Annotated in this window: 64 protein-coding genes, 1 pseudogene and 2 riboswitches (2 of these 67 only partly in view); of the genes and pseudogenes, 10 read left to right on the forward strand and 55 right to left on the reverse strand. The window is 39.8% G+C overall.

The window, feature by feature from the left end; genetic code table 11:
* The 5 genes from NSQ41_RS12145 to NSQ41_RS12165 form a co-directional block, all read right to left on the reverse strand.
* Positions 1-351, reverse strand: the 5' portion of a protein-coding gene (locus tag NSQ41_RS12145; protein WP_063388613.1) for a DUF2663 family protein. The gene continues 102 nt to the left of window position 1, outside the view; only the first 351 of its 453 coding nucleotides appear in the window; it begins with the start codon at positions 349-351; its stop codon lies off the left edge, out of view.
* A gap of 70 nt (positions 352-421) precedes the next feature.
* Positions 422-1,072, reverse strand: coding sequence for a LysM peptidoglycan-binding domain-containing protein (locus NSQ41_RS12150; protein WP_157728008.1), 651 nt, complete (start codon positions 1,070-1,072; stop codon positions 422-424).
* Positions 1,047-1,670, reverse strand: a complete 624-nt coding sequence (locus NSQ41_RS12155) for a CPBP family intramembrane glutamic endopeptidase (RefSeq protein ID WP_063388615.1) — start codon at positions 1,668-1,670, stop codon at positions 1,047-1,049. Before NSQ41_RS12155 ends, NSQ41_RS12150 begins: the two co-directional genes overlap by 26 nt.
* A gap of 4 nt (positions 1,671-1,674) precedes the next feature.
* Positions 1,675-3,171 (reverse strand): ATP-dependent DNA helicase RecQ, encoded by a 1,497-nt coding sequence (locus tag NSQ41_RS12160; protein ID WP_339196744.1) that lies wholly within the window; start codon positions 3,169-3,171, stop codon positions 1,675-1,677.
* Positions 3,168-4,229, reverse strand: a complete 1,062-nt coding sequence (locus tag NSQ41_RS12165; RefSeq protein WP_339196747.1) for a helix-turn-helix domain-containing protein — start codon at positions 4,227-4,229, stop codon at positions 3,168-3,170. The genes NSQ41_RS12160 and NSQ41_RS12165 overlap by 4 nt, the downstream gene beginning before the upstream one ends.
* 274 nt (positions 4,230-4,503) lie before the next feature.
* On the opposite strand from NSQ41_RS12165, the gene NSQ41_RS12170 reads away from it, so the two are divergent.
* Positions 4,504-4,752 carry a ferredoxin gene (locus NSQ41_RS12170; protein ID WP_063388618.1) on the forward strand — a complete coding sequence of 83 codons (249 nt, stop codon included), beginning with the start codon at positions 4,504-4,506 and terminating at the stop codon, positions 4,750-4,752.
* A 139-nt stretch (positions 4,753-4,891) separates the two neighbouring features.
* On the opposite strand, the gene NSQ41_RS12175 is transcribed toward NSQ41_RS12170, so the two are convergent.
* Positions 4,892-5,434 (reverse strand): ECF transporter S component, encoded by a 543-nt coding sequence (locus tag NSQ41_RS12175; RefSeq protein WP_232515771.1) that lies wholly within the window; start codon positions 5,432-5,434, stop codon positions 4,892-4,894.
* A gap of 196 nt (positions 5,435-5,630) precedes the next feature.
* Positions 5,631-5,782, reverse strand: a riboswitch (FMN riboswitch).
* A gap of 30 nt (positions 5,783-5,812) precedes the next feature.
* The gene (locus NSQ41_RS12180) at positions 5,813-7,174 is read right to left on the reverse strand and encodes a transposase (RefSeq protein WP_094245809.1); all 1,362 of its coding nucleotides are present in this window, start codon (positions 7,172-7,174) and stop codon (positions 5,813-5,815) included.
* A 284-nt stretch (positions 7,175-7,458) separates the two neighbouring features.
* Between NSQ41_RS12180 and NSQ41_RS12185 the strand changes: the two genes are divergently transcribed.
* The gene (locus tag NSQ41_RS12185; protein ID WP_339196749.1) at positions 7,459-7,956 is read left to right on the forward strand and encodes an inorganic diphosphatase; all 498 of its coding nucleotides are present in this window, start codon (positions 7,459-7,461) and stop codon (positions 7,954-7,956) included.
* 170 nt (positions 7,957-8,126) lie between these two features.
* Positions 8,127-9,698 carry a phosphoglycerate dehydrogenase gene (gene serA, locus NSQ41_RS12190; protein ID WP_066247685.1) on the forward strand — a complete coding sequence of 524 codons (1,572 nt, stop codon included), beginning with the start codon at positions 8,127-8,129 and terminating at the stop codon, positions 9,696-9,698.
* Here serA and NSQ41_RS12195 read toward each other — a convergent pair.
* The 15 genes from NSQ41_RS12195 to NSQ41_RS12265 all read right to left on the reverse strand — a co-directional run bounded on the left by NSQ41_RS12195 (position 9,689) and on the right by NSQ41_RS12265 (position 22,972).
* A complete protein-coding gene (locus NSQ41_RS12195) occupies positions 9,689-9,823 on the reverse strand; it encodes a hypothetical protein (protein WP_261308724.1) in 135 nt (44 codons plus the stop codon). The genes serA and NSQ41_RS12195 overlap by 10 nt on opposite strands.
* 84 nt (positions 9,824-9,907) lie before the next feature.
* Positions 9,908-11,020: a GerMN domain-containing protein gene (locus tag NSQ41_RS12200; protein ID WP_339196752.1), complete on the reverse strand. Its 1,113-nt coding sequence runs from the start codon at positions 11,018-11,020 to the stop codon at positions 9,908-9,910.
* Entirely contained in the window at positions 10,995-11,585 is a 591-nt protein-coding gene (sigX, locus tag NSQ41_RS12205) for an RNA polymerase sigma factor SigX (protein WP_094246152.1), read from the reverse strand. The genes NSQ41_RS12200 and sigX overlap by 26 nt, the downstream gene beginning before the upstream one ends.
* Positions 11,586-11,677: 92 nt before the next feature.
* Positions 11,678-12,262 (reverse strand): cob(I)yrinic acid a,c-diamide adenosyltransferase, encoded by a 585-nt coding sequence (locus tag NSQ41_RS12210; RefSeq protein ID WP_339196754.1) that lies wholly within the window; start codon positions 12,260-12,262, stop codon positions 11,678-11,680.
* 50 nt (positions 12,263-12,312) lie between these two features.
* Positions 12,313-14,079 (reverse strand): ATP-binding protein, encoded by a 1,767-nt coding sequence (locus NSQ41_RS12215; protein ID WP_339210026.1) that lies wholly within the window; start codon positions 14,077-14,079, stop codon positions 12,313-12,315.
* A complete protein-coding gene (locus NSQ41_RS12220; protein ID WP_066247683.1) occupies positions 14,076-14,798 on the reverse strand; it encodes a response regulator transcription factor in 723 nt (240 codons plus the stop codon). Before NSQ41_RS12220 ends, NSQ41_RS12215 begins: the two co-directional genes overlap by 4 nt.
* Positions 14,799-14,889: 91 nt before the next feature.
* Entirely contained in the window at positions 14,890-16,065 is a 1,176-nt protein-coding gene (gene ccsB / locus NSQ41_RS12225) for a c-type cytochrome biogenesis protein CcsB (RefSeq protein WP_063388626.1), read from the reverse strand.
* 24 nt (positions 16,066-16,089) lie between these two features.
* Positions 16,090-17,721 carry a cytochrome c biogenesis protein ResB gene (locus tag NSQ41_RS12230; protein WP_063388627.1) on the reverse strand — a complete coding sequence of 544 codons (1,632 nt, stop codon included), beginning with the start codon at positions 17,719-17,721 and terminating at the stop codon, positions 16,090-16,092.
* A gap of 16 nt (positions 17,722-17,737) precedes the next feature.
* Positions 17,738-18,259: a thiol-disulfide oxidoreductase ResA gene (locus NSQ41_RS12235; RefSeq protein WP_063388628.1), complete on the reverse strand. Its 522-nt coding sequence runs from the start codon at positions 18,257-18,259 to the stop codon at positions 17,738-17,740.
* 171 nt (positions 18,260-18,430) lie between these two features.
* The gene (locus tag NSQ41_RS12240) at positions 18,431-19,168 is read right to left on the reverse strand and encodes a pseudouridine synthase (RefSeq protein WP_339196760.1); all 738 of its coding nucleotides are present in this window, start codon (positions 19,166-19,168) and stop codon (positions 18,431-18,433) included.
* A gap of 99 nt (positions 19,169-19,267) precedes the next feature.
* On the reverse strand, positions 19,268-19,798 hold the full coding sequence (locus tag NSQ41_RS12245; protein WP_063388630.1) for a spore maturation protein: 531 nt from the start codon (positions 19,796-19,798) through the stop codon (positions 19,268-19,270).
* 2 nt (positions 19,799-19,800) lie between these two features.
* Positions 19,801-20,391: a nucleoside recognition domain-containing protein gene (locus tag NSQ41_RS12250; protein ID WP_063388631.1), complete on the reverse strand. Its 591-nt coding sequence runs from the start codon at positions 20,389-20,391 to the stop codon at positions 19,801-19,803.
* Complete coding sequence (locus NSQ41_RS12255) at positions 20,388-21,518, reverse strand: D-alanyl-D-alanine carboxypeptidase family protein (RefSeq protein WP_327862955.1); 1,131 nt, start codon at positions 21,516-21,518, stop codon at positions 20,388-20,390. The genes NSQ41_RS12250 and NSQ41_RS12255 overlap by 4 nt, the downstream gene beginning before the upstream one ends.
* 124 nt (positions 21,519-21,642) lie before the next feature.
* Positions 21,643-22,227: an SMC-Scp complex subunit ScpB gene (gene scpB / locus NSQ41_RS12260; protein WP_063388633.1), complete on the reverse strand. Its 585-nt coding sequence runs from the start codon at positions 22,225-22,227 to the stop codon at positions 21,643-21,645.
* Positions 22,208-22,972: a segregation/condensation protein A gene (locus NSQ41_RS12265; protein WP_063388634.1), complete on the reverse strand. Its 765-nt coding sequence runs from the start codon at positions 22,970-22,972 to the stop codon at positions 22,208-22,210. The genes scpB and NSQ41_RS12265 overlap by 20 nt, the downstream gene beginning before the upstream one ends.
* Positions 22,973-23,156: 184 nt before the next feature.
* Between NSQ41_RS12265 and NSQ41_RS12270 the strand changes: the two genes are divergently transcribed.
* Entirely contained in the window at positions 23,157-23,681 is a 525-nt protein-coding gene (locus NSQ41_RS12270; RefSeq protein WP_339210027.1) for a DUF309 domain-containing protein, read from the forward strand.
* Here the strand turns inward: NSQ41_RS12270 and NSQ41_RS12275 are convergent, their stop codons facing one another.
* The 6 genes from NSQ41_RS12275 to NSQ41_RS12300 form a co-directional block, all read right to left on the reverse strand.
* On the reverse strand, positions 23,682-24,050 hold the full coding sequence (locus NSQ41_RS12275; protein ID WP_327848148.1) for a GNAT family N-acetyltransferase: 369 nt from the start codon (positions 24,048-24,050) through the stop codon (positions 23,682-23,684).
* Positions 24,051-24,177: 127 nt separating this feature from the next.
* Positions 24,178-24,648 carry a 6,7-dimethyl-8-ribityllumazine synthase gene (ribE, locus tag NSQ41_RS12280; RefSeq protein WP_339211631.1) on the reverse strand — a complete coding sequence of 157 codons (471 nt, stop codon included), beginning with the start codon at positions 24,646-24,648 and terminating at the stop codon, positions 24,178-24,180.
* A 21-nt stretch (positions 24,649-24,669) separates the two neighbouring features.
* Positions 24,670-25,863 (reverse strand): bifunctional 3,4-dihydroxy-2-butanone-4-phosphate synthase/GTP cyclohydrolase II, encoded by a 1,194-nt coding sequence (locus NSQ41_RS12285; RefSeq protein ID WP_063388637.1) that lies wholly within the window; start codon positions 25,861-25,863, stop codon positions 24,670-24,672.
* Between the two features lie 13 nt (positions 25,864-25,876).
* The gene (gene ribE / locus NSQ41_RS12290) at positions 25,877-26,521 is read right to left on the reverse strand and encodes a riboflavin synthase (protein WP_063388638.1); all 645 of its coding nucleotides are present in this window, start codon (positions 26,519-26,521) and stop codon (positions 25,877-25,879) included.
* Complete coding sequence (ribD, locus tag NSQ41_RS12295) at positions 26,494-27,609, reverse strand: bifunctional diaminohydroxyphosphoribosylaminopyrimidine deaminase/5-amino-6-(5-phosphoribosylamino)uracil reductase RibD (protein ID WP_311066292.1); 1,116 nt, start codon at positions 27,607-27,609, stop codon at positions 26,494-26,496. Before ribD ends, ribE (NSQ41_RS12290) begins: the two co-directional genes overlap by 28 nt.
* 152 nt (positions 27,610-27,761) lie before the next feature.
* Positions 27,762-27,913, reverse strand: a riboswitch (FMN riboswitch).
* 392 nt (positions 27,914-28,305) lie between these two features.
* Positions 28,306-28,743 carry a peptidylprolyl isomerase gene (locus NSQ41_RS12300; RefSeq protein WP_063388640.1) on the reverse strand — a complete coding sequence of 146 codons (438 nt, stop codon included), beginning with the start codon at positions 28,741-28,743 and terminating at the stop codon, positions 28,306-28,308.
* Positions 28,744-28,906: 163 nt separating this feature from the next.
* Between NSQ41_RS12300 and NSQ41_RS12305 the strand changes: the two genes are divergently transcribed.
* Positions 28,907-29,773, forward strand: a complete 867-nt coding sequence (locus NSQ41_RS12305) for a DUF1002 domain-containing protein (RefSeq protein WP_094246160.1) — start codon at positions 28,907-28,909, stop codon at positions 29,771-29,773.
* Between the two features lie 43 nt (positions 29,774-29,816).
* On the opposite strand, the gene lysA is transcribed toward NSQ41_RS12305, so the two are convergent.
* From lysA to NSQ41_RS12395, 18 genes are all read right to left on the reverse strand, one after another.
* Complete coding sequence (gene lysA / locus NSQ41_RS12310; protein ID WP_066247674.1) at positions 29,817-31,139, reverse strand: diaminopimelate decarboxylase; 1,323 nt, start codon at positions 31,137-31,139, stop codon at positions 29,817-29,819.
* 74 nt (positions 31,140-31,213) lie between these two features.
* On the reverse strand, positions 31,214-32,689 hold the full coding sequence (locus NSQ41_RS12315) for a spore germination protein (protein ID WP_327855896.1): 1,476 nt from the start codon (positions 32,687-32,689) through the stop codon (positions 31,214-31,216).
* Positions 32,690-32,744: 55 nt separating this feature from the next.
* Complete coding sequence (gene spoVAD / locus NSQ41_RS12320) at positions 32,745-33,752, reverse strand: stage V sporulation protein AD (RefSeq protein WP_063388662.1); 1,008 nt, start codon at positions 33,750-33,752, stop codon at positions 32,745-32,747.
* A 37-nt stretch (positions 33,753-33,789) separates the two neighbouring features.
* A complete protein-coding gene (locus NSQ41_RS12325) occupies positions 33,790-34,215 on the reverse strand; it encodes a stage V sporulation protein AB (protein ID WP_094246162.1) in 426 nt (141 codons plus the stop codon).
* A complete protein-coding gene (locus NSQ41_RS12330) occupies positions 34,202-34,819 on the reverse strand; it encodes a stage V sporulation protein AA (protein ID WP_063388643.1) in 618 nt (205 codons plus the stop codon). The genes NSQ41_RS12325 and NSQ41_RS12330 overlap by 14 nt, the downstream gene beginning before the upstream one ends.
* Positions 34,820-35,561: 742 nt before the next feature.
* A complete protein-coding gene (gene sigF, locus NSQ41_RS12335) occupies positions 35,562-36,320 on the reverse strand; it encodes an RNA polymerase sporulation sigma factor SigF (protein WP_063388329.1) in 759 nt (252 codons plus the stop codon).
* Between the two features lie 12 nt (positions 36,321-36,332).
* Positions 36,333-36,773 carry an anti-sigma F factor gene (gene spoIIAB, locus NSQ41_RS12340; RefSeq protein ID WP_063388330.1) on the reverse strand — a complete coding sequence of 147 codons (441 nt, stop codon included), beginning with the start codon at positions 36,771-36,773 and terminating at the stop codon, positions 36,333-36,335.
* Complete coding sequence (gene spoIIAA / locus NSQ41_RS12345) at positions 36,770-37,123, reverse strand: anti-sigma F factor antagonist (RefSeq protein WP_063388331.1); 354 nt, start codon at positions 37,121-37,123, stop codon at positions 36,770-36,772. The genes spoIIAB and spoIIAA overlap by 4 nt, the downstream gene beginning before the upstream one ends.
* Positions 37,124-37,220: 97 nt before the next feature.
* Positions 37,221-38,387 carry a D-alanyl-D-alanine carboxypeptidase family protein gene (locus NSQ41_RS12350; protein WP_063388332.1) on the reverse strand — a complete coding sequence of 389 codons (1,167 nt, stop codon included), beginning with the start codon at positions 38,385-38,387 and terminating at the stop codon, positions 37,221-37,223.
* A gap of 181 nt (positions 38,388-38,568) precedes the next feature.
* Positions 38,569-39,873, reverse strand: coding sequence for a pyrimidine-nucleoside phosphorylase (locus NSQ41_RS12355; protein WP_339210028.1), 1,305 nt, complete (start codon positions 39,871-39,873; stop codon positions 38,569-38,571).
* A gap of 15 nt (positions 39,874-39,888) precedes the next feature.
* Positions 39,889-40,707: a purine-nucleoside phosphorylase gene (locus NSQ41_RS12360; protein ID WP_339196768.1), complete on the reverse strand. Its 819-nt coding sequence runs from the start codon at positions 40,705-40,707 to the stop codon at positions 39,889-39,891.
* Between the two features lie 3 nt (positions 40,708-40,710).
* Positions 40,711-41,901: a phosphopentomutase gene (gene deoB / locus NSQ41_RS12365; protein WP_311066295.1), complete on the reverse strand. Its 1,191-nt coding sequence runs from the start codon at positions 41,899-41,901 to the stop codon at positions 40,711-40,713.
* A 99-nt stretch (positions 41,902-42,000) separates the two neighbouring features.
* Positions 42,001-42,894, reverse strand: a complete 894-nt coding sequence (xerD, locus tag NSQ41_RS12370) for a site-specific tyrosine recombinase XerD (protein WP_063388336.1) — start codon at positions 42,892-42,894, stop codon at positions 42,001-42,003.
* Between the two features lie 6 nt (positions 42,895-42,900).
* Positions 42,901-43,128 carry a YqzK family protein gene (locus NSQ41_RS12375; protein WP_063388337.1) on the reverse strand — a complete coding sequence of 76 codons (228 nt, stop codon included), beginning with the start codon at positions 43,126-43,128 and terminating at the stop codon, positions 42,901-42,903.
* Between the two features lie 107 nt (positions 43,129-43,235).
* On the reverse strand, positions 43,236-43,700 hold the full coding sequence (locus NSQ41_RS12380; protein WP_063388338.1) for a Fur family transcriptional regulator: 465 nt from the start codon (positions 43,698-43,700) through the stop codon (positions 43,236-43,238).
* Between the two features lie 111 nt (positions 43,701-43,811).
* Positions 43,812-44,450 carry a stage II sporulation protein M gene (gene spoIIM, locus NSQ41_RS12385; protein WP_066247667.1) on the reverse strand — a complete coding sequence of 213 codons (639 nt, stop codon included), beginning with the start codon at positions 44,448-44,450 and terminating at the stop codon, positions 43,812-43,814.
* A 96-nt stretch (positions 44,451-44,546) separates the two neighbouring features.
* A complete protein-coding gene (locus tag NSQ41_RS12390) occupies positions 44,547-45,716 on the reverse strand; it encodes a TIGR00375 family protein (protein WP_339210029.1) in 1,170 nt (389 codons plus the stop codon).
* Complete coding sequence (locus NSQ41_RS12395) at positions 45,713-46,267, reverse strand: NUDIX hydrolase (protein ID WP_063388341.1); 555 nt, start codon at positions 46,265-46,267, stop codon at positions 45,713-45,715. Before NSQ41_RS12395 ends, NSQ41_RS12390 begins: the two co-directional genes overlap by 4 nt.
* Before the next feature lie 78 nt (positions 46,268-46,345).
* On the opposite strand from NSQ41_RS12395, the gene mciZ reads away from it, so the two are divergent.
* Together mciZ and NSQ41_RS12405 are read left to right on the forward strand one after the other, a co-directional pair.
* Positions 46,346-46,525 carry a Z-ring formation inhibitor MciZ gene (mciZ, locus tag NSQ41_RS12400; RefSeq protein WP_161939821.1) on the forward strand — a complete coding sequence of 60 codons (180 nt, stop codon included), beginning with the start codon at positions 46,346-46,348 and terminating at the stop codon, positions 46,523-46,525.
* A 5-nt stretch (positions 46,526-46,530) separates the two neighbouring features.
* A complete protein-coding gene (locus tag NSQ41_RS12405) occupies positions 46,531-47,451 on the forward strand; it encodes an aldo/keto reductase (protein WP_339210030.1) in 921 nt (306 codons plus the stop codon).
* Between the two features lie 263 nt (positions 47,452-47,714).
* Here NSQ41_RS12405 and NSQ41_RS12410 read toward each other — a convergent pair whose 3' ends face one another.
* Positions 47,715-48,320: a TetR/AcrR family transcriptional regulator gene (locus NSQ41_RS12410; RefSeq protein WP_066247661.1), complete on the reverse strand. Its 606-nt coding sequence runs from the start codon at positions 48,318-48,320 to the stop codon at positions 47,715-47,717.
* 170 nt (positions 48,321-48,490) lie between these two features.
* Here NSQ41_RS12410 and cyoE point away from each other — a divergent pair, with 170 nt between their 5' ends.
* On the forward strand, positions 48,491-49,408 hold the full coding sequence (gene cyoE / locus NSQ41_RS12415) for a heme o synthase (RefSeq protein WP_339210031.1): 918 nt from the start codon (positions 48,491-48,493) through the stop codon (positions 49,406-49,408).
* Positions 49,409-49,766: 358 nt separating this feature from the next.
* On the opposite strand, the gene NSQ41_RS12420 is transcribed toward cyoE, so the two are convergent.
* The 4 genes and pseudogenes from NSQ41_RS12420 to NSQ41_RS12435 all read right to left on the reverse strand — a co-directional run bounded on the left by NSQ41_RS12420 (position 49,767) and on the right by NSQ41_RS12435 (position 51,579).
* Positions 49,767-49,976: a DUF3886 domain-containing protein gene (locus tag NSQ41_RS12420; RefSeq protein ID WP_130157802.1), complete on the reverse strand. Its 210-nt coding sequence runs from the start codon at positions 49,974-49,976 to the stop codon at positions 49,767-49,769.
* Positions 49,977-50,012: 36 nt separating this feature from the next.
* A complete protein-coding gene (locus NSQ41_RS12425; protein ID WP_063388346.1) occupies positions 50,013-50,255 on the reverse strand; it encodes a DUF2552 family protein in 243 nt (80 codons plus the stop codon).
* A 10-nt stretch (positions 50,256-50,265) separates the two neighbouring features.
* Positions 50,266-50,589, reverse strand: a complete 324-nt coding sequence (locus NSQ41_RS12430) for an iron-sulfur cluster biosynthesis family protein (protein ID WP_066247658.1) — start codon at positions 50,587-50,589, stop codon at positions 50,266-50,268.
* Between the two features lie 209 nt (positions 50,590-50,798).
* A pseudogene (locus tag NSQ41_RS12435) lies at positions 50,799-51,579 on the reverse strand (class I SAM-dependent methyltransferase).
* A 400-nt stretch (positions 51,580-51,979) separates the two neighbouring features.
* On the opposite strand from NSQ41_RS12435, the gene NSQ41_RS12440 reads away from it, so the two are divergent.
* Positions 51,980-52,351 (forward strand): iron chaperone, encoded by a 372-nt coding sequence (locus tag NSQ41_RS12440; RefSeq protein WP_130157796.1) that lies wholly within the window; start codon positions 51,980-51,982, stop codon positions 52,349-52,351.
* A 456-nt stretch (positions 52,352-52,807) separates the two neighbouring features.
* Positions 52,808-53,954, forward strand: a protein-coding gene (locus NSQ41_RS12445) for an IS3 family transposase (RefSeq protein ID WP_339210033.1) whose coding sequence is annotated in 2 segments (ribosomal slippage) — positions 52,808-53,077 and positions 53,079-53,954 — 1,146 coding nt in all. Because the reading frame shifts where the segments join, the coding sequence is not laid out codon by codon here.
* A gap of 315 nt (positions 53,955-54,269) precedes the next feature.
* On the opposite strand, the gene NSQ41_RS12450 is transcribed toward NSQ41_RS12445, so the two are convergent.
* The 4 genes from NSQ41_RS12450 to NSQ41_RS12465 all read right to left on the reverse strand — a co-directional run.
* Complete coding sequence (locus NSQ41_RS12450) at positions 54,270-54,599, reverse strand: YolD-like family protein (protein ID WP_066247653.1); 330 nt, start codon at positions 54,597-54,599, stop codon at positions 54,270-54,272.
* Positions 54,600-54,637: 38 nt separating this feature from the next.
* Positions 54,638-55,894 carry a UV damage repair protein UvrX gene (locus NSQ41_RS12455; RefSeq protein WP_063388352.1) on the reverse strand — a complete coding sequence of 419 codons (1,257 nt, stop codon included), beginning with the start codon at positions 55,892-55,894 and terminating at the stop codon, positions 54,638-54,640.
* 339 nt (positions 55,895-56,233) lie between these two features.
* Positions 56,234-57,028: an SDR family oxidoreductase gene (locus NSQ41_RS12460; RefSeq protein WP_094246172.1), complete on the reverse strand. Its 795-nt coding sequence runs from the start codon at positions 57,026-57,028 to the stop codon at positions 56,234-56,236.
* Positions 57,029-57,064, reverse strand: the 3' portion of a protein-coding gene (locus NSQ41_RS12465) for an MBL fold metallo-hydrolase (protein WP_339193020.1). 933 nt of this gene lie beyond the right edge of the window; only the last 36 of its 969 coding nucleotides appear in the window; its start codon lies off the right edge, out of view; it ends in the stop codon at positions 57,029-57,031. It abuts the gene before it with no gap.

The following is a 57,064-nucleotide window of genomic DNA, read 5'->3' on the forward strand; positions in this document are numbered from 1 at the left end:
GCTTTTATCAATAATTTCCCATCTAAGCTCATGATATTCTTTTTCCGCTTTTTCTTCTTTCTTTTTAAAATAAACGGCTGTTGAATAGCTGAATGCAATCAGCAAAACGGCGAATAAGTGTGATGATTGAAAAAAATAGAATAAAACAAACAAAAGATCTGTTTCCAATCGTTGATATACGTTGAAATAAATAAACACTATAAAAATGATCACTTCCACAAATGTAATTATTTGCCAAACCAAACATTTCTGTTTATATGTTTCGAATTCTCTTTTACGCTCAATGAGCCCTTGCAGCATATGCTTGGTAGGTTGATCTGTATAGGGCAGATCTTTAATTTGCCTTTCCATTCGTTTAAAATCCCCCAAAGTTTTTTGTACAAGTTATGCATGATCTTTTTCAAATATGAAAATTTTTTAGTTATTGGGGATTATCTAAAGGGATTTTTAAAACTTGTCCGACATAAATGTTGGAATCTTGAAGATGATTCCATTCTCGAATAAGCTCTTCGCCATTTCGGCTTTTATAATACTTCATCGAGATTTTATACAGCGTTTCGTTCGGCTGGACAACATGAGTAATGATGCGTCTGTTCTCTTCCATGTTTCCATCGCTTTCATTTCCAGAAATTTCTTTTCGGGTTTCGTCTCTTGTGCTGTTGGAAGAGGATTGTTCTTCAGTCGTTGGAGAAGCTTCCTGTTCATTCTGATTTCCTTCTTCTTTGTCTGAGTTAGAGGAATTATTTTCTTCCACTCTCTCTTCTTGAACAGACTTCCCGCTATTATTTTTAATAATTACAGAGTCAAAATCTGAAAGATTTTCCCCGCTGCGGTTTGATTGATTTCGTTCTAAATAAGAAGTTAAAAATAAAACAACGACTGGCACTAATATAAAAAGAAAGACGAGAATACGCAAAAGCGGATAGTTCATTTTCTTTTTTTTCTTCCGCCTTTTTTTATGCACTTCACTCCGAGACGGATATGTCCCCGTTCTCTCTTTTATTTCATCAATCATTTTTTCCCTTAAACGCTCAGCTTGGTCATGTTCATACGGACTTGTCATCTTCTTCATCGTCCCTCCCATCGCCTTTACTATTTTTCAAATATTGAAAGCGAATTTGCACTGCCGATACAAAGTCGATAAGAAAATGAGCGAAAATTGTTGTTAAAATATTCTCAGTCAGTTCAAATATCACTCCGAGAAAAAAACTGACGAACAAAACCGTTGCAAATAACAGCCATTTTGAAAGATAACGAAAATGCATGAAGGCAAAGATCAAACTGGCGATAAACAGTCCGAAATGGGTTTGCAGAACCCCGCGAAACAATATTTCTTCCGCAAAAGCAACGATAAGGGTCATCCAAAAAATTTCCGGCAAGCTTCTGTTTTGAAACAGTTTTTCATTGATTCCTCCATCATCGTACCAGCTTTTTGGCGCCCATTTCATAATTACCAAATCAATGAGCAGAACGATAACTGTTGCAAGCAAGCCAACAGCTATCGTTTCCCAACTCAATTCCCATAATTGAAAAAAATCCTCCGCACGGTCAAAAAAAATGAACCCTAAAATAATCGATATAAGAAGAAATAGCGACTGAGTGACCATGAGATGAAATAAAAGCTCTCGATCGGTCATGTTCTTTATCAATTCTTCTTGTCTTTTAATCACGCCTTCACCCACTTTGACGAAACAGCCTTTTTAATTCTTGCTTCCAATCCCACTTTATCATTGGCTGGGATGAATGAATTTTTTTTCGGATAAAAAAACGATCGTTTATTCCGCAATTGTCGCAGCAAATCGAAACCTTTGTTGAAGGTTTTTCCTGAAAATAGCTTAAAATCATGTTCCGCCTGCATGCTTTTGCTCGTAAAAATGCTTCCATGTCGGCTAATTTTTTAAATTTCATTTTCATTCGATCTTCAATCTTGCTCCATACATAATTTACGATCTGATCAGTCGTCCAATGATACATGTTTTCATCCAACATTTGGAAATTATATTGTAAAAATCTCCTCTGTACATCAGACAAGCCGAAGCTGCTCCACTCTTCTTCTGTTAAATCAAAGCTTCCCTTTAACCGAATCGTTTTTACAATCAACTCAATCTCTTTTTTTTCAGGAAATTCAGAACGTATTATCGACCGGGGAAACTCCTCGTCACCCTTTGGTACAAGTGCAATTGCAATGCTTTGGTTTCCATCTCTTCCTGCCCGGCCTATTTCTTGTACGTATGATTCCATGTCAGCAGGATAATGGAAATGGATGACAAATCGAACGTCTTTTTTGTTTATTCCCATTCCAAAAGCATTTGTCGCCGTTATAACCGAAAGTTCGTCATTTAAAAATTGCTGTTGAATCAACATTCTATCTTCATATTCCATTCCGCCATGATAATAAGCCGCATTTGTCATTCCCTTTTGTTCAATCCATCTGGCAAGCTCTTCCGCCCACTTTCTTGTGGAGCAATAAATGATACCCGGCCCTTCTAACATTTTCAGCCATTCGGCTAATCGCTCCAATTTTTCCTCTTGGCTGCTTACGGCTTCAACATTAATGGCAACGTTTTGCCTGTCAATAGAATGAATATGAAATGTTGCATCGGTTAAATGCAAGCATTTCGCGATATCGTTCAGCACTTCTTTAGTGGCTGTGGCGGTCATCGCCAAACAAGGGGGAGAACCGATCATCTCCCTTACCTTTCCGAGCTTTAAATAGTCAGGCCGAAAATCATGTCCCCACTGTGAAATGCAATGCGCTTCATCGACGACAAATAAAGATATTTGGATTTGCGCCAATGCATCCAATAGCCTTTTTGATTTAAACATTTCAGGCGATAAAAATATAAATTTGTAACGGTGCAATTGCCGGAAAGCTTTTTCTTTTTCATATCGGGTTAAAAAGCTGTTTAATGCAATGACTCTTTTTTCTCCAAACATTTTCATCTGCTGTTCCTGGTCTTGCATGAGCGACAATAGCGGAGACACTATTAATACAGCACCTTGTAAACAATAGCCAGAAAGCTGATAGCACAATGATTTTCCACCGCCTGTCTGAAGCATGGCAACTACGTCATGTCCGCTAATAACATCTTCAATTATTTCCTTTTGGCCTGTTTTAAAGCTTGAATAACCGAATTTTTCCTTCAGCAAAGTAAAAAGATCTTTCGTCATTGCCATCTCCTTATTGCAGCCATTGCCAGCCGAATTTGAAAATAGCTGTATTGATCTTGAAGATATTCTTTAACTTTTTTCAGCTTGTTTGTTTGCAGCTTTTCAATCGCTTGCCCGATTTTGACCACATCTTCTTTGCTTACATAAGGTTCGAAGGCAAAATCGTGCATGTTTAAAGCAATCTCAACAATATGGTCCTCAATCGTATTTCTTTTAAGCTTTCGGACTGCTGCAATTTCATCAATGCCCAACCCCTCCGCCAACAAGCGGTACGTTTTTTCCGCCGATGCGGTTAGCGGGTGTTTTTTTATCAAATCTCTTAAAAGACCGAATAATATCGGATATTGATCAGAACGTTTTTGCAATTCGTTCACCATTTGAATGACGGCAGCTTGAAACATAAGCTTCAAATAAAAAGGATCTTCATTCGCAGCTGCTGCAAGCTGTTCAAAGGTGATTCCATTTTTTTTAAAGCCGGACAAACGATTGACAACTAAGATAGCTCCCTTTTCATCTAAACATTCAAGCAAACGGTTCATTTCCAAAAACGTTCGATTTCCGATATTTTTCTTTGTCTCTTTCATCTGTAATATGTATGTTTTGACAAAATGCAACAGCTGACCATTATTTGTTATAGGTAAAAATTTCGAATGGTTATAAACTAGATGGGAAACCGTTTGAACAAATAAAGATAAACGCTGCCAAAAAATTTTTCCTATATCATTGTAGGTGGCCCCATCCAGCTTATCAGGAAACGGTTTTTCTGACAAAAATTCTTGCAGCACCCGTTCGCCGTTCATTGTGACCATATAAAACTCGCCTTTTACTTGTTTGACATATGACAGCTGAACCAATCTGTTTAACAAGTGATTATATTCTTCAAGCTCGAGCTCACGGCAAATGCCAAATAAGTTCGATAAATGAAAAATAATGCTATCTTGAATCGTTTGAGAAGATTTTTTTCCTTTTAATAAATGAAAAACAGCTGCTTTCGATCGCTCGCATTTGAGCTGTTGAAAACAATAAAGGATGATTCCTTCCAAATAAGAGAGAGGCATTTGATCACCTTAAAAATTGAAACCTTCTGTTCAATCCTTATTTTATCAAAATTTATCCAATAATTGTCGAAAAATATATAATGAATGATTTGATTTAAGTAAGTTTATCGAAATACTATGACATTTCATCTTTTTTTATTGAAATGTTTAATATTCCATCTTACAATAATTATGTGGTATTCTGATTATTATATAAAACATTCTGAAGTGGAAGATAAATGTTTCTTTCTCTTTTATGACTTCTACTCATTTCATTTATACAGGAGGTTAGACAATGCCAAAATATACAATCGTTGACAAAGAAACATGCATTGCATGTGGTGCATGTGGGGCAGCAGCGCCAGATATTTATGATTATGACGACGAAGGAATCGCATACGTTATTCTAGATGATAACCAAGGGACGGTTGAAGTTCCAGAAGTTTTAGAAGATGATTTAATGGATGCTTTTGAAGGTTGCCCAACAGATTCCATTAAAATTGCCGATGAACCCTTTGACGGCGATCCTTTAAAATTTGAATAGCTGTTTCATCAGCTTTAAAAGAACAACCCCCACGGAAAAACGAATTTCTGTGGGGGTTTTGTGTATCATAATTCGGAGCACCGTGATGATGCGAAAACATCATAACGGCTGATCTCCGCTTTTTTGCTCGCATATAAATTTATGCATTTTGCACGTTAAATTTATGTTGAAGCCATTCTTTGATTCTGCCGTAAATCATTAAAAAGACAATGGCAATAATTGTTCCTTTAATGAGGTTAAAAGGCAAAATCCCGGCAATAATGACTTGCTTCACTTCTGCAATCGACATTTGCGGCATATTTAAAAACAGTGTATATGCCGGCAAAATGAAATAATAGTTCAATAAGCTCATGGCTACTGACATCGAAATGGTCCCGGCAGCTAAACCGAAAAGAACCCCTTTCATCGAACGAATTTTTTGAAACACGAATGCAAACGGCAAAAGGAAAAACAATCCAGCCAAGAAATTTGCCAACTGATCAATCGGAACTCCTGTCGCGCTTCCTTGAATGATGTAATGAAGCGTATTTTTAATCGCTTCTACAGCCAATCCTGCAATCGGCCCTAATAAAATCGTCGCCAGCATAGCAGGAATTTCGCTGAAATCAATTTTTAAAAATGCCGGAAGTCCCGGAAGCGGAAAGTTAAGAGCCATAAGCAAGTAGGAAATCCCGCTCAACATTCCTACAAAAACAAGTTTAAATGCCTTTGTTTTTAACACAGTCCTTCTCTCCTTTTCTTTCTGTGATCCATCTTGAAAAGAAGGAAGGGTCCATCTCCTGCTTCAATAAAAAAACCCTCTACATTGACGCAGAGGGAGAATTGTAAGCAGGTCAAAATAAACGTTTCAATGATCATATTTTTTGAAACGCCTGAACCCTCATCTTCTCCCATCCAGACTATACTGTCGGCTCTGGATTCTCACCAGATCCACCGTAAAGGAAAAACACCTTTACGGGTCACGGGCTAAAAAAGCTTAAAAGCTTTTATCACCGCCGGTCGGGAATTTCACCCTGCCCCGAAGATGAATCCATATTTTTTTATCTTCATTATATACAACTCAACTTTCGCAGCTCAATTTTGGTAAATAAGCCTTGATATAATTAGGCAAAACTACAATCCATTTACGTAATTGACTTTCGATGAATTTTTTAATCTTTTGATTTACATTTTGAAGTGCATCTTCAAGAATTTCAATGAGTAGTTGAAGTGCAAAGGCCCAATCTAGTTCATCGATTTCATCACAAAGTTCATAAAAAATGCCGCCTAATGTTCGATAATCTGTACTTACTCGGTTTTGCCAAGACAAAACAATGTACCTTGTAAACACAATAGTGGTATGGCTGATCATGGAATCATAAGATCTTCCTTGGAACTCTTTTTGGAGTTTCAATAAGGATTTGACTGTTTTGAAGAATACTTCAATATCCCAACGTATCCCATAAATACGAATGATTTCTTGATCCGATAAAGTACAGTCTGTACTCAAAATAGCTAGCCACTGTCTCTTTTTATTACGATTACGGACAAATACCACTTTAACAGGTACGCCATTTGCCATCGTTGTGTGAATAGAGCGCAAAATACCCTTTTGATGTTGTGATGGTTTAGCTGTTTGGTATAGTTTTTTTAGGCTCACCCATTCACCGTTCACTTGATATCTTTGTTTTGTATCCTTCACCATTCCAATAACATCCAACCCTTGATCCACAATGGACTTGATCAAAGGCTGTTGGGTAAACCATGTATCCATTAAAACGTATGAGGCATCGATTCCTTGAGAAAGTGCCCGTTTAATCATATTGGGAATAACTTCCGGCGCTTTTTGTAAAGCTTCGACACGCCGCTTATAACCGGATGTACGCTTATCGATTCGGTTATCAATCCCATTGATTTGGGAATTCGTAGAGCTTAATAAAGCAAAATCAATAGGCAAAAATGTAGCACCATCTGACCAGCCGAGTGTAAGCATACGAAATCCTTTGTAATAACGCATTTTTTGAGAAGAATGATCGAAACAGCGAGCAAGCAGTTCAACCTTTTTACTGCGATTTCGTTCATAAGATGAGTCGTCCACGATCAGCACTTTCGGACGGTCGTGTCTCGTTAAACTACTTACCTTCATAATGGTGAAAGTACTCAAAACAAGTAAAAACCTGCGCCAATTGTATTGAGGGTTATTTAAGAAGCGATAAATAGCGTTTTTTTCCGGCAAATCTTTAGCTTTTTTACTTTGAAGAAGTCGAAACAAATTTTTGCCTTCAAAAACTAAACTAAAAACTAGCTGGAATAAATAGGCGCAGGAATAACCGAAACCCTTGTTAATTCCCACTTTCCTTAAATATTTTAAGATTTCAAGTTCATCAAATATAGCTTTTACTTCTTTTGGTAGTTGATTGTTCAGTCTGTTATTCGTTATCATAATAAGAGACACCTCACCTGCTTTTGGTAATGTTTTTTCTGGACAATTAAACTATACCAAAAGTTGAGGTGTTTTTTTTGCAAATTTTTATGTCAAGAAGTATTCGAAACAACCAACAAACCCATTAACCGTAAGGCTTAGAAATCCAATTTACTGTGAGAAAGTTGAGCAATAATAAAAAAAAAAGAAACTTATTTTATTTCATTGTCTTTTTTCTACAATTGCCAATATTTTTTACATCCTCTATAATAAAAAGGCATACATAATAAAGGAGGATTTTGTCGATGGCAAACAATAAAGTTGTCGAAGCTTTTATTGAAATTCCGACAGGAAGCCAAAACAAATATGAATATGACAAGGAAAAAGGCGTTTTTAAACTAGACCGAGTTCTTTATTCGCCTATGTTTTACCCTGCAGAGTACGGTTATTTAGAAAATACTTTAGCACTTGACGGAGATCCTCTTGACATTCTCGTAATCGTCACCAATCCGACTTTCCCTGGATGCGTCATAGAATCGCGTGTCATTGGCTATTTAAACATGATCGACAACGGTGAAGAAGATGCAAAATTAATCGGCGTTCCTGTAGATGATCCTCGTTTTGATCATGTTCAATCGATTGAAGATCTGCCGGAGCACAAATTAAAAGAAATTGCCCATTTCTTTGAACGTTACAAAGATTTGGAAGGAAAACGAACAGAGATCGGCAGCTGGGAAGGACCTGAAGCAGCGGCAAAACTAATTGACGAATGTATCGCACGATACAATGAATCTAACAATTAAACAAAAAAGAGAGCTGTTTCTTCAGAAGCAACTCTCTTTTTCCCTTTTTACACACAGTAAACGTTTTCAAACTGTAAAGTTTTGAACCTTGACAACATAGACCAGTTAAGATAAAATAATCAGAAATTTTGTTTTCATTTTTAATTCGTTCACTAGGGGGATCTTAGAAAATGTTTCATGTTCTTGTTTCTGACTCAATATCAAGCGATGGATTAGCACCATTATTGAACGATGAAAACATCAATGTCGTTCAGAAAAAAGTAAGTGAAGTTGACGACCTGGAAAAATATGATGCTCTGCTCGTCCGCAGTGCAACGAAAGTAACAGAAGAACTGCTTCAAAAAATGACAAATTTAAAAATTGTTGCAAGAGCAGGCGTCGGAGTCGATAATATCGATGTTGAAGCAGCGACAAAATACGGAGTTGTCGTGATTAATGCACCTGACGGAAATACGATTTCAACTGCCGAGCATACATTTGCCATGATGGCATCGCTTGTTCGTCATATTCCACAAGCAAATGTTTCCGTTAAATCAGGTGAATGGAACCGCTCCGCCTTTCTCGGTACTGAGCTATACGGCAAAAGCTTAGGAATCATCGGTTTAGGACGAATCGGCAGCGAAATTGCCAAAAGAGCAAAAGCTTTTGGAATGAACGTCTTAGTGTTTGATCCATTTTTAACAAAAGACCGGGCGCAAAAATTGGGAGTAAACAGCTGCAAGCTCGATGAAGTTTTAGCGCAAGCTGATATCATTACTGTTCATACACCATTGACAAAAGAAACAAGAGGTTTATTAGGAAAGGAAAATATCGGAAAAACGAAAAAAGGAGTTTATTTATTAAACTGCGCCCGGGGCGGCATCATCGATGAAGAAGCATTAATTCATTATTTAGAAATTGGACATGTGAAAGGCGTTGCTCTTGATGTATTTGAAGTCGAGCCTCCAGTAAATCGGAAGCTGCTTGATTTTGAACAGGTCATTGCTACACCGCATCTTGGAGCATCAACGAAAGAGGCCCAATTAAACGTTGCCTCTCAAGTTGCTGAAGAAGTATTAAAATTTTTAAATGGAAAACCTGTTACAAATTCTATTAATCTACCAACATTAACAAAAGATATATTTGACAAAATACAGCCGTTTTATAAATTGGCCAAAAAATTGGGTCAGCTTGCTTCTCAATACATGAAAGAACCTGTTCAACATATCGGAATCGTTTACGAAGGAACGGTTGCTGAACTCGAAACATCTTTTATTACGAAAGCATTTCTTGCTGGATTTTTAGGAGAACGGGTTGATTCAACTGTTAACGAAGTGAATGCTGGCCTCATCGCCAAAGAACGCGGCATCAGCTTCAGCGAAAAAATTGCTTCAAACGGTTCTGGATATGCAAATTGCATCGCTGTTCAAGTAGATGGAGATCATCGGACTTTTTCCGTAAAAGCAACGTATATTCCAAACTACGGTGAACGAATTGTTGATTTAAACGGTTTCGATATCGATTTTTACCCGGCAGGGGAAGTATTATATGTAGAACACATCGATAAACCAGGTGTTATTGGACGCGTCGGAAAAGTACTGGGCGACCATGGCGTAAACATCGCAACAATGCAGGTTGGACGTAAAAACATCGGCGGCGAAGCAATCATGGTTTTAACTTGTGATAAACTGATTGATGATCAGCTTATTGAAGCGTTAGTCCAGTTCGATGACATCGTTTCTGCCAAAACTATTCATTTATAATATTTAAAGGTGCTGGGAGGGCTTATCTCTCCTGGCTCCTCTGTTTTTAATCCTCCCAAAAACAAAAGACCGATGAAAAGCCCCATAATTAGGGCAATACCCAGCCTCCGCATTAAATCCAGCATCCGTTCATCCTCCTTTCCTCCTTTCGTACATTCTCAATATTTATGATGGTGTCTTTATGTTTAGACCTATTTCCGTTCCTTTTGCTATGCATCAACTTTCAGGTCAATAAAATTAGGCGAAAAAGGCACTTCCACCGGTTTTGAAATATCAATATTTCCGATTTTTTTCGCATCAAAGCCTTCGAACTTCACTTTCTTAAAGCCGAATTCTTTCGCTGTCATTAAAATCGCTTCCAGCATAACTTCAGTATGCTCTGTGTTTTTCATTTTTGAAGCATTTTCAAAAGTGACCGTAAGCAGCTCATCATCCTTTTTCAATTGCTTAATTTTAACGGAATTATTAATGGAAGGTTCAAGCCCGTCTTCCTTACCTTTTTGCATGGCATTCATTGCCTCTTCAATTGTTTCATATTCATTTTTTGATGGAACGAGCAAAGGATTGCTGCTATTTTTAGGAAAAAACAAGAAATAGGCTTTTTTCAGCAGCTTCTTTATTTGAAATTCGGAAACAAAATGCTCAGAAGGAACATGCTGCTTTTCATTTGTAAATAAGCGCACCTTTTTATAATTTTGCCACCGAAATGTTTCTTTTAATACTTCTTTAAAATTTTGTTCATTATGGAAACGGTCTTTTATATTCAATTTTTCAAAATTTATGATCACCTCGTCACTTCGGCTTTTGCTTTCATAAATGTCTGCATCTTGAAAGGCAAAAGCTGAAAGATTGAAACGTTTCACATCGATCTTGTTTAAGACGTCATTTATTTGCTTGACGGCAGGCTCGAATTGATTTCCTTTAAAGCTTAGAGGAACGACATGCTGTTTGCTTTCATCTAAAAGCCCTACTGTGATAATTTGTTCAGTTGAAGAATTTGGAACTATGGAACGATACTTCGGCGAAGCCTCCATCGTTTGACTTTCGGTTAAATGACTGTTTCCTGCGTTTTCGGCCTTTTTGTTGTATGAATATTGGGTTTGTTCATTTTTGCTGTTGCTTAGCGGAAAAACTACAAAAGTGACGGCTGCTGTCAAAGCAACAATCGAAGCTGATGGAACAATGAATTTCAATATTGTTCTTTTTCTTTTTTTCTCGGTAATATTGTTCCAAATCTCGAATGAACTGCGGGAATCTTCTACTTTTGGAAACTCGCTTATCCATTTTTTGATTTGTTCATCGCTCCACAGAGAGTTTTTCACTTGAAACTACCTCCTGTTCTGTCATAGCTCCCTGATCTTTCGTGACACCTTGTTCTTTCATAGCTTTATCTATATAATTTTTTAACACTTTTAAAGCCCGATGCTGGGTTGTTTTGACTTTGCTTTCCGTCCACCCCAACACCTCGGCTGTTTCTGCAACAGATAATTCTTTTATAAACCGTAAAATTAAAACGGTTCTTTGATTCACATTACAGTCATTCATTGCTTTGTATAACATCTGTATTTCTTCTCGTTGTAAAGCTATTTCTTCCGGGAGGGGCTCTTGATCCGCAATTTGTGCTTGATCTAAATCAAATTTTTCCATTATTCGCTGACGGAGAGTTTTTTGCTTTCGAAAAAAATCAATCGCCACATGCCGAGCAATGGAAAATAACCATGTTTTTTCACTGCTTCGTCCTTCAAAGCTCGAGTATGATTTTAAAACTTTTATATACACTTCATGCACCAAATCTTCCGCTTGTTCCCGATCCTTCACCAAATAATATAAAAACTGAAAAATATCTTGATGATACTTTTCGTATAATCTTTGAAACGATTCATCCATGCACATACCCTCCGTTTAAAATATTTGTCGAAAGAGACGCATGACATGTTACAAACAAAAAAGAAAGGGTCTTATAAAAGAGACCCTCGGTGTCAATTTTTTTTGCTATTATTTGTCCGGAACACCTTCCCGCTTCGTTCGTATTCGACATCCTTCACGTTTAGGCGGTAATTTACAACCCGAGCAGCAGCAAATAAATAATCAGACAGACGGTTCATGTAAATGAGGACCGGATGATGAATTTTAACCTCTTTCATTAAAGAAACGATTAAACGCTCTGCTCTTCTGGCAACTGTTCTCGCAATATGTAAAACGCTGGCCGCCTCCGTTCCTCCGGGCAAAATAAATTTTTCTAATGCAGGAGCTTCTTCCACATAATGATCGATTCGTTCCTCTAAAAAACGGATCATATCCTCCGTCGTTTTAAACGGATGTTTTTGCTTTTCGTACACAACCGCTATGTCAGATCCGCAATCAAACAAATGATGCTGAATTTTTTCAAGCTCTTCGTAAATATCTTGAAACGCTTTATCTGTTAAAAACGTCCTTGCATAGCCTATGTAAGCGTTCAATTCATCAATCGTTCCGTAAGCTTCCACCCTTGGATCATCTTTATCGACGCGCGCACAAATAACGTTCGTCTGTCCTTGATCCCCTGTACGCGTATATAAATTCATTGCCAAACCTCCCTTCTGTTACGTGTGAAACAATAAAGATCGGCAAATTTTTACGATGTTTGCGGCAATAATACGGTAAATGTCGTTCCAACATTTAATTTGCTGTGAACTTGTATTACCCCTTTATGGGCATCAACAATATTTTTCGCAATGGCAAGCCCCAGACCCGTACCTGCTCTTCCACGCGTTCTCGCTTTGTCAGCTTTATAAAAGCGTTCAAACACAAACGGCAGATCTTCTTCACTGATTCCGCTTCCTGAGTCCTGAACATCTATTTTTAAACCATTGCTTTCTGAAATAATTACTTTTACAAATCCTTGTGCACTCGTATGGCGGATAGCATTGTCAATTAAATTGGTCAGTACTTGCTCAATGCGGTCCGGATCAAACGAAAAGGAATCCGTTTGAACATTCAGCAAATATTCGAGGTGAATCTGTTTTTCTTTTGCAATGCCTTGAAATTTGCGAATAATTTTTTCAATAAAAGGCTTCAATTTGACATCTTGTATATTTAAGGAAATATGTCCTGCCTCCATTCTGGCCAAATCCAATAAATCATTCACCAATCGGCCCATTCGCAATGATTCGTCATAAATAACCTGAACAATCTCCTTCCGCTCCTTTTCGCTTCCTGCAATGTCATCGCGAAGAGCTTCGCTGTATCCTTGCAGCATGGCAATAGGCGTCCGCAGCTCATGGGACACATTGGCAATAAAATCAATTCTTAATTTGTCGAGACGTCTTTCCTCCGTTATATCGCGCAAAACAACGACCGCTCCTCGAACACGATTTTGATTATAAAGAGAGCTCATGATCACTCCCCATGTTCTGCCTTGCAAAGTAATCTCTGTAACCTGCTCGCGGTGAGTCGTCGTCACTCGTTTAAACAGCTCTTCAATAGCCGGCGGAAGCTCATGTTCCTTTTTCGGATTCATCCCGTTTTCATAATACCATGCCTGCAAAAAACGTTCAGCAGGAGGATTTGTGACTAAAATCGTTCCATCGATATTTAACGTAATGACACCGTCGGCCATGCTGCTTAAAATGTTTGAAAGCTGTTCTTTTTCTTGCAGCAAAGCGTTAATATGGAATTTCACCTGCCGGCCCATTTGGTTAAAGGCAACAGCTAATTCACCAATTTCATCGCTTGTCAGCTTCGGAACTTTCGTATCAAATTTTCCATTCGCCACTTCAATTGCGACTTCTCTCATTTTTCGGAGCGGATAGGTAATGCGGGTTGATAAAAAAAAGGCAAAAACGGTCGTTAATATAATAGCTATAAATGCTGCCATAAAAATATATTTAGTTGTTTGTTTTGTTGTTTCATTAATGGCAGACAAAGATTGTACGACAAATATCGCTCCAGATTGATAAGGCACTCCGACGATCATCATTTCATTGTTGAATTTATTGTGATCATTCGTTTGCGGAAAGCTTTTTACAAGGCTGATTTTTTCTTGATCTTCCAATACTTTTGACAGTTCTTTCTCACTGATGATTTCATTTAATGAATATTGAGCGACACCCGCCCCGTCATTTTGCTTTTGCCAATATGTTTTTCCACCATCAACGATATACACACTTGTTAGTTTATCAGAAAGTTCAGTTGCGATGGAGCCGGCTAATGGTGTATTTTGATGATTTTCCATAATAATGGCTGCTTTATTGGCAAGCTGGGTCAATTTTTGCTCGGCATCTTTTATATGATAATTTTCCATAAACTCGAGCAGCAAAATGGTTAAAATCGACAGAACCACTATCACAAGAAATAAAATGGTCATCCAAAGCTTGCCAACAACGCTTCTCCAAAATTTCATTCTTCAACGACCTCGAATTTATAGCCGACACCCCAAACAGTCACGATCATTTTGGCGGCTTCAGGCGAAACTTTGTTTAATTTTTCCCTAAGTCTTTTCACATGAGTGTCAACTGTTCGTAAATCTCCAAAAAATTCGTAATGCCATACTTCCTTCAGCAGCTTTTCCCGGTCGTATACTTTATCAGGAGTTTTTGCCAAAAAATAAAGCAGCTCGTACTCTTTCGGGGTTAAGTTGACTTCCTTGCCGTCGGCCGTCACGCGATGAGCATCATGATCGATTGTTAAGTGCGGGAAAACGATCACATTTTTCGCCGATGAATCGGTTTTTAAATAGCTTGTTTGTGACGCCCTTCTTAAAATCGCTTTCACACGCAAAACAACCTCTCTCGGGCTGAACGGTTTTACAATATAATCGTCCGCACCGACCTCAAACCCTTGAACACGGTTTACCTCCTCTCCTTTTGCTGTCAGCATAATGACAGGAGTGGCTTTCTTTTCTCTCAGCTGCTTGCACACTTCGATTCCGTCAATTCCGGGCATCATAATATCCAGAATAATCAAATCATAATCGGCACAAAGAGCCTTTTCAAGCGCTTCATCACCATTTTCCGCCTCATCTATTTGATAATTTTCCCTTTCTAAGTACATTTTCAAAAGCCTGCGAATTCTTTCTTCATCATCTACCACTAAAATCGTTACATCCTGGTTCTCTGACATATTTTATTCCTCCCTTGATCAGGTTAAAAAAGAGCTGACTCAAATGATAATGATCCAAATTCCAGCATGTATCATGAGTCAGCCAATCCGTTTATGCATATGAATGTAAACCAGCTATCACAAGGTTTACAAAAATTAAATTAAACATGATGATCGCAAATCCGATAACCGCAAGCCATGCTGATTTTTCTCCATGCCATCCTCTCGAAAGCCGTAAGTGAAGATATGCCGCGTAAAACAGCCAAGTGATCAATGCCCAAACCTCTTTCGGATCCCAGCCCCAAAATCGGGTCCAAGCGATCTGCGCCCAAATCATGGCAAATATTAAAGCACCTAGCGTAAATACTGGGAATCCAATCGCTACTGAACGGTAGCCAATTTCATCCACCACATCCAAATTTAAATTTTTCACTAAAGGCTGCAACGCTGCAGAAATACGCTTTCTCAATATTAGGCGGATCACTCCGTATAAAATCAGTCCTACAAATGTGGACCATAAAACAGTGTTCACCTTTCTGGCCGATAAAATCGCCGGCAATTCCACAAAGCCTGCAAGCCGATCTTTTGTCAACAATTCTCCTTCGTGCGGCGCAACGAGAGCAGGCAAATGAAATTCCATTTCCGCCTCTTGTCCATTTTTATCGATCCATTTAAACACTGATTCATAATCCATTGCTCGGAACACGGTTGTGACAATGACAAATGCAAGTGTTGTGACTAATACAAACATGACAAATTCAAGCCAAAACGTCTTTTTTGTTGCTTTTGATTGATCCACAACCTTTGTTAAATACAGGACTCCGGCTACAAAGCTGATCGCCAAAATAGCTTGTCCGGCAGCAGCTGTTGTTACATGGATTTTCAGCCAATCGCTTTGAAGAGCTGGTATTAAAGGGCTGATTTCTGTCGGAAACATGCTGGCATATGCAATCAATAAAAGTGCAACTGGCAATGTAAATAAGCCAAGTGCAGACAGCTTATAAATAAAATAAATAATGATAAATGCTCCTACTAGCATCATACCAAAGAATGTCGTGAATTCAAATAAGTTCGAAACCGGGGCATGTCCAGCAGCGATCCATCTCGTAACGAAGTATCCCAGTTGAGACAAAAAACCGAGGATCGCCGCAGCAATGCCTAATCGCGCCCATCTATTCGGTTTTTCATCCTTTCCTCTTTTGTCACGGATGGAACCTCCAAAAAAGAATGTTCCTATTAAATACAAAATAAACGCAATGTATAATAAAGTGCTGCTAAGTTCAGCCACAAACTTCCCCTCCTTCATGAGGTTCTATTCTTTTAATTGTTTTTGGTCAACAGGCTTTTGAATTTCAGTATCGCGCAAAATGATGTCCAATTCATTTTTTAATCCAAACCAGTTTTTGTTTGTATGCCCCGCCAGCATGATTTTGCCGTTATCCGCTTTCAGCCATATGCGGCGATGCTGCCAGTACAATCCTTGAATTAAGCCTATCATAAAAATGGCTCCGCCGACACCGAGCACCCATAAAGTTAAATCTTTTCTTACAACTAGGCCCGTTAAGTTTTTCGTTTCAATTCCTGAAAATTTCATTTTGTATTTGTTATTCTCGTTAGGTTCAATCGTTTGCTGGATGGCAACGAAACTCGTTTCTCCCTTCGGTCTGTCAGGTGCAATCATTTTAAAAACAAATGCCGGGTTGTTTGGCACTCTCGACCGCGTGGCTGGATTGCCTTCGTCATCAAAATAAAAATCTGGAAGATAGCTAGCAATTTCAACAGCATAGCCGTTTCCTAAATCATATTTCTTTTCTGGATTTAAGAGGTCAATGACAACTTTCCCGAAGCTTTTCCCCGATTTTTTATCGATAAGATCAAACGTCATTTTATTTAATTCATTCAGCTTGTAATTCACTTGATAGACAGCATAAGAATCAAATTTCAACGGTTCGTTGACGCGAATGCTGAAGTCTTTTACCTCTTTTAATTTTGGTTCTTCACCCGGCAGGCTGTCTCCCTGCTTTTTATAAAGCGTCACATTTGATTGGAAGTTTTTAGCTACGCTTCCATCGCCGACACGGTCAATCGCTTCCTGAAACACATCTTTTTCTTTTTCCTTTTGATAAGTTTCCAAAATGAATTGATGATGTTTCAAATAATACTCGCCATTTGTCCCGGGTATTTCTTTCGTTTCCCCTTCTCTTAACCAGAGAACCTCATCCACATACATCCCCGGGAAAAAGCGGAGCATGGCTCCAATTAAAAAAATAATCAATCCGATATGATTGACATACGGACCCCATCTGGAAAATCGATTTTTCTCTGCCAAAATGTTTCCATTTTCTTCTCGAATGCGATAACGGCGCGCTGTTAAATTTTTTTTAACTTGTTCTACATTTTTTTCAATATTGTCCACATATGATTCGCTAAAAAGGCGCTGTCTTTTCAAAAAAGACTCGTGTCGAGACACACCTTGATTTTTCAAGGCACGATAAAGTGGAATAACCCGGTCAAGCGAGCAAATCACAAGCGATATTCCAATCGATGCGATCAAGGTCATATACCACCAAGAACCGTATAGGCGGTGGAAGCCTAATTGATAATAAAGCTGGCCTAAAATTCCATATTCATCTTTATAAAATTGCTCTGGCGTTACGTTGGAAGGTATGTACAATTCTTGCGGAAAAATCGTTCCGATTGCTGATGCGATCAGCGTTATCACAATCAGCCAGACTCCAACTTTAACAGAAGAGAAAAAATTCCATACTTTATCGACGATCGTTTTATTATATGTTTGAGAACGTCTGGCACTTCCGTCATAACGCATATCATGAAGTTTTTCCGAATTGCCTTCGCCCTCTGCTGCCAAGGCCCGTCCGCAATTTTCACACAGCACAGTACCGAACGGATTTACATGACCGCATTCACATTTCACATGATTCATGTTGAAAACTCCCTAACTATGGTTTTATCATTTCCATGTAATCTCGAACTTCCCGTTCCGTCATTGGTGCAGTAATGATTTTGACAACCTTCCCGTTCTTATCGATGAGAAACGTAGTAGGCAGCGGATCTACATCATATGCATGAAGCACCTGCTGATTTTTGTCAATGACAATCGGGAAATTGAGTCCGTATTTTTCCGCAAATTTTTCCACTACTAATTTTGATTCGCCAACGTTGACAGCTAAAACTTCCACGCCTAAATTTTTATAGTGCTGATATTGTCTTTCAATGTAAGGCATTTCACGTTCACAAGGTTTGCACCACGTTCCCCAGAAATTGAGAAATACCCCTTTTCCTCTATAATCGGAAAATTGATGCTTTTTTCCTTCTAAATCAGTAAGAACAAAATCAGGCGCAGCTGATCCGACTTTCACTTTTTCTTTGCTCATAAAAAAATTTGAATAGAGTGTATATCCAAGAGCACCTAATAAAATAACAAGAATAATCGAGCGAGTAATGAGTCGCCTTTTTTTCATCGTGTGTACTCCCTTTGTTTTTCATTCGCTTGTTATTATATCATTGAATTTCCGTTCATTCAGAAAAATAATTTTGACGTTTATGTGACATAAAAACGTGTAAGCCCCTAAAGCAGTACATTGTTTGCAACGTTTTGTCGGTATAAATGCGAAAGCTTAACCGATTTTAGGCTAAACTCTCGCATGCTTGCCGTGCTGGGCCAGCGCCCGCAATCTCTTCACCTCGTGGGGAGTAATTTCGCGGAACGCACCCGGATGGAGCCCTTTTAAATCTAAAAATGCGTACCGTTCTCTTTTCAGCTTCAGCACAGGATAGCCGATTTTATCAAACATTCTTCTAATTTGCCGGTTTCTTCCTTCATGAATGGTAATTTCGATTATACACGTTTTTTTTCTTTTATCTAAAGAAAGCATTTTGACTTTTGCTGGTTTTGTCATTCCATCCTCCAGCATGATCCCTTGCTCCAGTTGTTTTAATTCTTTCCTTCCTGGAATTCCTTTAACTTTCGCTACATACACTTTATCAATTTCATATCGTGGATGCATTAACAAATTAGCAAAATCGCCATCGTTTGTCAGGATTAGAAGGCCTGAAGTATCATAATCAAGTCTGCCGACCGGAAAGATGCGCTGCTCAAAATCTCGAAAGTAATCGGTGACGACTTTTCTCCCTTTTTCATCTTTCACGCTCGAAATAACTCCCCTAGGCTTATAAAACAAAATATAAATCGGTTCTTCCCTTTCTACCGGAATCCCGTTTACCTCCACCTTGTCCTCGTCAGATACTTTTGTTCCGAGCTCTGTTACAACTTGTCCATTTACAGTAACTTTTCCGTCCAAAATTAATTGCTCCGCTTTTCTTCTTGAAGCAATTCCCGAACGCGCTATCACCTTTTGCAAACGTTCCATTGATCTCACCTCTCTAAAAATATTACCTTCTTTCGGTCTGGTTACACAAGATGAACGCATTTATTTTTTTGCAAATAAAAAAGCTAAGCTCATTAAAGCTTAACCGAAAAGGAGCGTAACAATTATTATGGAAGAAAGGATGGCTGCAAAATCCGCCAGCAGCCCAACCTTTATCGCATCGCCCATTCGCTTGATCCCAACAGCACCGAAATATACTGTAATGATATACAAAGTCGTGTCTGTGCTCCCTTGCATGGTGGCTGCCAGTCGGCCGATCAACGAATCCGCTCCATGCATTGAAATTAAATCGCTCATAATTCCTAACGAAGCGGTTCCAGAGATGGGCCGAATTAACGCTAGCGGAACAATTTCCGCCGGGACGTGGATAGCTTGAAACATCGGTTTTAACAGGTCCATAAAAAAATCGAGAGCCCCTGAAGCGCGAAAAACAGACACTGCCACGAGCATGCCGACAAGATACGGAATAATGGAAAAAGAAATTTCGATTCCTTCTTTTCCACCTTCAACAAACGCTTCATAAGTTGGAATGCGTTTAAAAGTTCCGTACAACAAAATAAAACCGATGATCAATGGGATCAGCCATATCGAAACAGCACTAATGAACACCATCGTTATTCTCCTTTTCTTTTTCGTAAATAGTAAAAATAGCGGTCAATCATAATAGCGGCTATGGTAGCAAAGAAAGTCGACAGAAGCGTTGGCACGACAATATCAGTCGGATTATGCGAACCGTATGTCATTCGTATAGAAATTACAGTTGTTGGAACAAGAGTCAATCCAGTTGTATTTAATGCTAGAAAGGTGATCATGCTTCTGGACGCCTGGTCTTTATTTTTGTTCAATTTTTTCAGCTGCTCCATCGCCTTAATTCCCAACGGTGTAGCTGCGTTTCCTAGCCCAAACATATTGGCGAGCAAGTTTGACAGCATGTAGCCCATCGCAGGATGCTCAGGGGGAACATCAGGAAAAATTCTCCTCATCAGCGGTTTGAACAGATTCCCTAGCTTTTCTAACAGACCGCTTTTCTCCGCAATATTCATTAAGCCTAACCAAAATACAAGCACGCTGATGAAGCCAAAGGCAATGGTGACACCCTCTTTTGCACCTGAAAAGACGGCTTTATTCACTTCCTCCATTGTTCCGTTGAACATTGCAAATACGACGCCGATCAAAGTTAAGGCAACCCAAATAATATGAATCATGCGGAAACACCCAGCATATCAAAAAATAGATCGATCATCTTTCCAAACCAGCCATGCGGAGGCTCTACATCACCGTTTTCAAAATAGATCGGCACTTCTTCAATCGTTTCGCCATCGAGCAACACTCTCAATGTTCCTACTTTTTCTGGAACCTTTTCAGGATGGTTCTTCCACGAAGCCTTCGGTTTTGCTAGGAATAAACGGATGTTTATTTTGTTTTTTTCTTCCTCCATCAGCGGATAAACAATGTCGCGATTAATGAAGATGCGGTCTTTGTAAAACTTGTTGTCAATGGCAAGGTATCCTTCTTTTTTGATCGTCACTTGATCATATTCGCTGAACGCGCTGTTAAACATGGACATATGGTCGTTCCAATCATCGGGAGCATTTAGCGTAACAGCAATTAAATGTAAATCATCTTTTTCCGCAGTGGATACTAATGTTCTATTTGCCCTCTTTGTGTACCCGGTTTTACCGCCTGTACAATATTCATATAAATTTAAAAGTTTGTTTTTATTTTTCCACTGAAATCCGTCTTTTTTATAAACTTTTGTTCCAAATATTTTGCGGAACGTTTCATTCTCCATGGCGTATTTCGTTAAAAGAGCCATATCATATGCGGTAGAATAGTGGTTTTCGTGATCATCCAAACCGTGCGGGTTGGCAAATTCAGTATTTGTCATGCCGATTTCCTTCGCCTTTTCGTTCATCATAAATACGAAACCATCTAAACTGCCTCCGACAAATTCAGCAATCGCCACCGCAGCGTCATTTCCGGACCTTAGCATAAGACCATAAACCAAATCTTCCAGCTTCACCTTTTGCTTTTGCTTAAGATATATGGAAGACCCTTCAGTTCGGACAGCGCGGTCACTGACAGTCACATTTTGATCCATTTTTCCTGATTCAATTGCTAAAATCGCCGTCATGATTTTCGTAATGCTTGCAATGCGCATTTTTTTATGTGGGTTTTTTTCAAAAAGGATCCGGCCGCTCTCCTGATCCATTAATATGGCGCTTTCTGCACTAACTTCAATCGCATGCGTTGCATGAGCTGTCGGGATAAAAAAATGGCCTATCAATATAAAAAGAATGAATACATTAATACGTGATGTCCATTTGTTCATTAATGCTTTCACGTCCCTTTATTCGATTCGTTTTGTACAAGTTTATGCAAAGAAGACAACCGTATGAACGGAATTTGAAAGAATGTGAAATAAAAATAAGTCTCAGACTGCCGCCTGAGACGACTTACAAGTTATTTAATTTTTCAAAGAATAAATCTGCCTCTTCTTGAATAAAATGCTCTTCATTCTCGATCTCTGTCAATGAAGGCAATTCTTCGATCGTTTTTAATCCGAAATATTCAAGAAACTCTTTTGTCGTTCCGTATAAAATAGCTCTTCCCACTCCCTCTTCTCTGCCGACTTCTTGAATAAGCCCTTTCGCTAAAAGGGTCCGGATCGGCCTTTCTGATTTTACCCCTCTAATTTCTTCTATTTCAATCCGGGTAATCGGCTGTTTATAAGCGATAATGGCCAATGTTTCAAGCGCAGCCTGAGAGAGTGATTGGTTCATAGGAGTTTCCATCAGCCGCTTTAAATATGGTGCATGCTCCTTTTTGGTTGTGAGCTGGTAAACCCCTGCTACTTCTACAAGGTCGATCCCCCGTTCTTTTTTTTGGTATTCCTCTTTTAAATCTTCAATAATGCTTAAAACCGTTGCTTCGTCAATTTCAAGAACGGAAGTTAATTGCTTGATGGAAAGGCCTTCGTCTCCAGCCGCAAATAAGAGCCCTTCCAAAATGGATTTCCATTCAATAATCCCTAAACTCATGCAGCTTTTCACTCCCGTAAATATAAATTTCTGAAAAATTATGTTCTTGTTCTACATGAACGTATTCATTTTTCATCAGCTGAAGCAAAGCTAAAAAAGTCACGACCATATAATCCTTCCTGTCAGCTGGAAAGAAATCGTGAAACTCCTTTTTCTTTTTCGATGCCTTCAGCTCCATGATCATTTCCTTCATTCGTTTTTCGATCGGGATTTCTTCTTTTGCTACGGTTCGTTCGATTGGCTTTTCAATTTTTTTTCGTTTTAGCATTTTTTGAAAGGCAGCGATCATATCATAAACCGTTACGTTTCCTTTTTGCAAAATCGGCTCTTTTTCCTCCAAATATTCGCTCAAGTCGCTTGGAGGCTTCGTATAGACAAGCGCCCGTTCACTTTCCAGTTCTTTCAGCTTTACTGCCGCTTCTTTATATTTCTTGTATTCAATTAAACGGGTAACAAGCTCATCTCTCGGATCGGACTGCTCTTCTTCGATGATTTCCTCGTCTGACCACTCTTCCTCCTGTCTTGGAAGGAGCATTTTGCTTTTAATTGACAATAATGTGGCTGCCATCACTAAATATTCACTGGCAACATCCAGTTCAAGCTCCTGCATCGTGTGAATATATTCCATATACTGTTCTGTTATTTCGCTGACAGGGATATCATATATGTCAATTTCTAAACGATGAATTAAATGCAAAAGCAAATCTAACGGACCTTCAAAAGCTTCTAACTTTACTAGATACATTACTTGATCATCACCCTCGATAAATGGCTAATTTTTAGTATAGACCAATAGAAAAATCCATCCAATACTCTTTTTCAACAAAGCTCATTTTTGTTTATTTTTAAATCAGGCATGAATACTTTCTTTTTTGCAGCCATTTTCATAAACTATAACATATATAGTAGAAAAAAGGAGTTTTCTCAATATGTACCCACCTGAATATATTGAGTTTTTGTATCATTTTCATTGTGACCGGGATTATTTTGAATGTCATGAAATTTTAGAAGAATTGTGGAAAAAAGATCCTAAAGAAGAGAGAAAACAAATCTGGGTCGGGCTCATACAAATTGCCGTTAGCTTTTATCATTACAGGAGAAAAAATTTCAATGGTGCTGAGCGGATGATGAAAAATGCTATTCGCATTTTAAAAAATGAAACGGCGTCTCTTAACAAACTCGGTTTGGATGATGAACAGCTCTTACATATTTTACAAGACACTTTTGGTCGAATTCAAAAAAGAGAACCATATAAAAGCATTCAGCTGCCGATTTTTGATCAAAACCTTTACGAAATTTGCTTAACAACGGCAAAGGAACGAGGAAAAACGTTCGGTGAGCCTAGCGATATTTCAAACGTTTTTTTAATACATAAACATAAAACAAGGGATCGAACGGAGATCATTGAGGAGAGATTGAAAAATTGGCATAAAAAAAGAAAAAGAAGAGAGTGATCAGCTCTCTTCTTTTTCCATTTGTTCATGGTCGCATTTTTCAAAAAAGGATTGAATTTGTTCGCTAGGAATAACATGTTTATCTTTATATAGCTCTTTTACGGCATTGATCATTTTTTTGCCGATTCCTTCATGACGATGGGACGGGTTTACGCAAATATGCTGAATTTCCACTATTCCTTTATCTTTCAATTCAACGCCGATCACTCCGATAACATCTTCTTCCTTCCATAAGAAAAGCTGCCAATTTTCGTCATTTTCATACGTTTTCATCGTTTGCTGGAGCTGCTTTAAATCCTTTTCACTCGGCATAAAGGAAAGAAGCCCCATCGCAATTTTTTCAAAAGCTTTCTTATATCGAACTAACATGCTGGATCCCTCGTTAATATATAACATTCTTTCAAGAAAGATTTTATGGGCAACTAGTGTTGAATCCCATTTATCATATTGCTCTTAACATTATATACATTTTCTTATGAATTTTAAACTGTTTTCTTTAAAGTTTGGCGAGGGATTTGATTAAATTTGCCATTTCAATTGCCGATAGTGCTGCGTCCCAGCCTTTATTGCCCGCTTTCGTTCCTGCTCGTTCAATCGCTTGCTCGATATTTTCCGTCGTGACGACGCCAAATATTACCGGCACTCCTGTTTGCAGAGAAGCGTTCGCAATCCCTTTTGCCGCTTCATTGCATACGTAATCGTAATGCGTAGTGGATCCACGGATAACTGTTCCTAAGGCAATGACCGCATCGTATTTTTTGGACTCAGCCAGTTTTTTGGATACAAGCGGGATTTCAAAAGCCCCCGGAACCCATGCAACATCAATGTCGCTTTCCGAAACGCCGTGGCGGATGAGAGCATCGATTGCTCCGCTTAACAGCTTGCTTGTAATAAATTCATTAAATCTTGATACGACAATTCCGATTTTCAAATCTTTTCCGACTAAATGTCCTTCAATTTTGTTTATGCTCATTAGTATAACCTCCCGCTAAATATGAAGTAGATGTCCTAGTTTCGATTTTTTTGTTTTCAAATATTTTTCATTATCCTTGTTTGCCGGTATTTCAATTGGAACCCGCTCCAATATTTCAAGTCCGTATTCTTGCATTTCTTTCATTTTTCTCGGATTGTTTGTCATTAAACGAATAGACTTGGCTCCAATATCCTTCAGCATCTGTGCTGCAACAGCATATTCTCTTTGATCCGGCTGAAAGCCGAGTTCCTCATTTGCTTCGACCGTATCATAACCTTTTTCTTGAAGCTTATATGCTTTCAATTTATTTATTAGCCCGATCCCCCTGCCTTCTTGGCGCAAATAGAGCAAAATTCCGCTTCCTTCTTTTTCAATTTCACTCAATGCAGAATGAAGCTGCGGGCCGCAGTCGCATCTGTGAGAATGAAAGACGTCTCCTGTCAGGCATTCTGAATGGATTCTAACTAAAACAGGATGCTCCGGCTTAATTTCACCCTTCACCAGCGCAATATGCTCTTTTCCATCATACAAGCTGGTATAACCGATGGCTTTAAAACGGCCAAAACCTGTCGGAAGCTCGATTTCCACTTCTTTTTTGATTAATTCCTCCCGTTTTCTGCGGTATTGAATTAAATCTTGAATCGTGATCATTTTTAAATTGTATTGTTCCGCTATTTCTTTTAATTGAGGAACCCGAGCCATTGTTCCGTCTTCATTAATAATTTCGCAAATGACGCCAGCTGGAAAGCATCCTGCCAGCTTTGCCAAATCAACGGCTGCTTCCGTGTGGCCGGCTCTTTTTAATACTCCTTCGTTCTTTGCAATCAACGGGAAAACATGTCCGGGTCTTTTAAAATCCTCCGCCCTTGCATCCGGCTGAATGAGCGACTGAATCGTTTTAGCTCGCTCATATGCGCTGATTCCCGTCGTTGTTGTTTGATGATCGATGCTGACAGTAAACGCGGTTTGGTGCAAATCTGTATTTTCCGCTACCATAGGGTGAAGCTGCAAACGGTGCGCTAACGATTCCGTGATCGGCACACAGACGAGACCTTTTCCTTTTGAAATCATAAAATTGATCATTTCAGGGGTGGAAAACTCAGCTAGACCGACAAAATCTCCTTCGTTTTCCCGATTCTCATCATCCACGACAATGATTACTTTCCCCTGTTTTAAATCTGCGATGGCATCCTCAATGGAATGAAACATTATTCTATCACCTCTATTCACTGTAAAAACCGTGCTTTTGCAAAAAATCAACGGTAATTCCGGTTGGTGCCTCTTTGCGGACAAACTTTTCTAAATATTTCCCGATCAAATCACATTCAATATTGACCTTATCGCCAATCTCCTTTTCCCCAATAATTGTTTCTGAATATGTGTGAGGAATAATCGAAATCGTAAAGGTTTGTTCTGTTAAGCCAAAAATGGTTAAACTCGTTCCGTCAACTGCAACTGAACCTTTTAAAATCATGTAATAAAGCAAATCTTTAGGAGCTTTAATTTGATAATAAACAGCATTTTCCTTTCTTTCTTTTTTGACGATCGTGCCAACGCCATCAACATGTCCTGAAACGATGTGGCCGCCAAATCGGTCGCCAACGGCCATTGCCCTTTCCAAATTCACCTTTGATCCGGTTTTTAATGTACCTAATGTCGTTGCCGCCATCGTCTCAGGCATGACATCCACAGAAAAATAATTCGATTCAAAGTCGGTGACCGTTAAACAGACTCCGTTGACGGCAATGCTGTCGCCTATTTTTACATCTTGCAAAATGTTTTTTGCATAAATTTCTAAAATTACTGCTTGATTCGTTCCTTTTACTGATTTGATTTCCCCTATTTCTTCAATGATTCCAGTAAACAATCTTGTCCACCTCTTTTCGGAACGGAGACAATTTTCACATCTTCTCCTATTTTCGTAACGGACTGAATTTCAAATGAATGTGCCATGCTCATCTTTAATGCTTCATCGCCCATGACGGCTGATATTCCTTCAGGGTCTCCCAATATTTTGGGTGCAAAATACACGATTAATTCATTCACTGCTTCCGCTTTTAAAAATGAAGCATGGACTCTTGCTCCTCCTTCAACGAACAGGGAGGTGATGCCTCGCTCGCCTAATATTTTTAAAATATTTGGGATATTCCATTGATCATGTAAAGTCAACACTTCTATTCCTAATTTTTTCAGTTCCGCTTTTTTATTGAGATCCCCATCTTGGCAAATGACCCAAGTTTCTGCTTCCTTGTCAGTTATCACATTGGCATCCAGCGGAATTCGCAGATGGGTATCTAAAATAATCCGTATCGGTGTTCGTTTGCGATCCGGCAGCCGGCAAGTCAGACTTGGATTGTCTTTTATAATTGTATTAACCCCCACTAAAATGCCGTCGTGTATTTCTCTGTAACGGTGCACATCCTGTCTTGCTTCCTCTCCGGTAATCCACTTGCTGTCACCTGTTTTTGTAGCAATTTTCCCATCGAATGTTGCGGCATATTTTAATGTGACAAACGGAGTGTTTGTTTGAATGTAATGAAAGAAAACTTTGTTAAGTTCATGTCCATTTTTTTGCAATATCCCGGCTTCCACATCGATTCCAGCATCTTGCAAAGCTTTCACACCGCGTCCACTTACGAGAGGATTCGGATCCAAAGCAGCTACAACGACCCGTTTAATCCCTCTTTTGATAATAAGCTCAGAGCAGGGAGGAGTTTTGCCAAAATGGCTGCAAGGTTCAAGCGTGACGTACAGTGTTGCACCTTTTGCCTTTTCCCCAGCCATATTTAAAGCATGAACTTCCGCATGGGGTTCCCCAGCCTTTAAATGCGCTCCAAACCCGATCAGTTCCCCATCCTTCACAACGACCGCTCCCACCAACGGGTTAGGGCTCGTTTGGCCGATTGCTTGTTTCGCTAGCTGAAAGGCAAATTCCATCCATTTTTCGTCATTCATAAAGGACACACCTCCCTTTTGTTGATTTCAAAACAAAAGCCCCGGGTTTGTTCCCCCAGGGCTTGATGATCACTTTAACGAAAAGAAGGTATACTCAAATAAGAGTATAAAATCTGTTCTTTTTGAACAGTTTATACTCCTCACCTTCAAAAGTGATCCTTCTCCCATCCAGACTATACTGTCGGCTCTGGATTTTCACCAGATCCACCGCAAAGGCGTTCCGCCAATGCGGGTCACGGGCTAAAAAAGCTTAAAAGCTTTTATCACCGCCGGTCGGGAATTTCACCCTGCCCCGAAGGATGCATCATTCATTTTATGTTATTTTCAATGGGAAAAACGGCTGCTTCCTCTTGCTTCCCACCTTCCATTTTGAAGCATTCACGAGTTTTTGAAAAAGAAACAAAGCTGAAGAAAACAGCCAATTATTTTACTATTATCTCCCTTCAAACGGTCTTCTGTCAAGAAAGCAATCTTTGACCAATATGAAAAAGTGCCTTTTTATCGATTAGTTCTCTCCTACACTTGACCGCATCTACAAGAATTATATTATCAACTAAAGCTGAGCGGTATTCAGCTAGTCAGCAATGAACATCCAATAGACGAGTCCCCAAATAATGCTCAATACAACAAGAACAATAAATAATATCCAGTTTTTCATTCTCATTTTGTACATCCCTTTCTATTTGAAAGAGGAATTTAATTTTCATACACTTCTACTTTTTTCATTACATCTCCGTTTTTCATGCTCAACACAGTTTCCATGCCTGAAGTTACTTGGCCAAAAACAGTATGAACTCCATCCAAGTGAGGCTGAGGTTCATGAACGATAAAAAATTGACAAGAGCCTGTATCCCTGCCTGCGTGAGCCATAGAAATGGCGCCGGTTACATGTTTATGCGGATTGCCATCTGTTTCGCATTTGATCGTATATCCTGCATTACCAGTGCCGTTGCCATTCGGACATCCGCCTTGGCTTACAAACCCTGGAATAACGCGATGAAAAGTCAAACCGTCATAAAAGCCTGAATTCGCAAGTTTTTCAAAGTTCTTCACTGTATTTGGAGCTTCATTCGGAAAAAGCTCAAATTCAATTTTTTCTCCGTTTTCCATTAAAATGTAGCCTTTTTTGCTCATAAAACAGCTCCCTTTCATGAAAAAATTTTCTCTTTATTTTATCATAGAGTAAAACATAAAATACAGATGAAACGTTTTAGTATATATATACGTCTTAAATGGTTGAAAGTTTTTGCACTCTATATCATATATTCGAAGTCATGTTCGCTTAGGAGGTTAAGTGATGAAAAAAATCGTTTTATCCATATTACTTGCTATTGGATTGGCAACACCAACTACTAGTTTTGCTGATTCTGTTGTTGGAGATGTTATTGTCACGTTAGGCAGCGATTTAACGGAGCAGCAAAAGCAGGATCTCTTAAAGGAAATGGACGTACCAGATAACGTGCAAACGGTCACCGTGACAAACGAAGAGGAGCACAAATATTTAGGGGATTATATTCCGAAAGCGCAAATCGGTTCAAAAGCGATTTCTTCTTCCAAAATACAAATTGAGAAAAAGGGATCTGGTTTAGAAGTCCAAACAAACAACATAAACTGGGTCACGGATGAAATGTACTTAAATGCGCTCATGACAGCTGGTGTCAAAGATGCAAATGTTTATGTCACCGCGCCTTTTGAAGTTTCCGGAACAGCCGCTTTAACAGGGTTGATAAAAGCTTATGAAGTTTCGACTGATAAAGCGATCCCTGAAGACGTGAAACAGGTCGCCAACCAAGAGCTGGTGGAAACAGCAAAGCTTGGAGATAAGATTGGTGACGAAAATGCTTCGGCATTAATTGCAAAAGTAAAAGAACAGATGTCCGAAAACGGCGTTCCGAAAAATGACCAAGAGTTAAGAGAAATGATTGAACAAGCAGCAAAAGATTTGCAAATAAATCTTTCCGAAGATGATATAAACAATTTAATCCTCTTATTTAACAATATGATTAACGTCAATATCAATTGGGATGAAGTCGGAAACCAGCTTGACAAAGCAAAAGACAAAATTTCTAAATTTCTCGAATCCGAAGAAGGACAAAGCTTTTTGCAAAAATTGAAAGAATTCTTTTCTTCGATCATTGATGCCATCGCATCGTTTTTCCAATAATGAAAAAGGCGTCTTCAACTAATGTTGAGACGCCGTTTTTCGTTTACGGTTGACCGACTTCCGCTTTTAAAGGCAAATCGAGACTGACTAAATCCTCGTATGTTTCCCTTTTGACGACAAGTCTCGCTTCGCCGTTTTCAACAAATACAACAGCAGGCCGAGCGATCCGGTTATAATTATTTGCCATAGAATATCCGTAAGCTCCCGTGCAAAAAACAGCTAATATATCGCCTGCTTTTACGGTAGGAAGGGATAAATCCCAAATGAGCATGTCCCCGCTTTCGCAGCATTTTCCTGCAATCGATACAGTCTCAGAACATTCGTCATTCATCCGGTTGGCAAGAGCCCCCTCGTATTTTGCCTGGTACAAAGCAGGCCGGATGTTGTCGCTCATGCCTCCGTCCACCGCAACATATTTGCGTATGTTAGGGACGACCTTTTGAGATCCTATCGAGTACAAGGTTGTTCCTGCATCCCCGACGAGAGAGCGTCCTGGCTCAATCCATATTTCAGGGAGAGGAATTTGAAGCTTCTCAGAGTGTCCTTTCACAACTTCCACCATTTTTTCAACATATACATTCATTGGCAGAGGATCATCCTCTTTCGTATATCGAATTCCGAATCCTCCCCCTAAGTTTACAACTTTCGGAACAAACTGAAACTTCTCTTTCCAAATAGAAATTTTCCCAAAAATCTTTCCTGCTGCTAAAACAAATCCTTCAGTGCCAAAAATTTGCGAACCGATATGGCAATGGATTCCTAATAGCTGTAAATGCGATTGATTTTTTACAAGCTCAATCGCTTTTTCGATTTGACCATTATGAAGGTCGAATCCAAATTTCGAATCTTCCTGCCCGGTTGTAATGTAATCATGTGTATGTGCCTCGACGCCTGGTGTAACGCGAAGCAACACCGCAACTTTTTTATTCATTTGCTGGCAAAGAGAAGATAAAACATCAATTTCATAAAAATTATCAATCACAATGCAACCGATATTTGCCTCCAGAGCCATTGCAAGCTCGTCGATGCTTTTATTGTTTCCATGAAAATGAATTTTTTCCGGAGGAAATCCTGCTTTTAATGCCGTATACAGTTCACCGCCTGAAACGACATCAAGAGAAAGCCCTTCCTCATTTGCAAGCTGCACCATTGCAATGGAAGAAAAGGCTTTGCTTGCATAAGCAACTTGATATGGAACTCCTAATGATTCAAATGTATTTTTAAAAGAACGGGCTCGTTCGCGAATGAGTGCGACATCGTATACATATAACGGTGTCCCATACTGTTTGGCAAGTTCAACTGTATCGACACCGCCGATTTCTAAATGCCCTAACTGGTTGATTTTACTTGTTCCCTGTAAATACAAAGACTAGCCCCCGCTTTCGTGAACGTAAAAGTTAAAAATACATTACCATAAAACATTTTCTCTTTCAAATTTTTTTAAGGCTGCTTTTTTACGTTCTGCGGATGAACAATGCTTGGCCTTACTTTTATATGAGGCACCGACGACCTGACGATGATCTGCCAAAAGGCTTGAGGATTAAAAGGGATAAACGGCCATAAATAAGGCGTATTTAACGATCGAATGCTGGCAAGGAAAAGGATGAACAGTGTGCAGCCGATCACTAATCCGGGCACTTTAAAGATCACTACTAATAGCAGCAATACAAAACGAACGATTTTATTGGCTACGCTCAATTCATAGCTCGGGGTTGCAAAAGTACCGACCGCCGCAATGGAAACGTACAAAATAACTTCCGGCGAAAACAAACCGACATCGATGGCAATTTGTCCTATGAGAACTGCTGCAATTAAACCCATCGCCACTGAAAGAGCTGTCGGTGTATGAATGGCTGCCATTCTTAAAAGCTCAATCCCTATGTCAGCAAGAAAAATTTGAACAACAATCGGAATATTTTTTTCTTTGTTTGGTCCGATGTAAGATATAGCCTCCGGCAGTAAAGACGGCTGCACTACATACAGCATCCAAAGAGGAAGCAAATAAATAGAAGCTAGCATGCCAAAAAAGCGCACCCATCTGACAAACGTTCCGGCCGCTGGCGCCTGACGGTATTCTTCGGCGTGCTGAACATGGTGAAAAAAAGTAGTTGGCGTAATAATGACACTCGGGGACGTGTCAACAAGAATAATGACATGTCCTTCCAGCAAATGAACTGCAGCGACATCCGCTCTTTCCGTATAGCGGACAAGCGGAAACGGATTAAAGCCTTGCTTTACTAAAAATTCTTCAATTGTTTTATCTGCCATTGGAAGCCCGTCAATCTTTATCGTTTTTAACTCCTTTTTGATCACTTCAATTAATCCTGGATCCGCCACATCTTCCAAATACGCGATCGCAATGTCGGTTTTTGATCGCTCGCCGATTTTCATGATTTCATATCTCAGACGTTCGTCCCTTATTCTTCTCCGAATCAGTCCCGTGTTGACAACGATATTTTCCACAAAACCGTCACGTGCGCCGCGGATCACTTTTTCCGTATCCGGCTCTTCCGGCTGTCTTCCAGGATAGTTGCGGACATCGACAACAAAAGCAAAATCGCTGTCTTCGACAAAAAAAACGACTAAGCCTGACAACACTTGATCGACTGCTTCATCAAGCGTTTGAACCAATGTTACTTGCTGATGAACGAGACGGTTTTTGACAATTTCCTTTAAACGATTGGCTTCCGTTTCATGATCATTGATTTTCAAAAGCTCCTTGATCAGTTCGATGACATAAAGTGAATCGCAAAGTCCTGTCACATAATATAAATGCACTTGTTTTCCGAGAAGCATAAATTTGCGCACGCCTAAATCAAAGCTTGTTCCTAAGCCAATATGATCTCGAAAAAATTTTTCGGTATCTTGCAGCTTGGGAGAGATTTGACTTTTTTCTTGATCGGTTAATTTCGTCATGCTATCGAATCCTTTCTCTTCATCATTCATGTTCAGCTCACCTTTTCCCGCCTTTCTATCTCTGTCTTTCAAAAACTACTCCGTGAGCTATGGCCGGGATCGATTCGTTCAGCTTGATCATCGTTTTACTTAACAGAGCCCCGGTTGCCACCATCAATACTCGTTTTAAATTTCCTTTTTTCATTTCTTGGAATATGTGACCGTAAGTTACAACTGCTGAACAAGCACATCCGCTCCCGCCGGCAAATGCTCTTTGTGCTGGATGAAAAATTAACAGCCCGCAATCTGAATGGTTGCCTCGGATGTCGTACCCATCCTCAAGCAATAATTCCTTCAGCTTCGGACTGCCGACTCCCGAAAGATCGCCGGTAAGAATTAAATCGTAGTCAGAAGGAGTCCGATTTAAATCACGAAAGTGCTGCTTAATTGTATCTGCAGCTGCCGGCGCCATTGCGGACCCCATATCATAAGGGTTTTTCCTGCCAACATCGATCACCTTGCCGATCGTTGCAGCCGTTATGGCAATCTCACTTTCGTCTTTGCTGATTAATACAGCACCTGCCCCTGTTACGGTTGTCGTCGCTGTTTCTGGTTTTTGTCCGCCGAAATTCGTTGGATGCCGAAACTGCTTTTCAGCTGCGCCATAATGGCTGCTTGTGGCAGCGATAATTTTGTTCGCGAACCCCCCATCGATCAGCGCGCATGCCGCAGCGACTGTTTCCATTGAAGTCGAACAGGCCCCGTACATACATAACAGCGGAATATTGAGCATTCTAGCTGTATAGTTCGATGTAGCATTTTGGTTCAATAAATCCCCCGCCAAAAACAAATCAATATCCTCTTCCTTTAATTCAGCTTTTTTTAAACAGCGGCTGATCGCCTGCTCCATTAAATTCCGCTCGGCCAATTCCCAAGAAGGCGCACCGCAGTACATATCATCAAAATGAGCATCAAATGTTTCCTTAAGCGGTCCTTTCGCTTCCTTCGGCCCAACGACAGTTGCCGTTTTATTGACAAACAATTTATGTTGAAACACCCATGTTTGCTTTCCCGTTAACCGCATCATGCTATGTTTCCTCCGATCATATGACAAATTGCCTTTACAGACCAGCAAAATAAAGCCAATGAAACAAAGAGCCGCAAATTTTTCCTAAAACGATCGCCATCATCAACATAACGATTTTGTCATCAATGCCGATCCTTTTCGCTAATATCGGAAATACATTCAGCACTTCTGTTAATGCTGCTGCAAGCATTCCGACAAATATTCCGTAAAGGAGACCGATCGGGATAAACCAATAATGCGAAGCATGCAAATAGACGGGAGAGAGGCTGAACCAACCGCCGGACACGGCGCCAAGAATAACAGCCCATTCATACAAACGAATCCATTTTATTGTCTTCGTCAGCTGCATGAGTCTTGGAATGATTCCGAGAACAGATAAAAACGCAACAAATCCACACCCGACAGCCAAGCCCCCTGCAAACCCCGTAAACAAAAGCATGAACCATTTAATCATCATCATTTTTCACGCTTTCTTTGTTTTCGTTTATGGCGATGTATTGGTCGAGATCCATTTGATAATTAAAAATCTCGACTTCCAACGGACTCGGCTCTTCATTAAATTTCTTTTTAAAAACGTGATTAAAAAACAGAACCATTCCCAGCCCCAAACCGATGGAGTAGGGGATTTGCAAAATTAACGGCTTATCGATCTTATTGCCAGTGAAAAACTGATACAAATTGCGATGCATCCGCTGCATGCTGACATCTTCATGAAAGTTCATAATCGTTAAAGCCGATCCGACAAATAATAACAGCCATACAAGAAAAAAAAGGACGGGAGCAAATTTTTTTCGATGATTTTGAATTTCAACAATTGTTTGCGTCGGCCCAACAGGTTGGACATCAAGGGAAGGATCAATGGATTGGATTTTTTCTATGACGTTGATGACATCAATGACAACATATGTTTTATCTTTTGATTGAATTTGATGAATGATTTGATCCCCCATTTTGCTGATTAACGCTTCGTCTGCAATTATTTTCGCGATTTTGTTAAGCGTGATCCTTTCGTTCGGTTTTGCCTGAATACGATGCTTTAGACGCACATAAACCGTTTTATTCACGCCCTGTCACATCCTACTTTTTTCTAATAGTATGAAACGTTCGCCACTCCCTCATGCAAAATGATCAAGACCATTTATTTCCACAATCGAGTAGGAGGGAGCGATTAACTCCCGTCCTCTCACACCACCGTACGTACGGTTCCGTATACGGCGGTTCAATTAAGATAATTGACGCAAGTTTTCATAACTTCCGTGAATAGCTGTTCTCTTTATGCCAGTGGTCACTCCACCCTCCAAGAGGTCTCCCACGGGATTCACCGCTTCCTCCCTCAAGTGAGGTACTACGTTTTCTGTGTTCATCATGACTCACTGAATGCCAAGGGCTATTCTCTCTTAATTGTTCGGTCCTTCTTAGTTGTTCTAGACCAACTAATACTATGACCTCTGCTGACTTCTGACGGTTCAGCTACTTATCACTAAGTAGGTTATGAAGCGTACTTCACATATCCACCAGACCTCCCCGGGTAAGTACATGCACTTTCACACCATCTATCCGCCTCATTTACTCGATATGACCTTCGACAGAAAGAGCTTTGTTTTGTTTTGCAAACTCACTCAATCATACCTAGCCTTATATGAGGTTCGTGTTCCTCGGACCGGTGTTTTGCCTCCAGCTTCCTTCAGATTCCGCGTCACCACGGACACCCTTGCTCTTGGCTAACCTCTACTTCTGTCTTCGGGGTTCGGGACTTACACCCTATAGTTCATATACATGCCGGGCGCACAAAAAAAGACCAAAGAGCTATCCGCTCATTCGGTCTTTCATTTGCTTTAATATTTTCTTTTCCAGTCTGGACACCTGAACTTGTGAGATTCCTAACCGTTTTGCGACTTCCGACTGTGTTTGATCTTTATAATACCGCAAATAAACGATCAGCCGCTCCCGCTCGCCTAAATCGTTCATAGCATCTTTTAATGCTATTTGATCAAACCATTTTTGCTCATTTTGATCTGCAATTTGATCCAGCAATGTAATCGGATCGCCATCATTTTCATAAACCGTTTCATGGATGGAGGAAGGTGCACGTACAGCTTCTTGTGCAAGAACGATATCTTCAGGTGAAATATCTAAGTAGTCAGCGATCTCCCCTACTGTTGGCACCTTGCCAAGTGTTTTGGACAGTTCCTCTCTAGCCCGTCTAATTTTATTTCCGAGCTCTTTTAATGAACGGCTCACTTTTACTGTTCCGTCATCCCGGATGAATCGTTGAATTTCTCCTATAATCATCGGAACAGCATAAGTGGAAAATTTAACATCATACGACAAATCAAACTTATCGACCGATTTCACTAAGCCAATGCAGCCGATTTGAAATAGATCATCCGCCTCATAGCCTCGGTTTAAAAATCGCTGCACAACTGACCAAACGAGCCGCATGTTTTTTTGGATAAGCAAATCGCGGGCTGCCTGATCGCCTTGCTGGCTTCTTTTAATCAAATCCCTGACTTCCTGATCCTTCAATTGTCCATTCGAATGTTCGTTCTTGACCTCCACATCCATAAGCTAATCTCCTTAATTACATAAAGCTTTGCTTTTTGTAAGATGTTTTGTTAATCGAATGATTGTGCCTTTATTTTTTTCCGATTCTATTTTCACTTCATCCATAAAATTTTCCATGATGGTAAATCCCATTCCTGAACGCTCCAGCTCAGGCTTTGTTGTAAAAAGCGGCTGTCTAGCTTCTTCAATGTTGTCAATTCCTACCCCTTCATCTCGAATCGTCAAATGAACGATATGGTCCTCTAGCGTGCAGGAAATATACACAATACCGTCAGGATTATTTTCATAACCGTGAATGATCGCATTTGTCACAGCTTCGGAAACTACTGTTTTGATTTCGGTTAGTTCATCGATCGTCGGATCCAGCTGTGCGATAAAGGAAGCTACAGCTACTCTTGCAAATGATTCATTTTGACTTACAGCGGAAAATTGAAGCTTCATTTCGTTTTTCATGACGCCACCCCCAACGTTTGCAAAGCCGCTTTCTCTGTCTCGGCCAGATGAATAATTTTAAATAAACCTGACATGTCAAAAAGACGCTTTACACTCGGGGAGATGGCGCAAACAATCATTTCACCGCCGAGATGTTTTATTTGCTTATAACGCCCGAGAATCACTCCAAGTCCGGAGCTATCCATAAAAGTTAATTGTTCTAAATTTAATAAAATATGTTGAATAGAGTTATTTTCGATGGCATCATTGACTTTTTGCCGAAGTTCCTCTGCTGTATGGTGGTCGAGCTCCCCTGACAGACGTATCAATAACACGTTTTCTTTTACTTCAAGGTCAACCGCTAGACTCAAGATCATATTCCTCCTTCAACTATAATATTGAATCTTTCGAGTTGACCTTTCATATTTCCTGCCTGAAGACAAAACTAGTGGAATTTCGCCAAAAATATCATTTTTCGGCCTTCGTCCATTCGCCTAGAACCCTTTTGAACAGCTTCCACCAGCTCGCAACGCGAACATCTTGTTTAGCCACAAGCTTGCTTTCAGCAAAAACCTTTCCATTCTTTTTCAGCACGAGGGTTCCAAGCTCATCTCCTTTTTTCACTGGCGCTACTAGGTGGTTTTTAAACATAATTTCTTGTTTAATATCATCAATGCTTTCGCCCTTTTTGGTTATAATGGAAACAGGCTCCGAAGTAATCAGCTGTACATCTTTATCGCTTCCTTTGCTCAGTTTTGCTTTTGTCACCACTTCGTTTCGTTTAAACAGAGGATGGGTTTCATACTGGGAAAAGGCATAGTCTAACAGCTTCGTGATTTGAGCATTTCGATCTTTTGGCGTTTTGGCTCCAAATACAACGGCAATCACCCGCATATTCCCTTTTTTGGCTGTTGCCGTTAAACAGTATTTCGCTTCGTTTGTATAACCTGTTTTTACACCGTCAACTCCGTCGTAAAATTTCACAAGCCGATTTGTATTGACCAACCAAAATTTTTTGTCTGTTCCTTCTCGTAAATAATCCTCATATGTTCCCGTAAATTTCGTAATTTCTTCATATTTTAATAGCTCTTTGGCAATAACCGCCATGTCCTTTGCCGACGAATAATGTCCTTTTGCAGGTAATCCGGTCGAATTTTTAAAATGCGTATTTTTCAGTCCGAGCTCTTTCGCTTTTTGATTCATCATGGATACAAACTGTTCTTCTGATCCTGCAATTCTCTCCGCCATCGCGACAGACGCATCATTGCCGGAAGCAATCGCAATTCCTTTTAATAAATCTTCCACTGTCATTTCTTCCCCAGGTTCCAAAAAGATTTGCGATCCCCCCATGGATGCTGCATATTCGCTCGCTCTTACTTTTTCATCCATTTGAATCTTTCCTTTATCAAGAGCTTCCATAATAAGAAGAAGCGTCATGATTTTCGTCATACTGGCGGGCGGCAGCGGTGTATCTGAATTTTCTTCATATAGTACTTGACCTGTATCCCGCTCAATCAATATAGCCGATTTCACTCCATCTACTAGTTTGACATTTTTTTCTTCTGCCCACGCAGCCGTTGAAACCCCAAAAAAAAGAACAAATGTTGCCATGACAGACAGTAGTAATTGTTTCATCTCCACATCCTCCATTCCTCATATGTAACTGCAATCTAATCTAATGAAATGTAAAAGACTCTAAAAATGAAATGAGAATGAATTTTTACTGGTAAAATTATCTGTATAAAACCCATTTTTTCCAATTATTAAAAAGTTATACAAAAAAAGAATCGGGATTACCCGATTCTTTTTTTCTTTCCTAATTTGTTATTGTTTCATAAATAAGGACAGGCTTTTTTGTTTTGTTTTTCGAAATTTTAATGCTGTAGTATAAAGTTTGTTTTACCTTTTCAATATCTTGTTGATTGCTGTAAATTGTAACGAATGTTTCTCCCTTTTTTACGTAATCGCCTATTTTTTTATGGAGGATGAGGCCGACTCCCAAATCAATTGCAGCATCTTTCGTCGCTCTTCCGGCACCAAGCCACATGGCGGCAGTCCCGACTGCATCAGCTGCAATTTCGTTTACATAGCCTTCTTCTTTCGCCTTTAATTCGAATGTATACGAAGAATGCGGCAATTTTGATGGATCGTCCACAATTGAAGCATCTCCCCCTTGGGCAGAGACAAATGTTTTAAAAGTCTCTAAAGCTTTTCCTGAAGCAATGGATTGCTCGAGCAGTTTACGCGCTTTTTCTAAACTGTCTGCTTTTTCCGCCATATACACCATATAGCTGCCAAGCGTTAAACATAGTTCAGTTAAATCTTCAGGACCTTCACCTTTTAATGTATCAATCGCTTCTTGGACTTCAAGAGCGTTTCCGATGGCAAACCCTAACGGCTGACTCATATCGGAGATCACGGCAATCGTTTTTTTGCCGACGTTTTCCCCTATTTTCACCATCGCTTTTGCCAGTTTTTTTGATTCTTCTATATTTTTCATAAAAGCGCCCGATCCGGTTTTAACATCTAAAACAATGGCATCCGCTCCGGCAGCGATTTTTTTGCTCATGATGGAGCTGGCAATAAGAGGAATACTGTTAACCGTCGCTGTCACATCTCTTAATGCGTACAGTTTTTTATCAGCGGGAGTTAAATTCCCCGTTTGTCCAACGACTGCAATTTTATTTTGATTGACTAAACGGACAAACTGTCGATTGTCTATTTCAACATGAAACCCCGGGATCGATTCTAGTTTATCAATCGTTCCGCCGGTATGGCCAAGACCTCTTCCGCTCATCTTGGCAACAGGAACACCAGCTGAAGCCACAAGCGGCGCAAGCACCAACGTAGTTTTATCGCCAACTCCTCCGGTCGAATGCTTATCCACTTTTATTCCTTTAATTTCACTAAGATCGATCTTTTCTCCAGAATCAACCATCGCCATTGTGAGCTCCGCCATTTCCTCTTCCGTCATCCCTCTAAAAAAAACGGCCATGGCGAAAGCGCTCATTTGATAGTCCGGAATCTCCCCGGCCGTATATCCTTCAATGATATAACGGATTTCTTTTTTTGTGAGCGCTTTCCCATCCCGCTTCTTCTCTATTAAATCGACCATTCGCATGCAAATCACCTTTTTCTACATTTTGGCTACGATGGATTTTACTAGCGCTATAAAATCAGCCCGAACCATTTCCGCCGTTTTCATGACTTCTTCATGCGTCAAAGGCTGTTTTAAAATACCAGCCGCCATGTTCGTAATACATGAAATGCCAAGCACTTTCATTTTGACTTGATTCGCCACAATCACTTCTGGAACTGTTGACATGCCAACTGCGTCTCCCCCGATCGCTCTTAACATCCGTATTTCAGCCGGCGTTTCATAGGACGGTCCAGTATTGGCAACATAAACCCCCTCTTTTATTTCGATGCCAAGCTCTTTCGCTGCTTCTTTTGCCAGCTGGATTAGTCTGCTATCGTACGCTTCCGACATATCGGGAAAACGGTCGCCAAGCTCAGGGCTATGTTCGCCAATTAAAGGGTTTTGTCCCATGTTGTTAATATGATCGGTAATCAGCATTAAATCACCTGGCTGATATGACTGATTGATCCCTCCGGCTGCATTTGTCACAATTAAGGAATGAATACCCAGCGCCTTCATGACTCGCACAGGAAATGTCACTTGTTTTACACTATACCCTTCGTAAAAATGGAATCTGCCTTGCATGATCGCTACTGTTTTTCCATTTAGCTCCCCAATTACGAATTGGCCTTTATGCCCTTCAACAGTGGAAACCGGAAAATAAGGAATGCCGCTGTATGGAATGGTTACAGCATCCTCCACTTCTTCAGCGAGAACTCCTAAACCTGATCCTAGAACGAGACCGATCTCTGGAGTTTGTTTGCATTTATCTTTTAAAAATTGAGAGGCCCTTTCAACTTCTTCCACAATTGACATTGATCAATCCCCCTGCTTCAATTCTGTTAAAAAGCTTGTTCCGTAATTTGGCATTTGCACGCCGAAATTTTCTGCAATGGTTGCGCCTACATCTGCAAATGTTTCTCTGATTGGCAGTTCTTTTCCTTTTGTATAGGTTGAATTATAAACTAACAGCGGAACATATTCTCTAGTATGATCTGTACCGTGATGAAGAGGGTCGTTTCCATGGTCTGCTGTGATGATGAGCAGGTCTTCTTCCTTCATTTTTTCGAACACTTCAGGAAGACGAGCATCGAATTCCTCAAGCGCTTGTCCATACCCTTCAGGATCTCTTCTATGGCCGAATTTTGCATCAAAATCGACAAGGTTCAAAAAGGAAAGACCTGTAAAATCCCGGTCGAATGTTTGGATCAATTTGTCCAATCCATCCATATTCGACTTTGTCCGGATTGCATCTGTAATGCCTTCGCCGTCATAAATATCGGAAATTTTCCCAAGGGCAATTACATCAAATCCTCCGTCCTTCAACTCGTTCATAACTGTTCGGCCGAAAGGCTTTAAAGCATAGTCATGCCGGTTGGCAGTCCGTTCAAAATTCCCCGGCTCCCCGACAAACGGACGAGCTATAACGCGCCCAACCATGTACTTTTCATCCAAAGTCAGTTCGCGGGCAATTTGACAAATTTGATATAATTCGTTCAGAGGAATGACTTTTTCATGTGCAGCAATCTGTAAAACAGAGTCTGCCGACGTATAGACAATGATGGCTCCTGTTTTCATATGTTCTTTTCCAAGCTCTTCTATAATTGCCGTACCGCTTGCCGGCTTATTGCCAAGCACTTTTCGCCCGGTTCTTTTTTCAAGCTCCTCTATCAGTTCTTCTGGGAAGCCGTCTGGAAATACTTGAAAAGGAGAATCGATTTTTAACCCCATCAGCTCCCAATGACCAGTCATCGTATCTTTTCCTGCTGAAGCTTCTTTCATTTTTGTATAGAAGGCGAGCGGCTTGTCTGTCTTTGGAACACCTTTTATTTCACGTATATTCCCCAATCCGAGCTTCGCTAAATTCGGCAAATGCAAACCGCCGAGATGTTCAGCGATATGGCCAAGCGTGTCAGCACCTTTGTCGTTATAAAGCTCTGCATCCGGTGCTTCGCCGATTCCAACTGAATCCATTACAATTAAAAAGACGCGTTTATATGTATGCTGCATGTTAAATTCCTCCTGCCATTTGAAAGCGGTGATGATTATATTTTTTCCTAATGCTTGCCGAAACAGACGAGCAACTTGATTTTTAGCATGACGATGGCATTAAGCACGGGGGTGGTACATTTTATATACATCTTTTAAACGTGTTTTTGTTACATGAGTATAAATTTGCGTGGTTGAAATATCAGCATGACCTAGCATTTCTTGCACCGCTCTTAGATCAGCGCCGTTTTCAAGCAGATGGGTGGCAAAGGAATGTCGCAATGTATGAGGAGTCAATTCTTTTTGTATTCCTGCTTTAACCGCAATCGATTTTAAATTTTTCCAAAATCCTTGGCGGGAAATTCTTTTTCCATGATGGTTTAAAAATAAGGCATCCGTTTTATGCTTCTGTCTTACAAGCTTTGGCCGGCCCTTTTCCAAATATTCCTCCAGCGCTTTTGTTGCTTTTTCTCCAATCGGAACGAGCCGTTCTTTTTTCCCTTTTCCGTAGCAGCGGATAAATCCCATAATCAAATGGACGTCTGAAAGATTCAAATGAACCATTTCACTCACCCGAATACCTGTCGCATATAAAAGTTCAAGCATTGCTTTATCTCTATATCCAATCGGTGAGGTCAGCTCAGGCGTTTCAAGAAGCCGCTCCACTTCCTCAAGAGACAGCACTTTCGGAAGCTTCCGTTCAATCTGCGGTGTTTCAATATGGACGGACGGGTCTTCATCCGCAGCTTTTTCCCTTAACAAAAATTGATGGAAAGCGCGGATTGAGGCGATATGCCGGGCGATTGTCTTGCTGGATTTCCCTTGATCTTTCAAAAAATGCAAATATTGCAAAATATGATAGCGTTGAATATTTTGCACTTCTTGAATATTCAGTTTTTCGTTCAAAAATTGCTTGTACGATTTCAAGTCTCGCTCATATGAAACGATCGTATTGTTCGCAAGTCCTCTCTCAACGGTCAAATAATGAATAAAATCTTGGATATGATCGTTCAATCTTCTCTACTCCCCGTTTAAATAAAAGAATATTAAGCGATTCAGCCAATTATCGTTCTGTTCTTCCACAACGCTTGTCACCTTTACGGCAGATCCTTCAGGCTCGTCATAGCGATGGTAATCTTGATATTCCAAGTTAACCCATATAATAGCATAGTAGAACAAAATCGTAAATCCTGTAAACAAGATAAAAATTTTAAGCATATTCTTTACGGTTTTCGTCCATTTTTCCATGTTCGTCCTCCACAAGGCCATATTTTCTTATATTTAAAGATATGACCGTCTGGACAATCTTTATACGTATATAATATAAAAAAACCTTTCCCCTCGCGGAAAAGGCTTTATTCTTTCTTGTTATCTTCTTTTTCTTTTTCCTGACAGCGGTGGCATATGCCGTGAAAAGTTAGACGATGATCTTTAATTTTAAACTTCCAATCTCGTTCGACAATTTTTTCAACATCTTCTAATAAATCTTCCTGAATCTCATCAACGGAACCGCATTCCATACATACGAGATGATGGTGAAAATGAGCGGCTCCTTCCCTGCGCAAATCATATCTGGAAACCCCGTCTCCAAAGTTTATTTTATCAACAATTTTCAGCTCAGTTAACAATTCTAGCGTTCTGTACACTGTTGCGAGCCCGATCTCAGGCGATTTTTCCTTAACGAGGAGGTAAACATCTTCGGCACTTAAATGATCCTCTTCATGTTCAAGCAAAACACGAACGGTTGCTTCCCTTTGCGGGGTTAATTTATAGCTTGAAGAATGCAACTGCTTTTTTATACGCTCTATGCGGTTTTCCATGACACTTTCCCTCCCTCGCCGCATTCCTCATATATTATAACAAAATAAAAGAAAGTGTCCAACTGAAATAATTTTAAATTAAAAAATAAAATTTATATTAAATAATAATTATTATTTATAAATAAAATCGATCGTCCCTCTCATCAGGATCGGGGAAACATATGCTTCTAACATTGCAGCGAGCAATATAACGGCGATCAAGCAAGAAAATGTGACTGCATAGCCTGCAAACATTCTAAACGGCTGATCGTGGAACTTTTTTACAAAAAGCTGTCTAATGAGCTTGAAGGAAAAAGAAATTGCCGATGCGCTCATAATAAGAAACACAGGTATCAGCAGCAAATTTTGCGGCAAAACGGAAACGAATGACAGCAAAAATCCGCCCCATTTCATTTGATTTACTAAAAATCCGACTGTAAATCCAACGACCATTCCTTTTAAAAATAACATGATAAAAATAATCGGCAGACCAATGATCGAAATGCCTAGAAGCCACATAAGCCCTACATATTTTGTATTGTGGAAAAAACTTTGCTTGAACATTTCAAACGAGCTGGCAAGTTTTCCGTCCGATACTTGTCCAAAAAACAGGTTTAAATAATAATACAGATCTTCTTTTTGCGTAATGCTCATGCTGTTTACGATGATTGCGCCAAAAATTACTCCCATTATGAACAATATAAGCACAAATAAATAGACGGTTGATTGATCTTTCAATTGTTTTAGTAAAAAACGCTGAATATTCTGCATATCCTATCCTCTCCTGTCTTTCTTTACTAGATTGTATGAGAGAACGGATGGTACATATTCGTATTTTTACTAGAAAAAAAGAAAAGGCGCGAAAATTTACGCACCTTCCACTTTTCCGTATTTTCCTCCTCCCCCTGATTGCACATAAAGGGTGCCTTCTCTTGCCGAGATGATGGAAGCGGCGATTTTTTCCGGAACCACTTCGACAAGATCGGCGTACGGAACTTTGTGTAAAATATTCATTTCCGTTCCAAAATAATGCTTTAATTTTTTTAATGTTTTAGGGCCAATGCCAGGCAGAAAAGCTAGCGGGACTTGATGAATATAAGGGGGCCTTTTCGGCGCATGATTTGTTTTATCCCCCAGTTCTTCAACCCGCTGTTTTACACCTTTTGTAATTTTTACTCCTCCGCATATTTGACAGCATCCCTCATCTGTCAAGCCTACTGTTTTTTGGCACGCTTCACAAAACGTTTCGTAATACTTTCCAAGTTTCGGGTTTAATCCGTAATTCGCCTCAATTTTTCTGTCGTTTTCTTTTTTGATCGCCATCACCAATTCCTGAAACGTCGGCGCTTTTAACAACAACTTCTGATATTCCCGCCCGATTTTTGGCAATGAATGGGCGTCTGAGTTCGTTAAAAATGGATAGGAAGCTAGTTCACGAATACGGCTTGCCATGTTAGTATCGCTGCTCAAACCGAGCTCGACCGCATCGATGAGTGTTTGATCAAAAACTTCTGTCAAGCTTCGCTGAACCCCTTTTCCGTACAAGCTTTTAAAAGGAGTAAAAATATGCGCCGGAATGAACAATCCGCCCAAGCTCTTCACTTTATGCTGAAGTCTTTTCCCTTCAACATATACCCGTTGAGAGCTTAAATGAATATTTTTTAAATGGGAGCTGAGCCAATGGGAAAATTCCTTCATCTTTTCTAAAGTCGGCATAAAGCATAGAACATGAATCGGCCCATTGCAATGTTCATCAAATATTTCAAGCTCCGTACCTAAAATAAGTGTCGAATTTTGATAGCGGACTCCCCCTTCCATTAATTCCTCATACTTTCCCCTTCTGATGCCATCTTCAATTTCCTTGATTACTTCGGGGACATGGCAATCAATGATGCCAATTATATCCATACCTTTGCTCTCAGCTGCTTCTATAAAAATATTTTCAAGCGTCAGTGACTTGGCCCCCGTAATCTTTACCGGTTTTCCTGTATTTGTTCTGCCGATATGAATGTGCAAATCTGCGAAAAAAGCGTTCATATCTCCTCACTCAATTGTTTTAATGTTAAATATTGAACTGCATAAGCAGTTTTTGCATCGTAAATTTCTTTTTCTTCTATTAATTTTCTCGCTTCCTCAAGGGTTACTTCCAGCACCTCGACAAACTCGTCTTCATCCAAACTCGCTTTATTTTCCAGCTTTATCAATCCTTCAGCTAAATAAAGATGAACGAGTTCATCAGCAAAGCCCGGTGAAGTATAAAACGAAATGACATGTTTTAATGATTCACATCCATAGCCCGTTTCTTCTTCCAACTCTCTTCTTGCTGTGATTTCAGGTGACTCCCCTTTTTCAAGCTTGCCGGCAGGAATTTCCACAAGCTGGCGTTCTAAAGCTTTGCGATATTGTCTCACCATGACAATTTTCCCTTCATTTGTAATAGGGATCACGGCAACTGCACCCGGATGCTTCACGACTTCACGTTTCGCATTTTCCCCGTTTGGGAGACGGACATCTTCCACATATACATCAATAATCTTCCCTGAAAAAATTTTTTCCTTCGCAATCGTTTCCTCGTTTAAACGGTTCATATATTCAACTCCTGTTCTATTATCCAATCATTCTTCATACATTCTACCATAATTAAAAAGGAGGCGGAGCGATTGCTCATGTATCGGAATTATAACCGGGTCGTGATGATCGGAAAGCCGAAGGAAATTTCTTACAGCTTAAAGGAAGCCGCAAAACGATATAAAACAGTCTATGAATGGCTTCATCATGAATATGAAACATTTGCTTTTTCAAAAAGTTTATACTACTTTCAAATTAGAAGAGAAAAAGAGAGGTGATCTTTTTGAAAAAGCGCAGATTAGGAACATCCGAGCTGTATGTGAGCGAAATCGGTCTTGGATGCATGTCGCTTGGCCGCGACGAAAAGCATGCGCGTTCGCTGATTGACCAAGCTCTTGAATTGGGGATTAATTTTTTTGATACAGCAGATCTTTATGATCAAGGCCTGAATGAAGAATTTGTCGGAAGGGCTCTTAAATCGCGTCGAAACGATATCATTTTAGCAACAAAAGTAGGAAACCGGTTTGAAGTTGGCAAAGACGGATGGTGGTGGGATCCATCCAAGAAATACATAAAGGAAGAAGTGAAAGAAAGCCTCAGACGGCTGGGTACAGATTATATCGACTTATATCAGCTTCACGGAGGAACAATCGACGACCCGATCGATGAAACGATTGAAGCGTTCGAAGAGTTAAAGCAGGAAGGCGTCATCCGCTACTACGGCATTTCTTCGATTCGGCCGAACGTTATGAAAGAATGGTTGAAACGCTCCAATATCGTTTCAATCATGATGCAATACAGCCTTCTTGACCGGCGCCCAGAAGAATGGTTTCCTTTGATTCAGGAGCATAACGTTTCTGTTATTGCCAGAGGGCCGTTGGCTCAAGGCCTCTTGACAGAGCGCCCGCTCGAAAAAGCCTCTGAGCGCGTCAAGAACAATGGATATTTAGACTACACGTTCGATGAATTAAAAGAAGCTTTGCACAGCATCGATTCAACATGCCCGGATCGCACTCGGACGGAAACAGCCATAAAATATGTTCTTCATCAGCGTGTTGTAGCCTCCTGCATTGCCGGAGCGAGCAAGCAAGAGCAGCTGCTTGAAAATGTCCAAGCAGCGAAAGCAAAAGATCTGCTGGAAGAAGAGTACGAAGCGCTTATAAACGCAACAAAACAGTCTCTTTATACAATCCATCGCGATTAAAACAGGCGGGGACGATCCCCGCTTATTTATTTTCGGATTCACATGACTGTTGAAAATTCAATTTAGCTATCCAGTTGATGTTCCTGCCGAAACGGATGGGATTCGCATGATCATGTTGCAATCTCAATGGCTAAACGATTGTTCATAGCACATAAACCGGATTTACAACTATATGTATCGGTTCATTGAACAGCGCCGTCCATTCCTATCTTGAAAAATTTTGGACTAATATATTTTGAAATCCGTTTAAGCTTGAATATTTTCTAATGAGGGGATCGAAGCAAATTTTGCAGTGCTTTTCCATATAAATGAAGAGGCACACGGTCTTCGCTAATATAATAAAATATCGCTAAACCGTTTTCTAACGAAAGAATAGTCCATGCTATTTCATCCGCAGATAGAGCAGAATCGTTATTCTCTTTCGACTTCAATTTTTCAATCGCCTTGGAAATTTGTTGTACCGCTTCCGTTATCATGTCAGACCATTTTCGGCGTACCGATTCTTCACGCATCGCATAAAGAAAAAATTCCATGTTAAGCATGCTCCACGTTCGATTTTTCTGCCTAACTGACAGGAAATATTCATCCATCGTTTCGATAAAATGTGAAAGCGAATGCTGTCCGTCTATGACTTGAAGAATGTTGTCCACATGCAATTGCATTTGTTGCTCCAAAATAGCTAAAAAGAGCTCTTCTTTGGAACGAAAATGGGCATATACCGCCCCTTTGCTAAATCCGGCATGTTCTGCAATTTTATCAACAGAAGCGCCGTGAAAGCCGAATCGAGCAAAGATTTCAACAGCTGACTCTAAAAGTAATTGCCGCGTTTCTTTTTTTCGCTCCTCTTGGGTTAATCTTCGTCTGACCAATTTGCTATCCTCCCTCTCTCTTGACAATCATACCATATAGCATTAACATACCAGATAGTATATAAATTCTAATCAGTATACAAATTATAATTTCTCATTATGCTGGACGCAACTATCAACAATGTCCTCCTAGATTTATAGATCATGAGTGAAAAAGGAAGAGGGGAAGAATGCGAAAAGAAGAAAGCCTTACAACACAGAAACCAACTTTGCCCCAAATTTTGGCTGAAACTTGTAAAATTGGAATTATTCAATCAAATCTCGTTCCGATGTTGGCTGGATTGACATTGGCATTGTATACGTATCAGATCAGCCTGTTTGAGAAATTGCCGGAAATGTTATTTGCTTTGATTGGATCGATTTTCGTAATGGGTGCAGCTGGAGCTTTTAACAACTTATATGACCGAGATATAGATTCTATCATGGAAAGGACGAAAAACAGACCGACTGTGACAGGAGCAATAAAGCCTAAAACAGTATTATGGCTTGGAATCTGTATGTCTATTTTAGGAATTGCAGCTCTTGCATTAACAACTCCTCTAGCAGCATTCCTAGGGTTTCTAGGTTTGTTTTTTTATGTTGTCCCATATACGATGTGGAGCAAGAGAAGAACAATTTATAATACGGAAATTGGCAGTATTTCTGGAGCAATGCCCCCTCTCATCGGATGGGCTGCTGCTCATCCGGACGTGACACATCCAGCCATTCTTGGTTTGTTTGTGATTTCAATTATTTGGCAAATGCCTCATTTTTATGCTATAGCTATTCGCAAGCACGATGAGTATAAGGCTGCGAAGGTTCCTATGCTCCCAGTTGTCAAAGGTGTTAAAAGAACATATATACAAACGAATATTTATTTAATTATTTTAATTGCAGCAAGCTTTCTTTTTGGGCCTTTAAGCCTTGGTCTTATGCTAGTAGCCCTTCTTTTAAGCGTTCTGTGGCTTATGTTAAGCATTTTCGGCTATAAAAAAATGGATTCAGAGAAATGGGCAAAATCAATGTTTCTTTATTCTCTGTTTCATATGACAATCTTATTTTCAACTGTCATTATCTATTCTCTTGTGGGAATTCTTTTTCATTTATAAAAGAAAGTGTTTCTAAACAAATTCATGGCGGCATAATAAATGTTGGGAATTAAGGGGCTGTCCGATGAGTTCCTAAAATGAAGGATCGGGGAAAAATACTACTGTGAAGGACAAAAATAATCGAATAAAATTTGTAAATGTCCTTCATAGAGGCAATGAAGTCCAACAAGAAGCAATTGTATATGCTGAATGTCCGTCATACAACTTTTGAAGAACCTAATGAAGAAAAGTCCTTCATAAGACTTCTGGAGGATATAAACAAGACAGGAAAAATGGTCTATCCGATAAGTCCCTAAAATGAAGGGGCTCCAAAAAGTCAGTGAACCCTGACTTTTTGGACAGCCTCCTTTCCAGCTTTTTATTTAAAATCTTCCCATTTCAAGTCGCTTTCTGCGAGCAATTCAGCAAAGCTTTTCTGTTTTTCCCGCTTTTGTTCCTCTTTTCTTTTACGCTCCAATTCCAGTTTTTTTAATTTCTCCTTTTCTTCTTCAATTTGTTTTTTCATATCTATAAGCTTTTTCGCTTTTTCTTCGCCGATCTGATCTTTGAGATTCCATGCATCTTTCATGTTTTTTCCCTTCCTTTGACCAATGCATGCTCTTTTTTATCCTAATACATCGTGAATATTCTGCATGTTTTTTTCCATCCATGCAATTGCTTCATCGATCGTGGCAAACTCTTCCGCTTCAAACGTCATTTCATCTTGAATCAGCCACACATCCTTTTTTTCATATCCCATTCCTCCTACAGACCAATGCAGAAGGGTGTACGGATGATTGTCATGGAGAAAGGACACCCATGTTTTATTTAAAGCAATGTTCTTTAAAGAAGCTAGACGTTCCTTCAATTTTGTTCCCTCATTTCACAATGCAGCTCATTCTTGGATTGTAAATTTGCATTGGACTTTTGAGCATGAATATTTGTTTTTGCCCGTGATAATCGATTTGCAATTCATCATCTAAAAAAACAAGCTTTGATCGCTCCACGTACACCGGGACAAAATTTGTATCAATTTTCATATCATCCTCATCAAGATCTTTCACAAGCCAAAGAACAGTAACACCGCTCATGACACAGCCGCAGCCATCTGTATCATATTTCAGCTTTATATAGCGGTTTTCGTTCATTTCCAATATCTCTTTAAGCTTTGCTTTCGCTGCGTTTGTAAACGAAATGTTCATAGGCTAAAATCATCCTTTTTTAATTTTGCCTCCATTCTATCATATTTTAGCTCTCTCCGCTTATTGAAGCAGAATGAACATAACCGATTAACGTTTTTTAAACATTTATAGAGAAATATGGACAAACTATTAGCCGGGTTAGTTGAATAAAGCTGTTGTTTTTATTTGTGAGAAATCAGCGTTATTTTCACAAGCAAATGATGACACGTCTATTTTCTTCCAATCAATATCATTGCATTCCCTAATACTTTTTTGTTCAATAAAAGCTTTGGCAGTTTCATTACTTTAGCGAGTTTGTAGCTTTTCAATTCAGATACACCATGTTTCTTTAAGGAATTTAAGAGTTCTTTTTCATCCCCAAATATTTTTTCATCCATAAACAAATCTAAAAAGACAAATCCACCACCAGGTTTTAACACTCTTAATGCCTCTTTCATTACTTCTGTTTTATTTCTTTCATCTTTAACTTCATGAAATGTTAGACAACTTACAATTATATCGAATTCATCATTTTTAAAAGGCAGTTTTGTGGCACTTGCTTTCAGAAAATTTATTCGATCAGAAACCCCTTCAATTTCAGCGTTTCGTTGGCATTGATCTTTCGAATATTCCCAATCGTCGCCCCAATAATCAATTCCAGTTAATAGGGACTCAGGAAAAGCCTTTGCAAGTTTTATAATCAGTGAACCGCTGCCTTCCTATATCCAGTATTTTTCCTTGCCCATCCCAATTCACCTTGGCAACAATTAAGTCATGTATTTTTGACTGATAATTTCCCCCAAATGCTGCGAATTGGTAATAAGAATAAGAAAGGATAAATGTAATATAAATTAATGGTAACGCTATAATACCTGACAAAACTCGCAGATATAAATTAATAGGTAAGAATGTCAACAAAATGAATAAAAGTGAAAAAAGCAAAAAAATTAGTAGTTTATTCATTCGAATCCAAGTTTGATACCTAGCATTTGTTTTCAAGTTATCAGCCATCCTTAAATCATTAAACTGATTACCGTAGCAATTCGGTCATTGAATTGCTACGGCTCGTGTAGTTGACTAGCGAAAAGATACAGCATAAATTAAACTAATATTCATTTAATTTGGTGCTGTACCCTTTCCTTTCGTTTAAGTAAATTGTTTCACAATATCATGGTTTTATCAATCTTTATTATAATTTGCTTTAAATGATCGAACCTTTTTTAACTCTACATTCGGATGGAAAATTTCAAACTAATTTGCATTTTAAGCCATTTTGACTATTCAGGTTGTAAAATATATAGTGGAAATAGGTGTTGTTTAAGAACTTGTCTGAGCGGTTCTGTGAGGAGTTTTAACGACGAATGGGTTTGAGGAACTTCTCTGAACGATTTTTATTTTAGGAGGAAATAACATGGAAGTTTTTGCAAAATATTTAGCAGGTATCGATAACCCCGACCACCGCGACCGAACAGAGGAAATTTTGGCGTGGGTTGCTAATAAATTTCCAAATTTGAAACCGCAAATCAAGTGGAATACGCCAATGTTTACCGATCACGGCACATTTATCATCGGCTTTTCCACAGCGAAGCATCATTTGAGCGTTTCACCTGAAGAAAAGACAATGATGCATTTTGCCGATGAAATCGCCCAAGCTGGCTACAGCGCTACCAAAGGCTTGTTTCGAATTCCGTGGAATGAGCCGGTAAATTACGAGTTGCTGGAGAAAATGATTGAATTTAATATTCAGGATAAAGCAGACTGTTCAACTTTTTGGCGGAAATAGAATAGGATAGCCCTTAGAAAGCCTGTGAGGGCTTCTGAGAGGCTTTAAGAAGTTGATAGCTACAAAAACGCTTTTTCTTCATGCCCCAACACTCTTGTTGTGGACGCCCTGACACAGCTAATGTCAAAGTTTGGGGTGCGTCCTTTTTTAATAAGTGTAAATTATTACAGGAGCTAAGAAAATAATTCTCTTACTTATTCCAGAAAATGACCCTATAGTGGCAGAGTGAAACTTAATTGTTTTTTGTTAACCGTGAATGTCACTTATTCACTAACGGGTGCTTTTTTAGTGAAAGAAAAATTAATTGATTTTAAGATTGAGATCATGTTTTAGTTATTCCATTATAGGACGCCGATGGTAGAGTAGCAAAAAGCCCAATTTCTCAAATTTTTAGAAATTTATAATGCTCCCATAAGGTGAGACACATGAGCGTGATAAATAAGTTATAATGATACCATGAAAAAAAGAAACCGATATACCGCAGAATTTAAAGCTAAGGTGGTTCTTGAGGTGTTGCGTGAAGAGCAAACCGTCAATGAAATAGCCGCCAAATATGAATTAAGCCCAGTCATGGTCAGTCGTTGGAAAGCAGAATTTCTAGAACGATCCTCGATGGTCTTTGAAAAAGGCTCAAGCGAAGTGGATAAAATCCGTAAAGAATATGAGGCCAAACAAGAAAATTTAGAGAAATTGGTAGGTCAGTTAACGGTTGAAGTTGACTGGCTGAAAAAAAAATCTGGGCTCAAATAAGTCTGTTGACGAACGAAAGGCTATGGTCGAATTCAATCACCCATCGATCAGCATCAAGCGTCAGGCACAGTTATTAGGTATTCATCGTACTAGCGTGTATCGCCAATCAAAGGGGCAAACAGAAAGCTCAGAAAACATCATGCTCATGCACGAAATGGATATGCTTTATACAGTTCATCCCTACTTTGGCTACAGGCGCATGACTGCGAAACTTCGTGAGAAAGGATTTGATGTGAATCGTAAACGCGTACGCCGTCTCATGCGCCTTATGGGTATACAAGCTATTTACCCAAAACCCAACCTTAGTAAGAGGCTACATGCCAAGTACTGCCGACCTTACCTGCTCCGTGGATTGGAGATCACCCATCCGAACCATGTGTGGGGAGTGGATATCACCTACCTTCGTATGGGACGGGGCTTTATGTATCTGTTTACCATCATCGACTGGTTCAGCCGCAAAGTGATCGATTACGAGTTATCTAGTACGCTGGAGAAAGGATTTGTCATCAACTGTCTTAAACGGGCATTGCGTCATGGTAAGCCGGCCATCATCAATAGTGACCAGGGCAGCCATTTTACAAACGCTGACTATCTCGGGCTGTTGAAAGAGTATGGCATCCAGGTATCAATGGATGGCAAAGGACGAGCAACAGACAATAGTCGTACGGAACGATTCTTTAGAGCTTTAAAGTATGAATGTATCTATCTCAATGAATTCGAGAATCCTAAAGAGTTGCGAAAAGGCATTCGACTCTATGTTACGTTCTATAATACAGACCGACCTCACCAATCTTTGGACTATTTGACGCCAGCAACAGTGTACAAGCAACCTAAGATGGTTCAAGCATCCTAACCATCGAACGTGATGAGAGGCTTTATATGGAGAGACGGGCATGATAGGCTGTTTTAGCCATGCGATGTTATCTGTCCATCGCTCCAGCGCAAAAAATCGTGCCCGTAGAGGCTCCATGTCAAGCCTTTATCGCACACGTACCACATTCATAGCGAAAGGAGAGAATGGATAACTTAAATATTATCAATTTGTGTCTTGACAAAGGGGTGCATTACAATTGGGCTGTTAATTATCGTCATTTTCTAAGCGTTGTAAATCTGCATTTTCCTGACCTTACGCTACCCCTATTAAGTTTGTATTTCTAATGCTGTTTTCTTAGTATTGCTCAATTTCAATAATATCTCCTAATTTTAAAACATGTTTTTTAGTCAAGTAATCAACAATTCGTAATTCTCTTTTTAGCTGATCGATATAATGAATATTGCCGACAAGCTTCTTTATTTCACCTTTTTGATAATAGGTGAATTGTAGAGTAATGTTCTCTTCCATAGCCTCACAGATAACTTCATTAAATTCTTCATATTTTTGTTCATCTAAAACCGGTTTTTCGACTTTATCTAAACTTTCATTGTATTTCCTTAGTAATTTCACATGCTCGGGCAGCATCATAGCTGTCCATTTTATGCTTCCACGATCCTGAATCATTGTTTATCCCATCCTTTGCTTTCTTTTCTTCATATTCGTTACGCATAATGCCCGCCGATCAGCTTGTTGCGGTGAAGACTCGTTCCTGCCTTCGTATACGAAACAGCGCGCAGCAGTGCATTGGAGCCGTGCTTGTTCCGAATCGCATCCATTACATATCCTAAACGATGCTCTTTTATGCGGTTCGGCCTAAACAAATCAAGCTGCATGCCGCTGTCTTTTTCCACGTTGGAAAGAGAGATGGAAATTTTTCTGACTGTCTTCCCCTCATAAAAACGATCAAACAGCAAAAGGCAGGCTCGATAAAGATCCATCGTAATATTTGTTGAGACATCCATCGTTTTTGAACGGTAAAATCCTCCCCCGCCTTCCTTTTGGCTGTAGCCGATTCCAAGGCTGATTGTTCTCCCCGCCATCCGGTGTTCCCTCGCTCTTTTTGCCACTTCCTCGCACATTTCTAAGATGACGCATTTCACCTCTTCGGGGTCCGGATAGTCGCGAAGCAATATTTGATTTTTTCCAAAACTGATTTGCCCCAGCATAATCGGAGAGCCTATGTCGGAAAGATCTATTCCCCATGCGTGGTAATAAAGCTGATTCCCCATGACGCCGAACTTCTTTTCAAGGAGCTCTAACGGATAATTTGCGAGCTGACCGACTGTAAAAATTCCCATTCGATTTAACGTTTTTTCAAGTCTTGCCCCAATCCCCCACATCTTACGCAACGGCTTGATGCTCCACAGCTTCGTTTTGACATCATCATACGTCCATTCCGCTATACCTTTCTTTTTCGCCTCCAAATCTAGACAAAGCTTCGCCATCAATATGTTTGGACCGATCCCAACCGCGCATGGGAGAGAAAATTCATTTCGTAAATCTTCCACAATTTTTTCGGCCAGACTATGCGCATCCCCCCAAAGTCTTTCTGTTCCATCCGCAGTAATAAAACATTCATCTACGCTGTAAACATGGATGTTTTCTTTCGGAACATAGCGGTTCAGCAGCCGAGTAATTTCAGCAGAAATCCGTAAATACGTCGCCATTTTCGGAGTGATGAGGCGGATGCGGGGGTCGTTTGGAATTTGAAATAAGCGGGATCCGGTTTGAATTCCGAAATCTTCCTTCAGTTTTGGTGAAGCGGCCAATACAATGCTTCCTGTCCGCTCTTTGTCCCCAACGATAGCAATGTGGGCTGTTAAAGGATCAAGCCCAAGTATGACCGCCGCACAGCTCGCATAAAAGCTTTTCATATCGATGCATAATATATGCCGGTTTGGAAACGATTCATAATTCATTCCATCATCCCCTCATGAGAATGTATGTTCGGTTTTATTTTATTTTTATTGTATGGGAATATACGTTCGATTTCAATGGGAATTTGCGCCATTTTTCGCGGTACAAAAGAAGCATAACAACGAAGTACGGCATCGAAAAACAGATATTAAGCTTGGAAAGCTTATTCAAAATACAGCCGCGTTTTTTAGAAGATTTAAGTTGGAGACAAATCGGTGAAAGAGCTGAATTTTTTGTCAAAATAAAAAGACGCTTGACGCGCCTTTTCAGAAGTGAGAGCGGAGATTTTAGCGAAAAGTCCGCCTTCAGCTTTCTGTTCATTTCCTGCATCATGCTCCCGGTCATTTTTGCCGAAACAAATTTCCGGCAACTTTTTCAAATAGGGAGGGCATAAGACGATAAACAAGCCCGCCAAGCTCCATCCAAACAGGCATATTAATTTCCCGTTTATTTGTCAGCATCACGCTCACGATTTTTTGTGCAACAGCTTCCGGATTAAGCATCCAGCGTTGGACGTTTTTCACATAATCCCCTGACGTATCGGCAAGATTGAAAAAATCCGTTTCAATTGGACCCGGATTGACAGATGTTACAAAAATCCCGCGGTCCGCCACTTCCATCCGCAAGCTGTTCGTAAAGCCTAAAACAGCATGTTTTGTAGCAGAATAGATGCTTGATTTCGGAGTAGCTATTTTGCCAGCCTGAGAGGCGACATTAATAATATGCCCTTCCCGTTGGGCCAGCATCTTCGGAAGAACCAGCTTTGTCGCAGCAATTAATCCGAACACATTTACTTTAAACATTTGCTGCATCTCTTCGAATGTTGCTTCCTCTGCATTTCGAAAAATACCAAAACCAGCATTATTGACTAAAACATCCACTCGGTCAAAATTCTCTGTGATGTCCGTAAATACTTCGGAAACTGCGTCAAGGTCACTGACATCCAGTTCGTAATATGTACAAGAAATAGAGTGAGAGGCTTGAAGCTCATCCGAAAGTTTCTTGAGACGATCCTTCCTCCTAGCCAGCAAAACTAAATGTCCACCGCTTTCTGCAACGATCCTTGCGATTTTTTCCCCGATCCCGCTCGATGCCCCCGTAATAACTACCAATCGATCTTTAAGCCGCGAATTCATTTATTTGTCACCTCTTCGTTGCGCGGAAAAAAGTAA

The sequence above is a fragment of the Aeribacillus sp. FSL K6-8210 genome (assembly GCF_037963925.1).
In the GTDB taxonomy this organism is placed as follows: Bacteria; Bacillota; Bacilli; order Bacillales; family Aeribacillaceae; genus Aeribacillus; species Aeribacillus composti.

Coding starts and splice junctions, on each gene's coding strand:
- NSQ41_RS12150 (WP_157728008.1), bottom strand. CDS start 1,072: ATGAAGAAGATGACAAGTCCGTATGAACATGACCAAGCTGAGCGTTTA.
- NSQ41_RS12160 (WP_339196744.1), bottom strand. CDS start 3,171: ATGACGAAAGATCTTTTTACTTTGCTGAAGGAAAAATTCGGTTATTCA.
- NSQ41_RS12165 (WP_339196747.1), bottom strand. CDS start 4,229: ATGCCTCTCTCTTATTTGGAAGGAATCATCCTTTATTGTTTTCAACAG.
- NSQ41_RS12170 (WP_063388618.1), top strand. CDS start 4,504: ATGCCAAAATATACAATCGTTGACAAAGAAACATGCATTGCATGTGGT.
- NSQ41_RS12175 (WP_232515771.1), bottom strand. CDS start 5,434: ATGTTGAGCGGGATTTCCTACTTGCTTATGGCTCTTAACTTTCCGCTT.
- NSQ41_RS12180 (WP_094245809.1), bottom strand. CDS start 7,174: ATGATAACGAATAACAGACTGAACAATCAACTACCAAAAGAAGTAAAA.
- NSQ41_RS12185 (WP_339196749.1), top strand. CDS start 7,459: ATGGCAAACAATAAAGTTGTCGAAGCTTTTATTGAAATTCCGACAGGA.
- serA (WP_066247685.1), top strand. CDS start 8,127: ATGTTTCATGTTCTTGTTTCTGACTCAATATCAAGCGATGGATTAGCA.
- NSQ41_RS12195 (WP_261308724.1), bottom strand. CDS start 9,823: ATGCTGGATTTAATGCGGAGGCTGGGTATTGCCCTAATTATGGGGCTT.
- sigX (WP_094246152.1), bottom strand. CDS start 11,585: ATGGATGAATCGTTTCAAAGATTATACGAAAAGTATCATCAAGATATT.
- NSQ41_RS12210 (WP_339196754.1), bottom strand. CDS start 12,262: ATGAATTTATATACGCGTACAGGGGATCAAGGACAGACGAACGTTATT.
- NSQ41_RS12215 (WP_339210026.1), bottom strand. CDS start 14,079: ATGAAATTTTGGAGAAGCGTTGTTGGCAAGCTTTGGATGACCATTTTA.
- NSQ41_RS12220 (WP_066247683.1), bottom strand. CDS start 14,798: ATGTCAGAGAACCAGGATGTAACGATTTTAGTGGTAGATGATGAAGAA.
- NSQ41_RS12230 (WP_063388627.1), bottom strand. CDS start 17,721: ATGAATCATGTGAAATGTGAATGCGGTCATGTAAATCCGTTCGGTACT.
- NSQ41_RS12235 (WP_063388628.1), bottom strand. CDS start 18,259: ATGAAAAAAAGGCGACTCATTACTCGCTCGATTATTCTTGTTATTTTA.
- NSQ41_RS12240 (WP_339196760.1), bottom strand. CDS start 19,168: ATGGAACGTTTGCAAAAGGTGATAGCGCGTTCGGGAATTGCTTCAAGA.
- NSQ41_RS12245 (WP_063388630.1), bottom strand. CDS start 19,798: ATGGTGTTCATTAGTGCTGTTTCGATATGGCTGATCCCATTGATCATC.
- NSQ41_RS12250 (WP_063388631.1), bottom strand. CDS start 20,391: ATGATTCATATTATTTGGGTTGCCTTAACTTTGATCGGCGTCGTATTT.
- NSQ41_RS12255 (WP_327862955.1), bottom strand. CDS start 21,518: ATGAACAAATGGACATCACGTATTAATGTATTCATTCTTTTTATATTG.
- scpB (WP_063388633.1), bottom strand. CDS start 22,227: ATGAGTTTAGGGATTATTGAATGGAAATCCATTTTGGAAGGGCTCTTA.
- NSQ41_RS12265 (WP_063388634.1), bottom strand. CDS start 22,972: ATGTATCTAGTAAAGTTAGAAGCTTTTGAAGGTCCGTTAGATTTGCTT.
- NSQ41_RS12270 (WP_339210027.1), top strand. CDS start 23,157: ATGTACCCACCTGAATATATTGAGTTTTTGTATCATTTTCATTGTGAC.
- NSQ41_RS12275 (WP_327848148.1), bottom strand. CDS start 24,050: ATGTTAGTTCGATATAAGAAAGCTTTTGAAAAAATTGCGATGGGGCTT.
- NSQ41_RS12285 (WP_063388637.1), bottom strand. CDS start 25,863: ATGTTTCATTCCATTGAGGATGCCATCGCAGATTTAAAACAGGGGAAA.
- ribD (WP_311066292.1), bottom strand. CDS start 27,609: ATGAATGACGAAAAATGGATGGAATTTGCCTTTCAGCTAGCGAAACAA.
- NSQ41_RS12300 (WP_063388640.1), bottom strand. CDS start 28,743: ATGAGCAAAAAAGGCTACATTTTAATGGAAAACGGAGAAAAAATTGAA.
- NSQ41_RS12305 (WP_094246160.1), top strand. CDS start 28,907: ATGAAAAAAATCGTTTTATCCATATTACTTGCTATTGGATTGGCAACA.
- NSQ41_RS12315 (WP_327855896.1), bottom strand. CDS start 32,689: ATGACGAAATTAACCGATCAAGAAAAAAGTCAAATCTCTCCCAAGCTG.
- spoVAD (WP_063388662.1), bottom strand. CDS start 33,752: ATGCGGTTAACGGGAAAGCAAACATGGGTGTTTCAACATAAATTGTTT.
- NSQ41_RS12325 (WP_094246162.1), bottom strand. CDS start 34,215: ATGATGATGATTAAATGGTTCATGCTTTTGTTTACGGGGTTTGCAGGG.
- sigF (WP_063388329.1), bottom strand. CDS start 36,320: ATGGATGTGGAGGTCAAGAACGAACATTCGAATGGACAATTGAAGGAT.
- spoIIAB (WP_063388330.1), bottom strand. CDS start 36,773: ATGAAAAACGAAATGAAGCTTCAATTTTCCGCTGTAAGTCAAAATGAA.
- NSQ41_RS12350 (WP_063388332.1), bottom strand. CDS start 38,387: ATGAAACAATTACTACTGTCTGTCATGGCAACATTTGTTCTTTTTTTT.
- NSQ41_RS12355 (WP_339210028.1), bottom strand. CDS start 39,873: ATGCGAATGGTCGATTTAATAGAGAAGAAGCGGGATGGGAAAGCGCTC.
- NSQ41_RS12360 (WP_339196768.1), bottom strand. CDS start 40,707: ATGTCAATTGTGGAAGAAGTTGAAAGGGCCTCTCAATTTTTAAAAGAT.
- deoB (WP_311066295.1), bottom strand. CDS start 41,901: ATGCAGCATACATATAAACGCGTCTTTTTAATTGTAATGGATTCAGTT.
- NSQ41_RS12375 (WP_063388337.1), bottom strand. CDS start 43,128: ATGGAAAAATGGACGAAAACCGTAAAGAATATGCTTAAAATTTTTATC.
- NSQ41_RS12380 (WP_063388338.1), bottom strand. CDS start 43,700: ATGGAAAACCGCATAGAGCGTATAAAAAAGCAGTTGCATTCTTCAAGC.
- spoIIM (WP_066247667.1), bottom strand. CDS start 44,450: ATGCAGAATATTCAGCGTTTTTTACTAAAACAATTGAAAGATCAATCA.
- NSQ41_RS12390 (WP_339210029.1), bottom strand. CDS start 45,716: ATGAACGCTTTTTTCGCAGATTTGCACATTCATATCGGCAGAACAAAT.
- NSQ41_RS12395 (WP_063388341.1), bottom strand. CDS start 46,267: ATGAACCGTTTAAACGAGGAAACGATTGCGAAGGAAAAAATTTTTTCA.
- mciZ (WP_161939821.1), top strand. CDS start 46,346: ATGTATCGGAATTATAACCGGGTCGTGATGATCGGAAAGCCGAAGGAA.
- cyoE (WP_339210031.1), top strand. CDS start 48,491: ATGCGAAAAGAAGAAAGCCTTACAACACAGAAACCAACTTTGCCCCAA.
- NSQ41_RS12420 (WP_130157802.1), bottom strand. CDS start 49,976: ATGAAAGATGCATGGAATCTCAAAGATCAGATCGGCGAAGAAAAAGCG.
- NSQ41_RS12430 (WP_066247658.1), bottom strand. CDS start 50,589: ATGAACATTTCGTTTACAAACGCAGCGAAAGCAAAGCTTAAAGAGATA.
- NSQ41_RS12440 (WP_130157796.1), top strand. CDS start 51,980: ATGGAAGTTTTTGCAAAATATTTAGCAGGTATCGATAACCCCGACCAC.
- NSQ41_RS12450 (WP_066247653.1), bottom strand. CDS start 54,599: ATGATTCAGGATCGTGGAAGCATAAAATGGACAGCTATGATGCTGCCC.
- NSQ41_RS12455 (WP_063388352.1), bottom strand. CDS start 55,894: ATGAATTATGAATCGTTTCCAAACCGGCATATATTATGCATCGATATG.
- NSQ41_RS12460 (WP_094246172.1), bottom strand. CDS start 57,028: ATGAATTCGCGGCTTAAAGATCGATTGGTAGTTATTACGGGGGCATCG.